The sequence below is a fragment of the Acholeplasma laidlawii genome (assembly GCF_015709225.1).
GTDB classification, from domain to species: Bacteria; Bacillota_I; Bacilli_A; order Acholeplasmatales; family Acholeplasmataceae; genus Acholeplasma; species Acholeplasma laidlawii_A.
Genome location: NZ_JADNRS010000024.1, coordinates 1 through 57,671 on the forward strand (window position 1 = coordinate 1; position 57,671 = coordinate 57,671).

Consider the following 57,671-nt stretch of genomic DNA (forward strand, 5'->3'; position numbering starts at 1 on the left):
CCATCTGCGACTTGGAATAATACTTCTTTTCCATCGACACCATCTGTTCCATTTGTTCCATTGGCTCCAGTGATCGTGGCGAGATCAATTAAATTATTCCATGTTAGGTCTCCGGCATATTGCCATTGGATAAACCCTTCACTCACTTGGAAGGTTACTTGTTTGCCGTTAATACCATCCACGCCATCTTGTCCAGCAGGTCCCACTAAACTTGTAAGCTCTACTAAATTTGTCCAGGATGAATCTCCAGTGTATTGCCATTGGATATAACCACCCGATACTTGGAATAAAACTTCTCGTCCCGGATTTCCTTGAGGACCTCTAACCGTCTCTAACCATTCTTCATACGTACCACTAAAACTACCCGATGTAGTCGATAATGTATAGAGTGTCATGAGTTGAGTCTTCAAAGAATCGTATTGTAAATTCAAGTTAATCGTAGTCGATTTCCCCTGATAGGTGATTGTTATTTGATGTTCTCCGACATTTGAAAGTAATGATAGATGCTCTTCCGTTAACATGGATTCTGTGATAGGTATAATTTGAAATTTTCCATCAGAAAAAGTAACTCTTATACTGATAGTTGATAAGTCAAAATCATCAACATTATAATTAGGTTTTAATGTTGAAATTTCAACTTGAATTGATTCGACAGTAACTTCTTCTGTAATGTTTTGACATGCTGCAAGGGTAAAAATTGAAAATAATAACAACAATAAAGCCCCTATTTTTCTAATATTTATATTCATAAACCCCTCCCGGATATACTTATATTAATTATATCACAGATAAACAGTTATTGAAGGGGCTTTCTTGTCTGAAAAATTAGGACTTGAATATACTTGTTAACTTTTGATTTCTTCCCCATTATTAAACTTAAACGTGGTACTTTTATCTTCTGACTTACTCAGATTTGCGACAAATGTTTTCATATTAAGCTCTTGTACCTTTTTATTGGTTCTAGTATCTATGAGTTCAGAATTTAGTCATCGATGAACTTGATTCAGAGATTTTAAGTACATTCATCTATAAAATGATATCAGTCAGTCCAAATGAGATCGTATACTGTATTGCTGGAACCAAGAATTATTCAGACAATGAGTTCAAAGAACGACGTTTTGAGTTCTTAAAAACTGAACCAATCATTGTGGAAACATATCACACACCTGACGGCTTAGCTAAGATGTTATATCGGGTTGTAGTGATATAATTTTTTACGAAATAGATGTTCTCACACTCAAGAAAATATATGCTTAAAGCATAGTTTGATGTTTCCACATTGATTTCGATATGTTTCCACATTGGGCAAAAAGTAAAAAAGAAGCATTTAACCCAGTTTTAAAGGGGTAAATGCTTCTTGTTCTATTGTATGAATGGCTTTGTTAAGCGGTTTTTAGAGAAAGCAATACGATGTTTTCAACGTGTGGTGTGTAACTAAACATATCAAATGGTAATATTTTAGTTAGATTATAAAAGTTTCTTAATTGCTTATAATCTCTTTCTTGAGTATCTGGATTGCATGATACATACACAATTTTTTTAGGTTTTAGTTTTAATACAGTTTGGATAAATTTAAGACTTGCACCATCTCTTGCTGGGTCCATAATTAATGTATCTACCTTGTCAGTAAAATTTTCTATGGTTTGCTCCACATCACCTAAAATAAATTCTGCGTTAGTAATTTGATTCAAACGCTTATTATCGATAGCATCTTTATGAGATGCTGGATTAATTTCTAATCCGTACACTTTTTTAGCGTACTTAGATGCTAGCAATGTGATTGTCCCAATTCCTGAATAAGCATCAATGACTATATCCGTTTTTTCAATATTCGCAAACTCAAATACTTTATCATATAAATTAAACATTTGCATCGGGTTAATTTGATAGAATGCATTTGCAGATATCTTAAAATTTATATCAGCGATACTATCGATGATAAAGCCCTTACCATACAAAATACGTTGTTCTTCTAGTAAAACAAACTTAGTATCTTTTTTATGAATATTTTGAATAATAGTTTTTACATTTGGGTGTAGTGCAATGAGCTCATTTACAATCTTTTTATGATTTGGAAAATTATTTAACTGGGTAGAAAAGATAACCATTAAATCACCCGTTTTAAATGATTTTCTAATCATAACATGCTTAATAATACCTTGTCTATAATTTTTAGCATAAGCTTTATGCTTATATTTAATTAATAACTTTTCAATGGTTTCAAACACTAAATCAATGTCTTTATCATGTAAAAAATGACCTAGTTTAGGTTTAATTTTTGTAGTGCCTTCAATAAATAAACCTAACCGTATTTGTTGGTTATTATTGACATTGACATTGGTTGCAGATAATACCGCTTTATGTCTATAACCTCTAGGTACTGGATTTGGTACTATTGGTAAAACCTCTTTATTAAAAAGAGACTTAATGTATTTTTCTTTTTGTTTTAATTGGTCTTTATAAGGCATTTGTTCAAAAGATGAAGTATCTAGTGTTTCAAATGCTATATCATCATTATAGTCTTTACTCATTTTATGTCCTTTTTCAATTCTTTAGTTAGCTTAATAAAGGCTATTTTATCATTGTCATATGTTAAGTATTGTAATACTTGTTCATAGTTGTACCAACCAGCATGTAAAACTTCAGAGACTTGTTGAGTAATCTTTTGGTTTAGTGCTTCACCTAAAAAATAATAAACATCTTTATAAATACCATTTGGCATCAAGTATGTAATAGTTTCCATTTTATTTGAAGCAACTTCGTAAAGAATACCAGTTTCTTCACTCACTTCTCTTATTGCTGTATCCATAATGGATTCATTTTTTTCTACATGACCTTTAGGAAATGAAAAATGATTTCCATTTTTATTTTGAATCATTAAAAATAGATATTGATCGTCTACTTTTGTATATACGACTGCACCTGCAGATACTTCTTTAACCATGATTTATCCTTTCATCTACATAAGTAGTAATCTTTAGTACTACTTTAGATGTAAAATGTTTTAATTCGATATTTTTAATACCTTGTTTCGTATGTAATGTAAGTAACTTTTGTTGTTCATCGTAACTATATTTTATGATATCAACAAAACGAGTACTATCCTTTTCAAATTGTAGAAATAGCATTTTAAGATAGCTTGTATCTTTATCCTTTAAACCAAATGAGATACTATCTTTGGTTAGAATCACATTATCTTTTCTAATAATTCTACTGCCTAAGCTAAATACTAAAATGATTAGTAAGATGAATATTGTTGTGATAGTGAGCAAAGGATCATTATCATACATGACACTTAATACTATACATACGATAGATAGTAAATTAAACGGTGTTAAAATACCTATAAATTTCCACAAACGCTTATTGGGCATGTAAATAATCATTTAAATACTTCCTTTATTAATCTATTACTATTATAAACGAAAAAGAGCCTTTTTGGCCCTTTAATAAGTTTATTTCGTTAACCATTTCTTTAAATCTTCTAAAATTTCTTGATTTATTTGGTGACCACCTTGATGTTTATTCACATAGACATTGGCATGTGCAGCTTTTAGTGCATCAACGAGCCTATCATTTTCCTTATTTTTAACATAAGGATCATTATCTGATGTTGCAATAAATATATCCACACCCGTTAAATCTTTAAAAGGTTTATTTGGTTGTAAAAAGACTGGGCTTAATAGTACAACTTTCTTTAAAATAGGTCCATATAGTTGAAGGAGAGATTCTAAAATATTTGCACCATTAGAAAATCCCAACCCAACCATTTGACTTTGATCAAGTCCATAGTTTGTTATGCTTAAACTGATAAACTCATTTAGATTCGTTGTCTCATCTTCTAAGTTTTTGATATCATAGTTACCTATACCATGCCTTTTAAAGAATCTGTTCATACCTTGTTCATTCACATTGCCTCTAGGTGATAATATATTAAAGGTAGGGTTTAAGTAATTTACTAGGGGCACCAAATCATTTTCATCACCACCCGTACCATGTAGTGCTAAAAATGTAGATTCGCTTTTCTTATTTAAAAAGATGTGTTTCATTTAATCAATTCCTCCATATCTATGGCATGATAGCCTAGTTTTTTTAAAGCTTGATGAAGTAACTCTTGTTCTTCTTTAGAAAGAATTGAAAACACTTGATTCATGACCTTATAGTGTTTAGGTAAGATCTCATCAGCATACTTTTTACCCTCTATGCTAAGTTCAACATAAAATGTTCGCTTATCATCGGGATCTTGAGTACGTGTAATATAACCCTTTTCTTCTAGTTTATCGAGTACATAAGTCATTGAAGAATTAGGTATTAAAACCATTTGACACATCGTATTTACAGAGACTTTACCCTTTTGATATAGCGCTTCTAATGCTGCAAATTCATTTACAGTTAAGTTATAGTTTTTAACATCTTTTTTTACAATTTGTTCAACCGACTGAACTGCTCTAAATAAAATGCGCATTGTCTTTAAATTATCCGTTTCTATCATGACCTTCTCCTATAAATATTCTTTATTAAATACTTTCGTACTGCGTACAGTATCAAAATGTTTAACAACACTTTCAACATATGATCTTTTATTAATAAATGCCGGTGGTAAAGCTAACTTTTCACCTAATATCTCATATGTTTCTTCGTGGTCGATGAAGCCTGGTTCATCCGTTGCTAGTTCAAATAAAATACCTGGATATAATCTTGTATATACAGATTCAAAGTAATAACGATCAACATAACCAGAGTGTGGTGCACCTAACTTTGTTAAATGATTTGCCCATGCATCAAGTGACTTTCTTGTATCTACTCTAAACGCTACGTGATGTACACCACCATAGCCTTGAGTACCTGGGGGTAAAAGTAGACTTTCTTCAACAATGACTGATGCACCATTTCCACCTTCACCCATTTCAAATAAGTGAAGCGACCCTTCAACTTTTACTTCTTTAATGTTAAATACGCCTTCCAATATGTTTTTCATAGACTCTAAGCGGTTTACCGTAAAATACACTGGTCCTAATCCATAAATACCAAATTCATTCGGTACTGGTCCTTTTAACCAAGGTGTACCAGGCTTAACACCTGGAATCCCTTCATCTGAAAATAGTGCATAAGGTTGTCCATCGAAGTCATTAAAGTAAATTGTTTTTCTTCCAAATACTATACGGATATCTGTATGTTTTACTTCATATTTATCAAATCGTTTGATCCAATAATTTAATGCTTCATCACTAGGTACTCTAAAGCCACTTCTTGATATTTCATTCACACCATGTCTCGCTTGAGGAATCCCCTTAAAATCAAAGAAAGTAATATCTGTACCAGGACTTCCTTTATCATCTGCAAAGAATAAGTGATAGGTGTTAATATCATCTTGATTCACAGTTTTCTTTACTAATCTTAAACCTAATACATTTGTGTAAAAATCATAAATTTTGGGAGCACTACTAGTAATTGCAGTAATATGGTGAATACCTAATAAATTTGTCATTGTACGTTACCTTTTTTCCTTTTGAGTTCTTGGAAGTTCCCATCTTCGTCTTCTATCTTAATGTTTTGTAGATTATTTTGAATTGCGCCTCGAATACTTTTTACATATCTATGTCTAAGCTCTTGTCGTTCTTCAATTTCTTTATCTGTTAAAGTTCTTACTTTAGCTTCTTTTGCATAATAGTTAATTTTATTTAATAAATCTTGATGTGCCTTCCAGCGTTCGTATTCATCCTTGTTTTGATAAGGATACTCATAAAGACTATCAATGTTTTTAACAAACAGTGGCATGAGTTTAGCTTCAACTTCATCCTTCAAGTGCATATAATGTGGTGGCATATAAAGATCTGGTGCTTCTTTATAATCGCTATCTGTTTCAAAACCTGGGGTTAATGTTGCTAGTTCAATAATCACACCACCTGGTTCTCTATAATATAGGGATTTAAAAAATTTCCTATCCTTGATGCCATTAATTGTAAATCCTTTAGCTTCTAATTTGGTTTTCCAAGTTTCAATTTCAGATGATTCGACACCAAAAGCAATATGGTGAACCGAACCAGCGCCCATACTTGAACGACCAGTTTTATGTTTATATACATCTACATATCTACCAAGTATGCGACCTGTATCTAGTCTGATGTAATCATTATCTTCTTTGACAACAGTTAATCCTAAATCATTTGTTAAATGTTCTACCGTGCCCTTATAATTTGACGAATATATAAGTGCCCCATAAAAACCTTTAATTGCTACATCTTTTGTAACACCATGAAACTCAAATAAGTTTTGATTACCTTCACTTGCTTCAATCAATTCACTTTTAATACCATGAGAATCAGTAAATCTTAGAAACTTATTTCCTAATCTTTCATGTGCTTCAAATGCTACGTTAAATTGAGTAAGTCTATTTTTCCAAAAATCTAATGAGCCTACAGGTACCATGTAACTTGTTACACCAACCTGCCCATCTCCGACCATACCTTCTTTATAATGATTCGGCCATGGGAAGAATGTGATTGCTGTACCTAAATCTGCATTGTGGTTTCCATAATATAGATGATACACATTGTGATCATCAAAGTTTAATGTTCTCTTAATTAATTTTAATCCTAATACACCTGCATAGAAATCAACATTTTCTTGTGCGTGCCATACGATTGTTGAAATATGATGTATTCCTTGTATTTTCATATATATTACCTCATTTCATGGTTACATTATATTTCGAATTCGAAATAATTTCCATCAATATGCTTTTTTAGGTAAATTGTGGTATAATATATAAGGATTTAACACAAATTCACGACTACACATCAGGAAAAAGATAACTATGTCAAAACTTATTACACTAGGTTCAAACTTAAATTTCTCTAGTATTTCTGCAACAAAGTTTATTAAAGCACTTAATTTAGATGTTGATGTAAGTTATGAACATAGCATTGATAGCGCCTTTAAAGCCCTTGAAGGTGCCGACTACTTAGTGTTACCTATAGAAAATGCAATCGATGGTTATATCCAAAGAACACTTGATCTAATCTATAAGTATGACTACTTCATTACACATGTCAATGAACTACCCGTAGACTTTAGTTTAGTTACAAATGAGGTGTCCTTAGATTTAGTTGATACCATCTATGTACAGTTTAAAGCAAAAAACCAATGTCTAAACTTTCTAGAATCCTTACCTAATGTAAAGTATATTATTACAGATTCTAATTCAGAGAGTTTAGATAAACTATTAAACCATGAATTAAACAGTGCAGCAATTATACCAAAACACTTAATTGATAGGCACTTCTTACTTACCATTCATAATATTCATGATGATGAGCTTAATCATACGAGATTTGCCTTTATTGAAAAACGAAAAATCATGCCTAAGCATAAAATAGAACTTAAGGCACTATTATCTATCCAACCTAAAATAGATAAGGTTGGATTACTCTACAACTTATTACAACATTTTAAAAACTTAAATATAAATTTGAGTTCAATTATTTCAAGACCAAAAACTGATAAAACGAGTCCCTATCATTTCTTTTTAGAAATTGATACACAACTTGATCAATTATCTGAGTTAACCACGAAACTAACATCCGATAATCAGTTAAATATTAAAATATTAGGAGTGTACTAAATGGAAATCAATCTTACAAGTTATATGACGGTTGAAACATATGAAAACCAAGAAATCAATGATGAGGTACTACGTTATCGTGTCTATATACCTAAAGTAAAACGTAGAAAATATAAAGTTTTCATTTACCTACACGGTAGCGGTGAAAGAGGAAATGATAATTTACTTCAAATTCAACACCACGCACAACTATTAAACTATATTATAGACCATCCAATATATGGTAAAGAAACGATCATTATTGCGCCTCAAGTACCTGAAGATCAGGCTTGGGTACCAGTTGATGATGTGAAACAAGGTACTTACGTCTATGATACAAACCCTGTATCTCCAGTTCAAGCATTATTTAATGACTTTTTAGATAAAGAATTAGAACGTCGTTATAAAGTTGATAGCCAGTATGTTTACATCTCTGGTATTTCTATGGGTGGGGCTGGGGCGATCGACTTCGTTACTAGATTCCCTGGTAAATTTGCTGCCTGTTTATCTATTTGTGGCACCATGGACTTATCTCAAGTAAAACGCTTAAAACGTACCCCATTATGGTTATTCCACTCCTCAGATGATCCTGTGGTTGATTATACACCATTTAAAACAGGTTACCAAGAACTTACCAATATTGGTGCAGATGTCATGTATACAGAGTTTAATGATACAGGACACGGTGTATGGAGAAAAGCTTATGAAGAACCTGGTCTAATTGACTGGATTTTCTCTAAAAAGAAAACAATGCCTAGATTTTAAACATAAAAGCCTTAAAGATTATACGACATGTAATCTTTAAGGCTTTTTTATTTAGTCTACATAAAGTCCCAAGGACTTATATCTTTTGTTTCATCTAAATCATCTGCTTCACTTAATTGATCAAATAAGTTAAATGACGCTTCATCATGTGTCAGTCTTTCTTTAAGCATTGTATGTCTTTTTTCAACCAGCTGATTTGATGCATATTGAAGTAATCTTAAATCTCCTAATATAAGAAGGTGTGATTTTGCACGTGTAATCGCTGTATATATGAGTTCTTTTTTCAACATATGTAAATAGCTTTTAATAATCGGTAAGAATACAACTTGATATTCTGAACCTTGTGACTTGTGAATTGATATGACATAAGCCAAATTTAAGGTATCTAGTTCATTTTGATCATAATTCACTAATAATCCATCAAAGTCTACTTGTAAAATCTTTTGATTTTTATCGTTTTTTAGTATCTTCTTAACTACACCAATGTCACCATTCATAATCTCTTTATCTTTATCATTTTGAAGTTGAATGACTTTATCACCTATATAGTAGGTCTTATCTCCAAACTTCATAAATGGTGGTTGATTATAGTTTGGGTTAAACTTAGCTTGTATTTCTAAGTTCATGGTATCAATACCTAAATCACCTTTATATTGAGGTATTAAAACTTGTATATCATTAATTAAATCATAGCCCTTTTTCATCGCGCCACCAATTTGATTAATGATAACTCTTTTAATGTCTTCTCCAGTGCCACTATAAAAGGTCACGTCATTATGGCTTATTAAATCTTCTTGACTTAAATTTTGATTGTTAATAGAGGATGCTAGTTTTACTATATGAGAATCTTTAGCTTGTCTATGTATCTCATTCAGCCTTATCACTGGTACAACATTAGAGCTAATTAAATCACCTAAAACATAACCTGGACCAACACTTGGTAGTTGATCTTCGTCACCTACAATAACCACTCTAGTACCATCTATAATACTATTTAATAGTCTTTTCATTAAGTAGATATCTATCATCGATGCTTCATCGATGATAATAAGATTTTGAACCAGTGGTTGAACTTTAGTGGACTTAAATGATTGATCAAAATCAAATCCTAAATGTGAGTGAATTGTGCGTGCAGGAAAATCAAGTAATTCTCTCATACGCTTAGATGCGCGTCCTGTTGGTGCCATGAGTGCAATTTCATTTGTTGCATCTTTTGATTTTAAGTTGATTTTAAAGTATTTAGCATATAACTCTAAGAATCCATCAATTAAGGTGGTTTTACCAGTACCTGGTCCACCAGTTATAACTGTTAGTGGGTTTTGCATAGCTGTAATAATGGCTTGTCTTTGTCTTTCTGTATAATCAATAGATTTTTGAATAGAAATTTGAGATAACATTAATTCTAATAGTTCAGTATCTACATGATCTAGTGGATATGTCTTTAATTCTTTAATACGTTTAGCAATATCAATTTCATCTTTATAGATTTGTTTTAAGAAATACTTATCATCTTCTAATACTAATTTATTTTCTTTAATGAGTTCATCAATCGCTGGTTTAAAATCAGCATCCACATCAATGACTCTAGATACTCTACTCATAAGTTCTTCTTCAAATAAGTATAGGTTACCCTCATTATTGGATGTTGTTATAAGTGCATATACTAAAGCAGCTTTTAAAGTTCTAATATCCGTTTTTAAAATACCGAATTTTTCTGCGATATCTCTAGATTTTATAAACCCAAATCCATCAATTTCATACATAAGTCTGTAAGGATCTTCTTCTAATTTTTCCAAGGTTTGACTACCATAATTGCTAAATAATTTAGCAGATATACGCGTAGTTAGACCTAAATCTAAAAGTTTAACAAAAATTCTCTGTTCAGATTGGTGACTAATTAATTCTTTTTTAAGCCTGTTTCTTTTAATTGGATTTAAGATTGGACTTAATACATTTTCATCAGTAATAATTTTATCTATGGCATCTGTACCTAATAGGCTGACTATCTTTTCAGCTGTAACCGGTCCAATGCCAGAAAAATTATCGCTAGATAAGTACCTTACTAAACCTGATTCTGAAGTGTTGTCTAGTCTTTCGTAACTTTTAACTGTGAGTTGACGCCCAAATTTTGGGTGTATAGTTTCTTCTCCAGTAAACTCGTATTCTAATTCTTCACTTAATAAAGGAAAATAACCAACAATAGAGATTAACTCTTTATCATTGGTTTCAAGTTTAGCAATTGTATAGCCATTAGATTCATTTTTAAATACATAGGATTTTATGAATCCTCTTACTTTAATTTCCATTAGCTATATAGTCTTTTTTCCCCTTCATTATACACCACTGAGATAAAGCCTGATCCAATACACACTTCATCTTGATAAATCGCACACACTTGACCTGGTGTTACTGCTCGTATTTTTTGAGGATAAAAAACTTTAAACGTTTCATCATCAATCCATTTAATTTCAACATCTTGGTCTTCTTGACGATATCTAAATTTCGCAGTAAATTTACCATCTCTTTTTGCACCACGCCACTTAACCTCAGTAATTAATGCTTCATCTGAATATAAATATGGGTGTTCAAAACCTGGTTCAACATACAGTGTGTTTGTACTTAAGTCTTTACCTACAACAAACCAAGCATCTGTTGTATCTGTTGTACCACCGATGCCTAAGCCTTTTCTTTGACCGATTGTATAGTTCATTAAACCAAAATGACGCTTAATAAACGTGCCATCTAAACGTCTCATATCGCCTTCTTTTGCAGGAAGGTAGTTTAATAAGAACTCATTAAAATGACGTTCCCCAATAAAACAAATCCCTGTGGAGTCTTTTTTATCAGCTGTTGCTAGATCATGCTCCCTAGCAATTCTTCTAACTTCACTCTTTGGTAAATTACCGATTGGGAATAAGACATTTCTTAATTGTTCTGTTTTAAGTTGACTTAAAAAGTATGTTTGATCTTTATTAGAGTCAACTGCTCTTATCAGTTTTGGTTCATCACCTGAGTGGTCAATTTGTGCATAGTGACCCATTGCAATATAGTCCGGTTTAAACTTTTCACTATAATCGATAAATGCTTTAAATTTAATTTCATTATTACATAATACGTCAGGATTTGGTGTTCTATTTTTTTCATATTCATCAATGAAATATGAAAAAACACGATCCCAGTATTCATGAATAAAATCTACTCTATGTAATTTAATACCTAATTTGTTTGCTACTTTTAATGCATCTTGGTAATCTTTTTCTTGCTCACATGTTTCATCATATAACGTTGGGTTGCCTCTAAAATCCATATTCGTTGCTGAATCCCAATTACGCATGAATACCGCTTCTACATTATAGCCTTGTTGTAACAATATCAAAGCGGCAACTGAAGAGTCAACTCCGCCTGATAGTCCAATTAATACTTTCTTTTTCAAAATAACACTACTTTCTATTTGTATCTGAAGGTAAGCGTAAATCACCTCTAGGTGATAAGCTTATCCTTAACACTTTTGGTCCCTCAGGCATCACTTGTCGTTTAAACTGTGACTGATAAAACCTGTTTAATAATCTTTTTGCATAAAGATTGGATGCCTCCACAGAAAGACCAAATGTGTGTCTAACTAGGAAAGATAATTTCTCTTCACTTGCACCATTTTCTAATAAATGATGCAGCATAAAATCATTAATTTCATATGTACCAATGACATCCTCAGTTTTTTGATTTTCCTTTAATTCTGGGCTGATTGGTCGATTTAAAATACTTTCTAATATATCTCTAATTTCTTGGTAGTCATGTTCACTGTGCATTTTAACAAGCGCTTGAACAAGTGTTTTAGGAACACCAGCATTGACGTTATACATACTCATATGATCACCATTAAAGGTCATCCAACCAAGTGCGATTTCGCTTAAGTCACCTGTACCTAAAACAAAACCTTGGTGCTTGTTTGCAAGATTCATTAATATGAGTGTACGGATTCTAGCTTGTGCATTTTCATAGGTAATATCTGTATTACCATCATGTTTTAAACTTTCCAGATGAAGTTTTACCTGATCTTCAATTGGAATTTCAAGCGCGGTAATACCTAGTTTTTCCATGAGTAATATGGCATCAGTCTTAGAACCTTTTGAGGTCACTTGACTAGGCATAGTTACACCGATGATATCTTTAACATCACCATTTAGTTTTTTTATTGTTTGATGAGCAACTAATAAGGCTAGTGTACTATCTAAGCCACCTGAGATACCGATAATAATCTTAGGATTTCCTAAATGTTTTACTTTTTGAACTAAACCTTGAACTTGTATTTGATTGGCGATCATTAAACTTTCTTTATCACCTACTTTAGGTAGGAATGGTGTTTTGTTCAATGGTCTTTCAAACATATAGTCATTTTCTGAAAAAAAATCTACATGCACTTTAGTTGTTGATTGTGTATATCCATTTTGTTCATCTTTAAAGGTAGAGTCAATTCTTCTTTGATAGCGAATAGCTTCTATGTCCATGTCTACTCTTAAAACTTCTTTAGGGTCTAATAAATTAGATTCTATGATTAAACTACCTAAACTAGCGGCAATCTTGTGTGGTGTAAATACCACATCCACTGTAGATTCTGAGGATGCAGAGGCAGTGTATAAATAACCACTTAATTGTCTTCTTGAAGCATCTAATACTGTGTGTTTTCTAATAGACTGTTTACCCATGGTTTCAGGTGATGCAGATAAGTTTAAAATCAGATGTGCACCACTTAGACTTAAATGATTTCCTGGTGTCTCAATCGCCCACATATCTTGGCATATTTCAACACCAAATCCAATATCAAGCAAATCATCTCTAAAGACCATATCGCCAAATGGGACAGTTTGTCCAAGTACTTCTACCGTATCAAGTTCATAATTAAACCCTGATTGGAACCAGCGTTTTTCATTAAACTCTTTTGAATTTGGTAGGTGATACTTAGGTATAACACCAAGTATCTTCTTATTTTGAATAACTACTGCGACATTAAACAGTGCATCCACCACTTTTAAAGGCATACCTAATATGTACACACCTTTATATGTTGTTTCATTCATAATTTTACGCAATGCTTCATTTGTTTTGTTTATGTAGTCTATTTGAAAAAATAAATCTCCTGATGTGTAACCAGTTAATGATAATTCAGGAAATAAAACTAACCCAGAGGATTCATGATTAAGTATATTTAAAATAGGTTCTACATTGAGTAATGGGTTACCTAATTTGATTTCTGGACTTGCAAGTGCAACTTTTAATATACCATGTTGTGTCATACTTTCACCTCTTCATAGAGTTTATTTTCTAAAATATATGTTTTTACATTTGATTTTAATTTGTCTAAATTTTGATTTAGGTTTTGTCTAATTTCAGAGCTACTTATATCACTTTGAAACATCATCTTTTTATACTTTAATCCAAGTTTACTAATTAAATTATCGTCAAAAGAATAGTTATTTCTAGTTATTAATATAAATTTATAGTTTTGAATCAAGCGTTTATAGTCTTTCCATTGATCTAATGTCTTTATATGGTCGGCACCTACTACAAAATATAAATCATCATATTGTTTATTAAGTTCATTCAAGGTATGATAAGAACCTAAAAATTCTTTAGTGTCTTCTAGCCTACTGATTTCGACATAATCTAGATTTTGGGTCATAAGTTCAAGCATCTTGAAACGATGTTCAAAGTCTATTAGATCTGTCTTCCAACTAAAATAATTGCCTGTTGGGACAATTAAAATTTTTCTAGGTTTGAATTCTTCATATAATTTATGTATAATTGCTTCATGAGCAATGGTTGGTGGGTTAAAGCTTCCCCCATAGACAAGTACCATATATAAATCCTTTCGTTTCTACTATGTATTATAACATCAACAGCACTATCTAGAGTGCTATTTGGTTATGGATTTAGTTTTTTGTTCACATAATGTGTGATTATTTATATAAATAATGGTATAATTTTTATAATTAAGAAAGATGGTTCACAATGGCGGATAATAACAAAAAAGTAGATCACGATTTTCAATTACTTAAAAACGTAAAAAAGGTAAAATTAGCTAAAGATTATAATTTCTTTAATCATAATCCTTTTTTTAAGTTTTTATCGTTTTTTACCGTATTCTTGATTAAAATACTTGTCTTTTATGTGTTTGGAGTTATTTTTAGAGGTCTTAGAATTAAGGGTAAAAAGAACTTAAAATATCTTAAAAAGGAAAGATTCATTCTCGTATCAAATCATGTACATGTACTTGATGCCATATGGATTGGTTCATTAATATTTCCTAGAAAGATTTATGTAACGATGCTTCAATCTAATTTAGGACTTCCTTTTGTAGGTAAAATATTACGTGTTGCAGGTGGTATTCCAATACCTGAAACTAAGGAACTTATGGTACACTTCTTAGATGAATTAAAAACTGAACTGTCTAAAAAAACACCAGTACTTGTTATGCCAGAGGCTTCTATTAAGCCATATCATGTGGGTATTAGAAAATTCTTAAGTGGTGCATTTAGATTTGCAGCAGATGCTGATGCAAAAATATTACCTTTTGTTTATGTCTATAAAAATCCTAATTTTATTCAAAGACTTTATATGAAAAAGCCTAGAATCCATCTACATATATTAGAACCTATTGAAGTTATTCATGGTGAAACCAAACAACAAACACTTACACTGACAAAAAATAAAGTCCATCAGATTATGAGTGATTACTTTAACAAGCATTCAGATTTAAAGGAGGAAAACTATAATGAAACCGCAGAAATTGATTGAATCCAATAAACGTTTTACGAAGGCTAGAAGAGCTTTACTTGAAGTCTTAAAAGATCGTCACTTAACATTTAAAGAAATTTATGAAGAATTATCAAAAAAAGGATACACCAACATTTCAACACTTTACAACAACTTACAGTTTTTCTTAGATAATAACTTAATTATCGAAATCAACTTAGATGGTGTGAAGTACTATGACCTAGGTCTTGACAATCCATTCCATGATCATGACTCACATTTACATATGGTCATTAAAGATGAAGATCATTATAATCCTACGATTAAAGAAATTGATTACCCAGAAATCTATGATGCAATTAAATCTCACCCAGTATTTAAACACTATGATATTGAATACATTCGAATCTTAGTTTCTGCAAGTCCATCTAAGCATAAACATAAATAAAACCTCGATTTTTCGAGGTTTTTATTTAGCTTTGCTTTTCAGCAATTCTTAATTTAGCAGATCGACTTCTAGAATTATGTTCTAGTTCTATTTCTGAAGGTAGTATTGGCTTTCTTGTAATAGTTTTTAGTGGTGGTTTTGGGAATGTTCTAATATCTATGTTTTTAGGATAGTCCATTTGACTGTGAGTTTTATAAAATGATTTTACCATTTTATCTTCCAGTGATTGGAAGGTAATGATAGATAATCTTCCACCAATATTAAGCAGTTCTAAAGCACTTTTCAAGGCTTTTTCAAGCACTTCTAACTCCTTATTAACTTCGATTCTTAAAGCTTGGAAAACACGCTTTGCAGAGTGTCCTTTCATACCTTTATTAGCAATATCTGTTATCTCAACCAACTCTAAAGTTGTGTTCAGGGGTCTTCTATCTATAATCATACCTGCAATTTTCCAGGCATTTTCTTCATCACCATACGCTCTAAAGATATCTGCTAGTTTTTGTCTTTCATAAGTGTTTACGATTTCTTTGGCGGTAAGGGTTGCATCCTTATTCATACGCATGTCTAGATCATAATCTTTTAGGTATGAAAACCCTCTAGTTTCATCATCAATTTGAAATGATGATAAGCCAAGATCAAAAATGATACCATCTACTTGATGTACGCCCAGTTCATTTAACTTTTCTTTTATAAAAGAAAAATTAGATTGAATAAGTGTTTTATTGTTAAAGTCTTTTAATCTTTCGGTTGCTTTACCAATTGCATATGTATCTTGATCAAAAGCATATAAGTGCCCTTTATCAAGTTTTTTTAATATCTCTAGGGAGTGTCCACCACCGCCTAAAGTAGCATCTACATAAATGCCATTTGGTTTGATGTTTAGACCTTCTATAGATTCATTTAATAATACACTGATATGTTTCATATAACTTACCTCATCTTGTATATATTATATCAAAGAAAAAAGCACTTCTCGTGCTTTTTCTTAATAAAGGTTAATCTTCTTTCTTAACTTTTTTAGCTAATACTAATTGACCTTTATAATAGCCACTGTTTGGAGTGACTCTGTGTGGTAAGGTAAATTCTCCTGTTTGTGGATCAACTACGATTGTTGGAGTCTTTAACTTATAGTGTGAACGACGACGGCGTTTTCTTCCTTTACTTTGTCTTCTAAATGGAACTGCCATGTGTATTCACCTCCTAATCTTTATATTTTTCTTTTAAACTATTAAAAGCCGGGTGGGTTTTCTTGGGTTCTTCAAAGTCACTAGGGTTTGCAGATTCATGATACACATTTGGTTCTTTGTGTAAAAGTATTTCTGCAAAGATGACTTCATCCAAGTCTATGATGTCTATTGGTACATAATCATAGATTTCCAAATCATTTGAAAAGAGTATTTCTGTATCAAATGATAGAGGGTATGTTACAGGTTTTAGTGTGTATGTACATTTTTGTACCACTTCAAGTGTAACGGTTAAATTAAATGTAACTTCATCATACTTACGATAAATTGTGCCTTTTACGTTTACATTATTTAATGAAATGATATCAGTTGCATCATCGATAAGATAATTTAAGTCAAATAGACTATCAATTAAGGTTTTAGATTCAAGTAGTTTAGTTTCTATTTTCATACATATCACCTCAACCTGGTTAATTATATTAAATAACCCTTCATAAGTCAATTAGTTTTAGCCATTTTATCATAAAAATAGTAATTATGTTATAACCAATTGACCTATGAACTCTAATTTAGTTATTTGTCTCTATAAAAGCATTATCAAAGAGTGATAAGATATCTTCATTTCTAGCGTTTAAAATGATTTTATCTACTTCGATACTCATTAATATTTCTTTAATGGATGCATAACTCCAAACTTGATTTAAAAATGGTTTTTCAAGGGATTTTAAGTCTTCTTTTACTTCAAAGAAATCTCCTATGATATCTACGTTTTGAATTATACCTGATTTGATATTAAAACGCATATCGATATGTCCCCAATCAAAGCGTTTAGATATCTTTTGAGTATACTCTGGTTGAGAACGATATAACCACTCCGGACTTGAATAAAACTCTGCATCTTTTTTGAGTTGCTCAATTTCTTCTTGATTAATTTCATAGACGGTAGTTGTCAATTCCTTTTCAAGATAATCAACTAATTCATCATGAGCCATACCATTTAAATAAGGTTTTAGATTGTTTACACGACTTCTTACGCTTGCAATACCTTTAGAAATAAGTTTCTCATCTGGCGGATTTAGTGAACGTACCATCGTTTCAATATCTAAATCATACATCATAGTTCCATGCATTAACATACCATATTTGTTTTGTAAGAATGCATTACCTGATACCTTCTTACCATCTAATAAGATATCATTTCTACCACTAAACTCTAGGTTAACCCCTAGTTTTTTAAATGCATCTGTGATTTTTACTAAGTAATTTTTAAACGAGAAATTTTGTCCTCTTCTTTTAGTGATGATTGTAAACATGGTGTTATTTTCATCTGCATATACAGAACCACCACCCGTTGGTCTTCTAAAGAATTTCACATTATGTTCTTTGACATATGGAATATTAATCTCATTTTCAATGACTTGGTTTTTACCTGAAACAATGCCTTTTATTCTCCAGGTGAAGAAATAGGTTTCATCGTCTTTAAGTAAATGTTCTAATACATATTTTTCTAATGCAAAATAAAAGTACGGTTCTAAATTACCTTCATTATGGTGTTTTATAAGTATCATTTTACCACTTCCTTCCTTTATCCATTATAAAACAAAAAGAGGAAAAATCCTCTTAATTTGTAAAGAATGATTTGAATTTATCCCAACCAGATTTCTTTCTTGGGGAATCCAGTTTACTTAACTGTTCAAATAATTTCTTTTCCTCACTAGATAAGTTTTTAGGTGTCTCAATATTAACGATCACGTGTTGATCACCTGTCTTACCAGTTCTTGGATCTTTTGTGCCCTTATTTTTTAGTTTAAGTTCAGTACCAGATTGAATACCTGCAGGTATGGTTAATTCTACTTCACCATAAATTGTCGGTATATCAATTTTATCTCCAAGTGCAGCTTGTGTAAATGTAATTGGTACATCTAAAATGATATCTGAACCACGTCGTTTAAATACTTTATGTGGTTTTACTCTAAATGTAATATATAGGTCACCTGATTCAGCACCTTTTCTACCACCATTACCATAACTTGGTACACGTAATGTCATTTCATTATCCACGCCAGCAGGCACTTTTACATCCACTGTTTTTTTAGTCTTAACACGTCCAGCACCGGAACAAACATGACATTTGTTATCAATTGTTTGACCTTCACCTTGACATTGTGGACATACTTGTTGACTTCTCATCGTTCCAAACATGGTGCGTTGGTCTACGTTAATAAATCCTTGGCCATGACACTTGCTACATGTATGAACATCTTTTGAACTTTCTGCACCAGAGCCATGACAGTGACCACAATCTTGAGTGATATCCACAGAAACATTTTTAGTTGTACCTAAAACAGCTTCCATAAAATCGATTGTCATACGCATATTTAAATCTTCACCGACATTCGATGTTTGACGTGTTCTACGTGTTTGTCCACCACCAAAGAATTGGCTAATAATGTCATCAAAGCCACCAAATCCACCAAATCCACCACCAGCACCACCAAATGGATCTTGTCCGGTACCAGCATGGCCAAATCTATCATATTGCGCCTTTTTATTTGAATCATTTAATACATCATAGGCTTCTTGAACTTCTTTAAATTTTGCCTCAGCATCTTTTTCTTTTGATACGTCAGGGTGATATTTTTTAGCTAAACTTCTGTAAGCTTTTTTAATTTCGTCTTGAGATGCACTTTTTGATATACCTAGCACATCATAATAATCTCTTTTTGCCATAATTATCGCTTCCTTATGTTAGTCAAATAGGAAAGTGTTTATACTTTCCTATTTGTCATAGTTTTTATTGTTTTTCAGTAAATTCAGCTTCTACAGCATCATCTTTATTATCATCTGCATCAGTTGCTCCATTTGCATCTGATTCATTTGATTTGTTAGCTTTTTCGTATGCTTTCATTGCAATAGATTGGCTAGCCTTAGCAAGTGCTTCATTTTTAGCTTTAATAGCTTCTACGTCATCACCTTTTAATGCTTCTTCTAAGTCTTTAATTGCGCTTTCTACGGTTTCTTTTTCTTCATCTGTAACTTCAGCACCTAAATCTTCGATTGCTTTTCTAGATTGGAAAATCATACTGTCAGCTTCGTTTTTAGCATCTGCAGATTCTTTACGTTTGTTATCTGCTTCTGCATTTTCTTCAGCTTGTTTGATCATTGCATCAATTTCTTCTTTAGATAATCCACCGTTACCAGAGATGGTAATCTTTTGTTCTTTATTTGTACCTAAGTCTTTCGCCTTAACAGAAACAATACCGTTTGCGTCAATGTCAAATGTCACTTCAATTTGTGGTACACCACGTCTTGCTGGTGGAATATCTGTTAATTGGAAGCGTCCAAGTGTTTTATTGTCAGCTGCCATTGGTCTTTCACCTTGTAATACGTGAATGTCTACTGCTGGTTGGTTATCTGCTGCAGTTGAGAATACTTGTGATTTAGATGTAGGAATTGTTGTATTTCTTTCGATTAATTTTGTAGCGACACCACCAAGTGTTTCGATACCTAATGATAATGGTGTAACGTCAAGTAATAATACGTCTTTAACATCCCCAGCTAAAACAGCACCTTGGATTGCAGCACCCATTGCTACAACTTCATCAGGGTTAACTGATCTATTAGGTTCTCTACCAAATTCTTTTGTTACAAGTTCTTGAACAGCTGGAATTCTTGTTGAACCACCAACTAATAAGATTTGATTAATATCAGAATTTGTTAATTTAGCATCTGATAAAGCACGTCTAACAGATACCATTGTACGGTCTACTAAATCTTTTGTTAACTCATTAAATTTAGCACGAGTTAAGTTATATTCAAAGTGTAATGGACCTGCTGCTCCCATTGTAATAAATGGTAGAGAAATAGAACTTGTCGTTACACCTGATAATTCTTTTTTAGCCTTTTCAGCTGCGTCGCGTAGACGTTGTAAAGCCATTTTATCTTTTAGTAAATCAATACCGTGTTCTTTTTTAAATTCAGCTGCTAAGAATTCATAAACTTTGTGGTCAAAGTCATCCCCACCAAGTTTATTATCACCTGATGTAGCAACAACTTCAAATGTGCCGTCAGCTAAGTGTAATATAGATACGTCAAATGTACCACCACCTAAGTCAAATACTAAGATAGTTTGTTCTTTGTCTGTTTTATCAATACCATAAGCTAGTGCTGATGCTGTCGGTTCGTTAATAATACGTCTAACATTTAATCCTGCGATTGTACCAGCGTCTTTTGTAGCTTGACGTTGAGCATCATTAAAATATGCAGGTACAGTAATAACTGCTTCAGTAACAGTTGCACCAAGGTAATCTTCTGCAGTTTTCTTTAAGTTTTGTAAGATATAAGCAGAAATTTGTTGCGGTGTAAATTCTTTACCAGCTGCTTTTACTTTATAGTTCATATCACCCATGTGACGTTTGATACTATAAATTGTATCTGGGTTTGTAATAAGTTGGCGCTTTGCAACTTCACCCACTAATATTTCGTCACCTTTAAAAGCAACGATACTTGGTGTTGTACGTCCACCTTCAGCATTTGGGATAACTTTTGATTCGTTACCTTCCATCACTGATACAACTGAGTTTGTAGTTCCTAAGTCAATTCCTATAATTTTATTTGTCTTCGCCATTGTCTTCACTCCATTCATTTATTTTTACCATGGCTGGTCTTAATATTCTATCTTTAAATAAATATCCATTTTGTAATACTTCTAATACTGTTCCATTTGGTTTGTCTTTATTGCTTTCTTTTTCTATTGCATGATGCACTTTTGCATCAAAGAATTCACCTAAAGCTTTAATTTCAACAACGCCTTCATTTTCAAGTACTGATTTAAATTGATCTCTAATCATTTTAAATCCTATTAAGAAATTATTTAATAACTCATTATCTGAAGGGAAATCTACGATTTTAGAAAATTGTTCATAAGGTACTAATAATTCTGTAGCAAAATTGCTTGCCGCATACTTACGATCTAATACCTTTTCTGCTTGAATACGTTTTTTAAAGTTTTCAGTTTCCGCTAAGGTTCTTAAGTATTTATCATTTAGTTCTTTTACTTCAGCCTCTAAGGATTCAATTCTTTGTTGTTGTTTTGTTTTCTTTTCTTTCTTTGATTCCTTTGAATCTACATCTACATGTTCCGTCTCATCAACGATAACTGTATCTTTTTCTTTATCTGCCATCTTCTACGTCTCCTTATTATTGTCTTTATATAGTTTTGCTAGATTTGCTGCTATGTACTCTAACAAGGGGATTACCTTTTGATAAGACATTCTTGAAGGTCCTACAAGTGCAATCGTTCCTTTTTGTTCTGAATCTATTTGATAAGGTATAGAAATGATTGTCATTTGATTCAGTGGTTTGATTTCCATATCCGATCCAAATCTTACTGAAATACCTTCATCAGTTCCAATCAACTTCACAATTTCACGGCGATCCATCATATCTATAAAACGTTTCATGTGAGAAACATCATTAAATTCTGGTTGTTCAAAAGCATTCGTCATACCACTTAGATAGAATGAATCTGATGCGAATTTAGAAAATGCTTCGATAAATGAATCAATAATTTGACTTTGATAGCTCATAAATTGATTCAGTTCAGAAATCGCATATTCTTCTTTGAGTACTTTAAGTGCATCTTCTAGTGTTCTATTTTTAAGTAAGTCATCAAGCGTATGTATAACTTCCTTAATATCATCCATTCTCATATCATCTGATATATGAATTTGTTGGTGTTGTACATGACCTGTATCGGTTACAATAAGCATGACTGCATCTTTTAAACCAAGTGGTACCATTTCAATACGCTTAATATGGGATTGTAAGATATCTGGTCCTACCGCAACAGCTGTATAGTTAGTAAGATCAGTAAGTATTTTTAAAGCTTCTTTAATCGTGTGTTCACGACCAAGTGCTTTTTTGCTAAAGACTTCATCAATTAAAGGAAATACTTCCGTTACATCATTATCTCTAGTCACTAAATGTTCAATATAGTAACGATAACCACGTTCAGAAGGTACTCTACCAGATGAAGTATGCATCTTTTCAAGGAAACCTAATTCTTCTAAAACTGCCATATCATATCTTAATGTAGCTGATGAGTAATTTAAGTAAGGAAGCGCCATTAAGGCTTTAGATCCTACTGGTTCACCCTTTTCAGAATACATATCAATGATTGCTTTTAAGATGAGTTTTTGTCTTGACGATATCATGCTTACCACCCTTTTAGCACTCACATTATCATAGTGCCAACATCATTGTATAATAAAAAAATAGCACTGTCAAGATTTATGTGCTAATTTTACATTTTTTACTATTTTTACATTTTTAGCATTATTTGTATGTATATACATAATTAATACCTTTATGATATAATCTTATTCGAGGTAAATGAATATGCAAATTTTATGGATTATAATAGCTATAATATCTTCTTACTTAATTGGTGCAATCCCGTTTGGATATATTATACCTAAGTTATTTAAAGGCATCGACATTAGGGAACATGGAAGTAAAAACGTAGGATCCACAAACGTATTACGTGTGTTGGGCGCTAAGTATGGCATACCTACATTTTTATTAGATTGTTTCAAAGGGGCACTACCAATCATTATCATTAGATATATGTTAGGTATGTCAGAATTATTCTTGATTTCAGATACTTACGATATCTCTATTGTATTTGGAGCAGCCGCTGCAATCGGACACATTAAATCCATTTACATCGGATTTAAAGGTGGTAAAGCTGTAGCAACTGGCGTAGGTGCTGTCATCGCAATTAACCCAATTATTGGGTTAAGCGGTATTGGACTATTCTTTATAGTCGCATTTTCAACAAAATATGTTTCAATTGGTTCAGTTGTTGCATCATTTTCTGTAGCAGTGATGATGTGGATTGGAGTTCTAATTAAAGAAATATGGATTCCAGTACCAAATCTAACGATATCTTATGAATCACAAATCATTAATTTAGTAGCAATATCACTTATCGTACTTCTTATTATCTATATGCATAAGAAAAACTTTATTAGATTAATGAATGGTACAGAAAATAAAATCGGTCAAAAAAAGAAGTAAAACATCAATAAGTAATGCACCTTTAAGAGTTCCTAGTATGGAACTCTTTTTTTATAGTAAATTTCTTAATGTTATTTTATTGATAATAGTGTATGTCATACAGTGTAATTAAAAATGAAGGGAGCATACTATGGAAAACATTACAAATAATTTAATTATGGAATTAAAACGAGGTACCCAAATTATATTTGTTTTAAACTCATTAAAAGAAAGTCAGTATGGATATTCTTTACTTGCGCAATTAGAAACTCAAAATGTATCTATTGAAGCTGGAACACTTTATCCCTTGCTCCGTAGATTAGAGGAACAAGGCTTACTTGATTCCACTTGGGATACAACCGAATCTAGACCAAGAAAGTACTATAAGATCAATCAAACGGGTATTAAAGTGTTAGAAAGCTTAAAAGAAGCTTGGTTACAAATTGAAAAACAAATGAGTAGTTTATTTAAGGAGGATAAATAGATGGATAAAATGATTGAAAAATATATATATTCTGTCACACGCCGTTGTCCAGAAGCAAAACGTGATGATATAAAAAAAGAACTTGAGGCTAACATTATGGATATGCTGCAAAGTTACCCAAATTATACTAATGACGATATTGAAGAGGTACTACATAAGATAGGTCATCCAATGGATGTTGCATATCAATATCATTCAAGTGCTAATTATGTTGTTGACCCTAGATTTTATGAGGATTATAAACTGAGTTTAAAACTAGCACTTATATTTTCTACTATACTTGCAGTTATCACTGCAATTATAGCTTCTTTAACAGAACTGGATGTAAATCAACCTGGGGCGATTGTTGGCATGTTAATAGGGCATATTACTGGTAATGTATTATCTTTTGGATTTAGTGTCTTTTCTATCATCACCATAGCTTTTTGGTCCTATAAAATACCAAGTATTAAGGAAAAGATAGATAAAAGATTAAATGACTGGAAGGTTAAAGACTTAGCTGATGTACCTAGATTTGAACCAGATGATCAATTAAAATCCAGGGTAAAGATTTTAATCGAATTGATATTTGTTACAATATTTTTAATCACCTTTGGTACTTTATTTATTGTATATTATGAGACCATCTTTGTTTTACATATTAACGGTGAAACTTCTCAATTCTTTAATAGTGATTTTAAAGGCATAATGACCTTCTTCATTATATCCTCTACTATCCTTACAATACTTTCTTATCTATATAGATTTTATGAAGGTAAAGAATCCTTTTACACCTTATTATTTAGTACAATCTCAGAGTTTTATGGTTCCTTATTCTTAGTTGCTATATTACTTCTACCAAATCTCATACTTCCTCAAAATTTTGTGATGTTTGCAAACTACTTTGAAACAAGTCTACATACTATTACAAACATCGCCAATATCATTTTGTTCGTTATCATTAGCATCATCTTACTAACAAGTTTTATCTCATACTTTAGACGTTGGATTAAATACTTTAAAACACGCAATGTAAAACGATAATTTACCATAAAAGACATATATAAAATGTCTTTTTTGTTTATGATTTTTATCTGTTTACCACTTATGCTATAATGACATTTGCGAGTGTGAAGATATATGAAAAAGTTTATGTTGTTCTATCTAATTATATATTTTGTACAAGGTATTGTAACCAACCTACACCACCCACTAATGCCTTACTATGTCAAAGATATAGAGGTACCGAACTTTATGTTTGGTTTTTTCTTTTCATTTATGAATTTAGGGATGATGTTTGGTGGACCATTCTGGGGTAATTTAGCAGATCATAATAAGAAAAAGATAAGTTTGATAGTCGGTATTCTTATCTACGGTGTGATGCAAATCTTATTTGGCTTAGGTCATGTATTTGATATGTGGACCTTAAGTGCATTTAGATTGATTAGTGGGTTTGGTATGGCTGCAGCATTAACCATTCTAACAGGAGAAATGATTATTACCTCAGATAAAGATAAACGCGCTAAAAACATTGCTTTTGGTGCTGCTGCAGTTGGTCTAGGTGGTGCAATTGGTCAATTTCTAGGTGGATTTATTCATACAAACTCCTTCTTTATAAAGGTATTAAGAACAGACATATTCTTCAATGCCTTTCTCTTACAAGGTATTAGTGTAGGATTCTTTGCATTATTAATTGCTATATGGTTTAAACCTAGAAAGACAGTTGTTGATCCAAATAAAAAGCGCGTTCAGTTTTGGGAAGGATTTAAGGAAGTTCGACATATCAAGCCTGAACTCTTATATTTCTTGATTGCTCTAACACTTATAACGATTGCTTCTACTAATGTAGAAAAATACTTAGATGTTTATTTTAATGATTTAGGCTTCCTAGCCAACGAACTTGGTAATTTCAAAATGATAGTAGGTGTAGTTTCCTTATTATCAGGCATCATTTTAGTACCGCTATTTATGAGGATAAAACATAGATTAAAACTAATTAGTGTATTTCAAATCATAAGTGCAGTTCTTATCTTTACAGTATTTAGATCAAGTAGTAGTACATTCCTTATACTTTTATATACAATGTACATGGCTTATATAGCAATCAAGGCTAGCTTTACACCACTAGAACAAGACCACATCTCTAAATTTTCAGGTAATCATAATGTTGCTACCACATTAGGTATTAGACAATCATTTTACTCAATCGGCACCATCATTGGACCAATCTTCGGTGCGTTCTTGTATGATTACAGTCCCAGGTTACTATTTGATACATCCGTAGTATTCTTCCTCATTTCTTTAGTACTTATTTTCATAAGTAATCATTATAGAAAAAGAGATTTTATACAAAATACAGTAAACTCAAATATATAAAAGGTTCCGCATAACTTGCGGAACCTTTTTCATGAACAGTGTAATTAAATTTGATTATTAAGCCAAGAAACTATTTCATCTACCACTTTTTCTGTGACTGTATCATAATTTAAATTATGATACCCACCTTCAATGATAACTAACTTTTTATCATTATACTTAATACTTTCAAAGAAGTGTTTTGACATCTGCGAACTTACTAATTTATCTTCTGAACCGTGTAAGATCAGGACTGGCTTTTTGTAATCAAGAATACATTTTTCGATATGCTTAGTACCTACTTTAAGTATTTGTATAATTAATCTAAAAGTAAAATGTTTTAAAGCATAAGGATCAACATTATCAGATGGAGGAAAATGAGATAATCTTGTATCTGCAAAGTTTGTCTTTAATTTGTATGATCCAAATAAGAAACTAGGAAGTAAACTCTTAAGATCTAATCTTTGTGCACTTGTTGGACTAGACATAATAATAGTTCCATCAAAGTTATCATAAAGTGTTGCATATACTTTTGTGATAATGCCTCCCATGGAGTGTCCTAATAAGAATATAGGTCCATCATATACTTTTTTAGTTTGTTCTACGAGTTCATATAAATCGGAAGTAAATTGGTAGATACTTTTAATATCACCTCTTTTACCTTGAGATTTGCCATGACCTCTAACATCATATAAAACTACAGAAAAACCAGCCTCATTGAGTAATTCTGCCATTTTTCTGTAGTATATAGAGTGTAAGGCAATGCCATGTGTAATAATGACAGTCCCTTTCGAATTATTAACATTATGATTTTCTGAATAGATTAATACTTGGTTAATTAACATATAGATCACCTTATTTAAAGTATGGAATAATTTCTTTTTTCATATACCCAATAAAGTGCAAACTACCAGTTATAAAAATAACGTCATTTTCTTTTTTGTTTTTAATTAAATTATTTAAAGCTGTTTTAGGATTCAATTCAAAGTTAAAGGGAAGAAAATCTAGGTTTTTATAACGAGCATCCGGAAAAGCAGTCAAAGTGATGGATGATGCATATTTTTTGAGTTCATTTAGCATCACTTCAGGCTCTTTATCAGATAGTGCACTGAATAGTACATGTATATTATACACTTTAAAAATAGATTTAAGTGAAAATATGACTTCTTTCATTGCATGAATATTATGCGCACCATCTAAAATCACTCCAGGTAACACTGTTTCTAAGCGACCCGGGTGTTCAGTTTTACTTAAACCTTCATTAATTATTTGATCAGGTATATTTGGAAATGAATATTTGATAACTTCTATAACTAGCGCTGCATTCGTATTTTGGAAATCACCTAACAGCGACAGTTCGTAGACTTGATGATTGTACTCTATTTTGTGGGGAAGCTCAGATATAGTGCTTACATCACGTTTTTCAATAATTTTAAGTGTTGCATTCACTTTAGAAACATAATCTTTTACTAAATCATGTAATCTACTGTCAATGCTCGTAATCAAGTGACCCTTTTCTTTTAAAATTCCAAGTTTATTTAAAGCAATGGATTCTAATGTATTGCCTAATTGGCGCATATGATCCATACCAACATTGGTAATGACCGAAACATCATAATTTAAAATATTGGTTGCATCTAAGAGTCCACCAATACCAACTTCCATAACGATGACATCTACTTTGTTATCTACAAAGTAAATGAGTGACATCAGTGTCATAAGTTCAAAAAATGACAGTGTTAAACCACTATGCTCAAAATAGGTTTTGTTTAGATCAAAAACTTTATTAATCGAATCTAACAAGTCACTATCTGATATATCTTTGCCATTGAGTTTAATACGTTCATTAAAGCGTATCAAATAAGGAGATATAAATGTACCAACACGCATACCAGATTCAACAAGTACTTGAGTAGTCATCATACATACTGACCCCTTACCATTTGTACCAGTTATATGAATCTTTTTCATATGGCTTAAATCGAGTTGAAGGAAGCTTAAGGCATCCTTCATATGATCTAGGCTTGTTTTAGGTCTAAACTTTATTTGTGTTTCTATCCAATTTACTGCTTCATCAAGTTGATTAAACATATTTCTTTAGCATTTCAACGACATCATCGTATTGCTTCTTGTAGTCGTCATACTTTCTTTGTTCAATGTCAATTTTAGTTTGTGGTGCTTTTGAGGTAAAGTTTACGTTAGAAAGTAATCCCTTAGATCTTTCAAGTTCTTTCTCTAAAGTATCTTTTTGTTTTAATAGTGATGCTTTTTCTTGTTCTAAATCAATCATATCAGATTTTTCAATATAGATATTGATATGTGTACCAGCAATGAAAATCATGTCGCTCGAATCTACATTGATTTCATAAGCTATTGCTTTTGTATTTAAGAATTTAGTTAAGTAATTTTCATATAATTTAACTTCATTTATCATATCCACAGATTTGATCTCTAGTGTAACATCAATCGGTTTTGATGGTGCAACTTGATATTCATTTCTAAGATTTCTTACCTTTACAATCACGTCTTGAATCTCTTTAACTAAATCAATTTGGTTAAATTCATAGTTTACAACCGGCCACTTAGCAATCATTACAGAGCTTTCACCAAAAATATCCATGTATAACTTATCTGTAACAAATGGTAAGAATGGGTGTAATAATTTTAAAATATCTTTAAGTACATAAATTAGTACTGCTTGAGTATTTTGTTCTAGTTTTGGATCTTGTAGTGATACTTTAGAAATTTCTAAATACCAATTTGCGAATTCTTCCCAAATAAAGTTTGTAAGTACTTTGGAAGCTTCATTAAATTCAAAGCGTTCATAATATTTATCAGCTTCAGTAATCGTTTCACTTAGTCTTGTAAGAATCCATTTATCAAATAAATTTAATTTATTTTCATCGATCACTAAAGATTTATCTTTAATATTTAATGATACGAATCTAGTAATGTTCCATAATTTATTAATGAAGTTCCAACTTGACTCAATTTTTGTAATATCATATCTTGTATCTTGTCCTGGCGCAGCATTAGATACAATGAAAAATCTAAGTGCATCCACACCATACTTATCAATTACATCCATTGGATCCACACCATTATTTAATGATTTAGACATTTTTCTACCTTGCTCATCTCTGATGAGTCCATGTAGTAATACAGTCTTAAATGGGTCTTTTTTAGTAAATTCAAGACCTTGGAACATCATTCTGGCAACCCAAAAGAAAATAATATCATAACCTGTCACTAAAACATCAGTTGGGTAATATCTTTTAAAGTTTGGGTCCTCTTCATTTGGCCAACCAAGTGTTGAAAATGGCCATAATGCACTTGAAAACCAAGTATCAAGTACGTCTTCATCCTGTATCCAATCAGCACCCGGTGATTCTACTTGAACTTTAACTTCATCCCCCTTAAACCATGCAGGTATTCTATGTCCCCACCACAATTGACGAGATATTGTCCAGTCTTGAATATTGTTTAACCAGTTTTCGAATGTATTTTTAAAACGTTCAGGTACAAAGTTTACTTGATTCATTTTTAAAGTCTGTTCCGTTAAACCTTTCATATCTACAAACCATTGTAGAGATAATCTTGGTTCAACCATAACACCTGTGCGCTCTGAGTAACCCACTTGGTGAGTATAGGGTTCCACTTTAGGACATAGGTTTAGTGCTTGTAAATCTTTAACAACGTTTTTACGGCACTCAAATCTATCTTGACCTACATATTTTAGTGCAAGTTCACTCATAGTACCATCTTCATTCATACATAGAGGCATTTCTAGGTTATGTCTTTTAGCAACTTCATAGTCATTTGGGTCGTGTGCTGGAGTAACCTTAACAACACCTGTACCAAATGCTTTGTCTACATAATCATCTGCAATAACCGGAATTTTAGTATTTGTTCCCGGAATATATACAAGTTCACCAATATATTTTTTGTAACGTTCATCATCAGGATGAACCATTAATGCTTGGTCAGCAAACATCGTTTCAGGACGTGTAGTTGCAATCGTTAAACCACCATCCATATGTACAAATGGGTAAGTGAAGTGATATAAGTTTCCTTGTGTTTCTTCATACTCAACTTCAATATTAGATAAAGCAGTTTTAGCTTGGCAATCCCAGTTAATAATTCTATAACCACGATAGATCCAGCCCTTATTATATAAAGTGATAAACACCTTGTTAACGGCCTCATTTAATTTTTCATCTAGTGTAAATCTTTCCTTGGTGTAATCTAAAGATAACCCAAGAGCTTTCCACTGAGTTCTAATATGAAGAGAATATTCTTCTTTCCACTCCCAAGCTTTTTCAAGATATTTTTCTCTACCAAGATCATATCTGGAAATACCTTGACTCTTTAATCTATCATCAATGCGTGCTTGAGTTGCAATACCTGCATGGTCCATACCAGGTAAGTATAATGCATCAAAGCCTTGCATACGTTTACGTCTAATAATAATGTCTTGAATTGCTGTATCCCAAGCGTGTCCCAAATGAAGTTTTCCAGTGACATTTGGTGGTGGAATTACTACTGTAAATGGCGTTTTATTTAAATCTTTACCAGATTCGAAAAAACCTTCTTTTAACCAAAAGTCATATCTTCCTTCTTCAACTGATTTAAAATCATATTTCGTTTGTAGTTCTATTTTCATGTTCGAAAAACTCCTTTTTTGAAATTTCGTAGTATAAAACATAGTTAATATTAGGATTTTCTATATATCGCTTATGTTTTTTGTATACAAATTTAAATCCAGATTTTAATATAACTTTCTTACTTGCTATATTAAAATCAGCGTGTGCTACCTTTAAATAATCAAACTTTAATTCTCTAAAGACATAATTCATAACCACCGAAACAGCCTCTGTAACAATACCTTGATTCCAATAGGTATCATCTAATACAAATCCAATTTCAGCTCCTTTACCAAAAAATCGATCATTTGATAGATTATTTAAGCTAACCGTACCGATCATGAGATCATCTTCTCGTAGTGTAATCGCCCAAAGATTAGCTTCTTTGATGTGTAAATTTAGTATAGAACGTGTCTCATCAAGATTTCTATGTGGAAACCATCCTGCATTCGGTCCAATACTATCTTTAGAAGCAAAGTAAAAAAATGAGACTAAATCCTTTTCATCAGGACTTCTTAAAACAACTCTTTTTCCTTCAAGTATTGGCAGCATATAGCCTCCTAAATAAAAATCCCTAGACTGATAAACAGTCTAAGGACGAAAAATCGCGGTACCACCTTAGTTCACAAAATAAATTGTGCACCTTCATTAAACTTTTATAACGTAAAGTTAATCCGAATTAAGCTACTAAATTTATTTCACCTAATCCGCTCAGTGATGACTTTCATTTATGGGTTATAAGAGTTTCACCTATTCTCTTAATCTCTTTTATGACTTTTTTATAAATTACTCTTTCACTTCATAGCGTTTCTAATATTATATACTAATTAATTTTGATATGCAATTGTAAATCTAGAATTTATATATTTTGGATGTTCACATTCTAATACAATCGCGTGTGCTAAATCTCTTACAGATATTCTAGAACGTTCTAAGCTATCATAGATTAGATGATCTTTACCATAAACATATTGTTTAGTTAAGGGACCATCAAAGACTTCAGCTGCAGGAGACACGAAGGTAACCTTTAAAGATGTATCACCCTTATAAGTTTCATATACCTTATCTGTACCTTCTAATGCTTTAATCCATGGTTTTGGAAAAACTAAACTGTCTTTGACTAACTCACCATCATATTGGATTAAAGTGGTTGCACCAATTACAGATATCACATGTTTATTTAACTTTTTAGCCATGTTAAATATTACTTTATAACCGTCTAAAAAGCGTTCTGCTTGAGCTACATGATAATATCCTGGATTATACGCTGATACTATCACATCACAATCTTTGACTGCTGCTTCAAAATCAGCTTCATCAAAAATTGTTAACTTTCTAAGTGTAAGATTATTTTGAGCAGGAATACTATTTCTTCTAAAAATACCTACAACTTCATGACCTTTACTTAGTGCTTCATTTACTATACTTTCCCCGATAAACCCTGATGCACCAATAACTGCTATCTTCATATGTTTACCTACCTTTTTATATACAATATACCAATTGTTCCTTCGCCACAGTGACTGGAAATCACACAGCCAGCATGTCCTTCTAAAATATGTTTCACTTTAACTTCTTTTTCTAATCTATTTTTAATATATTCAAATGAATCTGGAGCTAATGAGTGTGTGATGAATACATAGTTATCATCAATTTCTCCATTTAAGTTCACAAGATCATCAATCATCACATCAAGTGCTTTTGACATCTTACCAACTGATTTTTTATAGACATCCAATTTACCATCATTAACTTGAATGATTGGTTTAATACGCAATACTGAACCAACAAATGCACTTAAACCACTTGCACGTCCACCTTTATGAAGATAGTCTAATGTCTTAATTGCAAATTGACTACTTACCTTAGGTACTAATTTTAATATTTCTTCATTGATTTCTTCAGCACTTAACCCTTGATCTTTTAAGTCGGATGCTTTTAGGACTAGTAACCCAATGCCACTAGATAGGTTTGCTGAATCAATGACGTAAACATCTTTTGTCTCTAGTAAATCAACAGCTAGTAAAGCTGATTTATAGGTTGCTGATATCTTAGAACCAATCGAGATATGAACAATCTTATAACCCTCATCTAAATATTTTTTGAAAAATATTTCAAAGTCTCCGGGACTTGCCGCTTGTGTCTTAGGTAAAAAACCATAAGCTTCAACTTTTTTATAGAGTTCAAGGGTTGTAATATCTATACTATCTTTATAGGATTCATCATTAAAACGTACATATAATGGCACCATTTTAATGTTTCTAGTTTCTAGTATTTCTGGACTTAAGTCCGCAGTTGAATCTGTAGTAATTAAGACTTTATTCATTACCAAACTCCTCATTAATTAATTTATCAATTCCAAACTTTGTTTCACTTGATGTGAAGTATATTTTTTGTCCTTCAAAAAACTTAGTTCTAATGACTTTTTCTTGTTTAAGTCGATGTGATGATTTGACCTTATCATACTTTGTTGTAACGATAATAATGTCTACATCAAACGCCTGTAATTCAATATACATATCTAAATCATCTTGAGTTGGTCCGATATTAAAGTCCACCAATAAAATAATCTTTTTTAGGTGTCCATTTAACTGAATATATTCATTAATCATTCTCATAAAAGATGAAGTTTGAGTTTTTGAACGTTTCGCATAGCCGTAACCAGGTGCATCTACTAAATACAAACTTTGATTCAGTAAATACAAATTTAACGTAATAGTTTTACCAGGTGTTTGAGACACTCTTGCTAAACTTTTACGATTTGTGATGGCATTTATTAAAGAAGATTTGCCCACATTTGATCGACCAAGTATTAAAAAATGGTCAAAATCATCTTTAGGCAAGTCCGTAATCGAAACGGCCGATGTAATAAATTCTGCTTGTTTAATCATAATTTTACCTCTTATCTTATTGTATCATAAATTTAGAATCATTGAATGTCATATTTAGTTAAATCCCATAAAATAAGAGTGTTATGACATTCATAACACTCTCATGTATAGTGATTGTTTAATATTATCTAATCAATGCTTGCGCAAATACATCAGATACATTTTCAACAGGAATAATTGTTAATTTATCTCTAACTTCCTTTGGAATATCATCGACATCTTTAACATTTTGTTTTGGAATTAAAATTGTAGTTAAACCACTTCTTAAAGCAGCAATTGCCTTTTCTTTTAGTCCACCAATTGGTAATACGTAACCGCGTAATGTAATTTCACCGGTCATACCAAGGTCTTTTCTAACATAGAGTTTACTTGCAGCTGACATAATCGCAGTTGCCATCGTAATACCTGCTGAAGGACCATCTTTAGGGATAGCACCTTCTGGTACGTGGACGTGGAAGTCGTTGTTTTCAAATATGGTTGGATCTAAATTAAATTCTAGTGCATGCGATTTTACATATGAAAGTGCTGTAATTGCTGATTCTTTCATGACATCACCTAGTTTACCTGTTAATACAAGTTGTCCCTTACCTTTATAGTAAGTAACTTCAACCGGAAGCGTGTCTCCACCAAATGCAGTGTATGCCAGACCAGTAACAACACCAATTTGTTGTTTTTCATCTACTAAATTATGTACGAACTTAGGTTTTCCAATATATGATTCCACATTATTTAAAGTGATATTAATTTTAGCTGCTTTTTTCATGAGAATTTCTTTAATAGCTTTACGTACTAAAGAACCAATATAACGGTTTAATTCACGAACACCAGCTTCTCTTGTGTAATGTCTTACAATAAAGTAAAGTGTTTCTTCATCAATTGTAAATTTATCACTATCTAAGCCATGTGCTGATAATTGTTTGTTAACTAAGTGTTTTTGAGCAATTTGAATTTTTTCATACTCAGTATAGCTGGATAGTTCTACAATTTCCATACGGTCTCTTAAAGGTGCAGGCACATTTTCAAGATAGTTTGCTGTTGTAATGAATAATACTTGAGATAAGTCATAATTTTCTTCTAAGTAGTGATCACTAAATTTAGCATTTTGTTCTGGGTCTAAAACTTCAAGCATTGCAGATGCAGGGTCCCCTCTATAATCGGATGCCATTTTATCAATTTCATCTAATAAGAAGACAGGATTTACTGTACCAGCATCCTTCATACCCTTAAGGATACGACCAGGCATAGCGCCGACATAAGTTCTTCTATGACCACGGATTTCTGATTCATCTTTAACACCACCAAGTGATTGCTTAACAAACTTACGACCCAATGCCTCTGCAATAGATGTTGCAAGTGATGTTTTACCAACCCCTGGAGGACCTGCTAAACATAAAATAGTCTGTGGATTTCTACCAGTCATCATTTTAACTGCTAAATATTCAATAATACGTTCTTTAACATTTTCTAGTCCATAATGATTCTTATCTAAGTTATCTTGAACCTTTTGTAAATCATTTAAATCTGTTGATGATTCATTCCAAGGTAATGCAACTAGAAAATCTAGATAAGTCTTAATGATTTGAGATTCAGCCATTGCTGAAGGTGTTGATTGATAACGAGATAACTCTTGTAGCGCTTTTTCTTCAATATGAATCGGCATTTTAGCCTTCTTAATATCTTCTCTTAATTTATCAATTTCATCTTCTTTTTTAGCCTTATCACCCAATTCATTTTGAATTGCGCGCATTTTTTCTCTTAGATAATATTCTTTTTGATTTTCATCAATTGCCTTTTTAACATCTTCATTAATACGTTGTTCTAAATCAGCAATCATTTTTAGGCGGTTAATATCTTCTAAAATTAATTTCAGTCTTGAGTTTACATTTAATTCAGCTAGATACTTATATTTTTCAGTGTCTTGAGTTCTTAAATTATATGCTAAAATGTCCGCCATTTTATCTGATGATAGACCAGATTGAATTTGTGATGTAACCACTTGAGCATTATTAAATAACTGATTTGCATTTACAACAGCTTCATCAGTAATTAATTTAAGTAATGTAGTTTCTTCTTCTATTTCCCCTACTTTTGATTCTAATTCTTCATAGTCTGCTACAAAGTAAGGATCTGTTAAGAAATACTCATTGACTTTAATTCTAGACATTAAATTAAACTTAATTTTATAGTTGTTATTAGGTAATTTAATCTTCATAGCAATCTTAGCTAAGACACCATGAGTTTCAATATCTGCAACTGTTGGGTTTTCTATTAATGGATTTTTTTGAACTAATATAAGTACGTAAGATGAAAAACTCTTTTCAGACTCTTCAATCGCTTTAAGGGATACTTTACGGCCAACTTCAATTCTAAAATCATTATTAGGAATCGGTACGATACCACGTACAACAATCGCGGGTAAACTTGTCTGTAATTCCATATCTTTGATCCCCTTTCTGGGTTATATTCTTATTATATATTATATTATAAAATTGTCAATTAGCAATCATATTGCATGAGTGCCAATAGTTATCCCATCTTTTATCATAATTATAGTTATAAGAAAGCCTCTGAAGCTTCAGAGGCCACTTTAAAATTTATTTTTGTACTGCGTTTTCTACTAAGAATGTTACTGCTTTTTCAAATGCGATATCATTCATTACTAATTCATCTGAGATATACTTTTTAATTTCATTAACTTCCATTTTGTAATGGTTCGCTAATTCTTCATAACGTAAGTTTAATTCTTCAGGTGTAGCAGTGAAGTTTTCTTTCTTAGCAATCGCTTCGATTACTAAGGATTGAAGTACACGTTTTTCAGCTTGTTCTTTAGCTTGTTGTTCGAATAATTCTTTAGTTAATCCTGACAATTGGATGAATGTATCCATATCTAATTGATATTGTTTAGCTTGAGCTTCAACATTTTTCTTGAAATTTTCAATTTCTGAATCAAACATAGATTGTGGTACTTCAACTTTAGCTAATTTAACTACTTCAGTAATTACTGCATCAGTTAATTCTCTTTTAGATTGTTCTTGTTTAGATGCTTCTAAATCTGCTTTGATTGATGCTTTTAATTGATCAACAGTTGAGATACCTTCACGGTTAAGTGATACAACCCATTCATCATTTAATTCAGCTAATTTTTTAGATTTAATTTCGTGTAATACAACTTTAAATACTGCTGGTTTACCTGCTAGGTTTTCAGCTTGGTATTGTTCTGGGAAAGTAACATTTACATCACGAGACTCACCAGCTTTTAAGCCTAACATACCTTCTTCAAAACCAGGAATGAATTGACCACTACCGATTTCTAAACTGAAGTTTTCAGCTTTTCCACCTTCAAATGCAACACCATCTTGGAATCCTTCGAAATCAAAGATTGCTGTATCGCCATTTTCTAGTGCACCATCTTTAGGTTCTAAAATAGCATTTTGAGCTAATAGGCTGTTGATGTTTTCATCAACTTCTTTTTCTGTTACTTCTGTATCTACTTTAGCAACTTCAACACCTTTGTAGTTTTCAATTTCAACTTCAGGTTTGATTGCAACTTCAAAACTCACTTCAAATTCTTCAGTTCTTGAGATTTTATCGAAATCTAGATCAATGTTCATTGGATCAGAAACAATTGTAAAGTCTTTAACTAGTGTTGCATCATTATATTTATGACCAATTGCATGGTTTAATGCTTCTGCATATAATGCTGTTTCACCAAATTTTTGTTCGTAAACTTTTTGAGTTACTTTACCTTTTCTAAATCCTTTAATTTCTACATCATCTTTAATGTGTGCAAAAGCATGTTCTAATGCATGTTCAAATTCTGCAGGTGTTACTGTAAAAGTAAATTTTACATGATTCTTTTTTATATGTTCAAATTTCATAGTTTCCTCCTAAATTATATCAACTTTAATATTATAACATTATAAATCTTTTTTTCATGAAAATACATAAGGAATGATAATTATTCTTCTATTTTACGTATATCTTCTAAAGATAATGTGAAATCAAAGATATTTATATTTTCAAATTGTCTTAATTTATTGTGACTCTTTGGTATGACAATGACACCTTTTTGTACTTGGTATCTAAGTAGAACTTGTGCCCAAGTCTTACCATATTGGTTACCAATTGTTGTTAATATATCCTTATTTGGCACAGGATCTAGTGGACCCCAGGCTACTGGAACAATCTCATGTGCCTTACAATATGAAACCAGTTCATGTTGCCAGTTTGCAGGATTAGATTCTATTTGATTCATCATAGGTTTAACGTTTGCATGTTTCATGATGTAATCGAGTTGTTCCTTACTAAAATTGGACACACCAATTGCTTTAAAGTGTCCTTTTAAGTAATGACTTTCAAGTGCTTTCCAAACCCTTAAATTTATTTCATGAGTGGATGGATGATGAATTAAATAGATATCTACATAACCTCCAAATATATCAATGGAAGATTGTATCATTTTTTCGATTTTTGCATCATCTTCAAGTGTTAACTCTTTAGTAGGTATTTTAGATGTGACTATGACATCAGTTCTATTTAAATGAGCATCTTTAATCGATTTGGCAATCACTGTTTCATTTCTATAAACAATTGCTGTATCTATGAGGCTGTAGCCATTTTCATATGCCCAAATTAGTTCTTTAGTGTCATAATCAAGTACACCATAAAAATCATGATTGACTTTACCAAACGTGTTTGCACCCATACCTATAACTGGTACTTTAAATCCGTTGTTAAGTGTTAAATATTGCATAGGTTACCTCTTGATTTTAATAACTTCTTGATAAGCTTGTTTCAAGCCTTCACCAATTTTATCAATAGATCTATCTTGAACAATTTTATAACCTTTTTCAATCATTTCTGATTGATCTTCATGTAAAACTTTTTCAATCAATTTACTAAATTCAAAGTTATTATGTCCTTTTAGTACATGCTCTTTATGGAATAACCAGTCATAATAGACAGGAATATCACGTAAAACAACTGGTGTTTTACTTGCTAAACCTTCTAAGACAACAATTCCTTCTGTTTCTTCATAACTTGGGAAGAATACACAATCTGCACCACTAAATGCACCCTTAATGACTGCACCATCAACATAGCCCGGCATAATCATATTTTTAGGTTTATTTTTTATGCGTTTTCTAATAAAGTGAGTGGTTGCAAGTTTAGATAAATTACCAAACCAAATGAAAGTAACATTTGGCATAGTACGAGCAACTTCTATAAAATCGTGTATACCCTTTCTTTCAAATAATAGACCAACACCTATCACTACTTTTGAGTTAGGCTTTAGATTAAAGTGTTTTCTAAATGCATCTACATTTTCTTGTTTATACTTATAAGCTTCTAAATCAATGCCGTTTGATAATGCAACAACAGGAGATTTAACTACATGCATCGATTCAATTAAAAACTTAGAATATCTCGTTGGTGTAATAATCAAATCTGCAATACCATAAATGTTTTGTAGATGTTTATAGAAAAATGGTGCCATGATACGCCAAAATGCAAAACTTCTTCTAAAGTCTTGCACTGTTGAGTGTCCATGAACAATTACTGGGTATTTTTTTCTGAATTTTTTAATCTTATTGGAGTGTGCAATATTCACATGCACCAAGTCGTAAGTGTCTTTAGGGTCTGTAGTATATTCAATACCTGCAGCTTCTAGTGCACGCTTTTGATGATAAAATGCTCTACCAATGCCAGATTTTTTTAACATACTTTGTTTTTGTGAGTACAATAGTACTTTCATAATAAAAATACCTCTTTTCTATTTCTAATTGTCTAAGTTTTGTTTTGCAAAGATAACTGCTCCGTATATACCTGAGTTGACATGACTATCTGCATAATATACTTTGAAGTTTTCTTTTGTTTTATCTGCAAATAAGTTTTTTAATATGAGAGATTCTAAATAAGCTTTTGGAAATTGTTCACTCATTATCACGCCACCACCTAAAATAATGGTGGATATATCTAATATCGTCATTTGGGTTGTAATATAAAATGCCAATAAATGAAGATAGTCTTGAATGACTTGATGATTAAATTGATCTATGAACATGGTTTCAAATGGTGAATCCTTAAAATGCTTATCATGGATTGCTTTTAAATTAAACCCTGAAACTTCAGATTCTAAATCACTTTGTTTTTGGTTATACATGATACCTCTTAAATACATTGGTACGTGCCCGATTTCACCAGCTGCACCAAAATCTCCTTGATACATCATATTTTTAATACGAATTGCACTACCAAAACCAGTTCCTAAATAAAAGCCCATCACTGATTTATTAGGTTCAATATTAAAATGTTTTGCATCATATAGCATTAATATATTGACATCATTACCAATAAATATTGGGATATTTAATTCTTTTTCTAAACTTAATAAATAGTCACCTTCAAAAGCTCTTAAGTTAGGTATATTTAAAACTTGTCTTGTATGAAGGTCAACGATACCAGGAAATCCAATACCAATTGCTTCAATGCTATAGCTGTCTTTGTATTTTAAAACATATGAGCGAATAAGTCCACCTAAATCTTTTCCAACTTTAGTAGATTGGTGCTTTTCTTCATGGTGAATAACAAAATCATCATCGACTAAACCGATTCTAATATTTGTACCGCCACAGTCAATTCCGATAAAATAATTTTTCATATTATTTACTTCCTTTTGATAATATAAACACCTGGTTTGTTAATTAAAATCTCATTATCTAGTGTTTTTACATTCTTAGATCCAAATATTAGTTTACCATTTAATGGTATTTTTATTTCATCAAAATCATTTTTAATGTAGTGATCTAGTGTATACGTATTAGATTTTAATGAATAAAGTACATAATCACTATGAATTTTGGCATGAACATCTTTATTATAATCTGAATGACGATATACTTTGTATGATTTTCTTATCTTTAAGATTTGTCTTAATTTCTTAATGCTTGAAAAATCTTCCCATTTCACCATATTAATACTATCTGGTGATTTATAAGAGTTTTCAACACCATCCTTAGAGCGATACATTTCTTGACCAGCATGGTAGAAAGGTATACCTTGTGAGATTGCGATGATATGATTTGCTAGATCTTGATATATATGTTTAATTTTCTTATCTTTATAGTTAAAGTGCAAAGTATCGAAAAGTGTCATATTATCATGACATTCAACATAGTTTACTGATTTATTAGGCGTATTAAATATATGAGGTGAACCCTTTAATGCTTTTACTACATCTTCTAATTTTTCTTTAGACCCAGTTGCATAACCAAGTTCTTTTGTGTGTAGCGCACCCTTAAATAGATTTCTATAAAAATCATTAAAGTGTCCAATAGCAGGCATTAATGCTTGGTTGTTCATGTTACTACGTTTTGACTTAGGTAGTGCATTGTCCATATTCCAACCTTCACCATAAAGCATGATGTTTGGATTTAACTTTCTAAGCTCTACATCTATTTGATTCATAGTATCTACATCCATTAAGCCCATTAAATCAAATCTAAATCCATCTACTTTATAGTTTTTAACAAAATGAACAAGTGAATCAATTATTAAACGTCTAACCATGTAATTGGTTGTTTCAACGTCATTTTCTAAAAATGCAGAGTGTGTTTGTTTAAAGTGTTTATCGTGTCTATAAAAATAACCTGGAACAAAATAATCATAAGGGAATAATGCACGTTCATAAACGTGATTATAAACAACGTCCATATTCACACCTAAGCCAATTTCATGGGCTTTATCAACTATTTTTCTAAATTCGTTGATTCTACTATATGGATCACTTGGATTTTTAGATAACCACCCTTCTAATGCAAAATATTGCATTGGGTTATATCCCCAGTTATAAAGTGCATCTTTATTCACATCATCTACGCCATAAAAATCATAAACTGGTAATACTTGAAAATGTGTAACACCTAAGTTTTTTATGTATTCTAGAACGGATGATTTTAATGTTTCACTATATTCTGTCACACCTAAGAAAGTACCTTTATTTGGTACATCAAGATCAATGGTTAAATCTCTTATCATACCTTCATAAATGACTGCATCTGTATATTTTTTTAAGGTAACGTGATCATGAACTTGTGGTTCTAATTTATCAACATCAATAATAACAGAGGCATCTAGATTGCTTGCTATAGTGTATGGATCATTTGCTAATTGGAATGTATCCACTAGTCTTACATTATAAGCGTAGGTTTTTCCTTCAAGATCACCTTGAACTCGAACATGGTATGCACCACCTTCTAAGTATGTCATTTCATACGTAGCACCATCTACCATACAATACATTTCTTTAGCAACTGGACTATAAACATAAAAGTCAGTGTGTGTCCTGGTATAAACTGCGCCAAGCGGACCATCATATCTATATTTTTTATCAAACGATTTATGTAGTGTCACTAATCCAATGTGTAATGGATATCTATGATGATTGATATAAACATGGTCAACTTCATGTAATTTCAAATCGATATTCGATTTAAAATATTGATTTTCACCTTCATTTTTATACCAAGTGATTTCATAACCCTGGATATGAATGTCATAAATATAGTCAGTAGATTCTAATCTAATTAATTGTAAATCATCAATAAAAGCTTTAATCATTATAATATTTCCTACACTTTCATGTTTTTTAGTTTATTATGATAAAATAAGTATAATATATACGAGGTGAACTATGAAACCAACCATTAAAGATGTAGCTAAGAAATCGAATGTCAGTATCTCCACAGTATCACGTGTTATCAATAAGCGTGGTTACGTACATGAAGATACACGTTTGCTTATTGAACAGTCTATTAAAGACTTAGGTTTTGTGCCTAACCAACTAGCTAGAAGTTTAACCAATCGTTCTTCTAAAATCATTGCGGTCATTGTACCGCATATCGGGCCATACTTTTATGGTGAATTATTAGAATCGATTGAGAGTCAAGCTCAGGCAAATGGTTATAAAATTATGTTCTTCAACGTTCAAGACGACCCTGAACGTGAATTAGAATATATTAGATTCTTTGAACAATATAATATTGAAGGTATTATTGTAGCATCTAATTTCCAAAACATGTCTAAACTAGATGAAATCAAGGTACCGATTATTACAATTGATCACATTTTAGATGAAAACATCCCTTCTATTACTGCAGACTCTGTGACTGCAGGTGAGTTAGCTGCTAAGAAACTTATTAAAGGCGGTTCTAAGCATTTAGCTGTCTTTAGAGGTCCAAGTTTTTTAATGACAACGATTGAGCGAACATTAGGTTTTAATAAGATTTTAAAAGAACATAATTTACACGCTGATGTCTTCGACTTTGACCTAGTTAATCCGGATGCTAAACTTATCGAACAAGTTTTAAGTGCTAATCCTCATATTGATGGTATCTTTGCATACTCAGATACAATGGCACTTGTCATATCTTCTATTTTACAACGGTTAGGTCGCAAAGTGCCTGAAGATGTCCAAATTATTGGTTATGATAATACACCTTTTGTAGAGTGGATTCATCCACCCCTAACAACCATTTCTCAACCAATCAATTTATTAGGTAAACAAGCGTTTATCAATCTAACAAGGTTAATTCGTGGTGATGAGTTATCCACACTTCATGAAGTCATGAATGTTGAATTAGTAGAACGTAAATCAACAAGATGAGAATCCTAAAATAGGATTCTCATTTTTTATATTTAAAGATAATACTCGTTAACCCTGAAAGTTGTACCTTGATATGATATGGTTGACCATTTCTTGGTTCTTTATAGGTCTTTAGTGGTAAGCCGTTATATAAGTTTGTACCATTATAAATATCTTTGTCGGAATTTAATATTTCCTCATAAGTTCCTTCATAAGGTACACCAACTTCATAGCTTTGATAATAGTTTGGAGTCAGGTTATGAACCATAACAAGCACTTCGTTATCCGAGTATCTTGCGTAAGCGAAGACAGATGTGTCTTTATGATCCACAATTAACCATTTAAATCCTGATGGGTCATGATCTTTTTTATAAAGTGCATCGTGGTGTCTATAAACATGTGCTAAATCTCTAAAATACCTATTAAAAGCGTCATGTATAGGAAACTTTAACAATTCCCAGTCAAGTTCCTTTTTAAAATCCCATTCTGCAATTTGAGCAAATTCTTGTCCCATAAATAGTAATTTTTTACCAGGATGCGTCATATAGAATGTAATCAGATTTCTATAATGAGCAAACTTTTGTTCGTAACTTCCCGGCATTTTACTGACTAAGGAACCTTTTAGGTGTACGACTTCATCATGGCTAAAAGGTAAAATAAATTGTTCGTTAAATGCATATACTAAGCCAAAAGTTAATTTATCATGGTGATGTTTTCGGTAAATTGGATCAAGTTTAAAATAAGATAAGACATCATTCATAAAGCCCATATTCCATTTATAATTGAAACCAATACCTCCAGCAAAGGTTGGTTTGGTAACTAGTGGAAAGGCTGTTGAGTCTTCTGCAGATAGAATAAAGGTTTCATCCTTACTAAATATGTGTGCTGATATTTCTTTTAAAAATGAAATAGCTTCTTCATTTATACCATTTGACTGATCACCTAGATAATAAAACAAGTGAGATACTGCATCAATTCTAAATCCGTCAACATGGAAATAATCCATCCAAAAAGTTAAGGCAGACATCATAAAACTTCTAGTAATACCTTTGTTGAAGTCTAGATTTGCTGTACCCCAAGTAATATTTTCCCTTTTAAAGGCATCCTCATATTCATAAAGGTAAGTCCCATCAAATTTAAATAAACCAAAGTCATCTTTATTAATATGACCTAGAACCCAGTCCATGATTACACCAATGCCATGTTGATGACATTGATCTATTAAGTACATTAAATCTTTTGGTGACCCAAATCTAGAGGTTGCTGCAAAAAAACCTGTACCTTGATAACCCCATGAGTCATCCAGTGGATGCTCATAGACTGGCATGAGTTCAATATGCGTAAAACCATTGTATTTTACATGCTCAATTAACTCTTTGACGACTTCATTATATGGTCTAAATTGACCGTTATTTCTTTGCCATGAACCCAGATGGACTTCATAGATAAGTATTGGTTGATCATAGACCTTTTTCTTATTTTTAAACCAATCATGATCTTTCCAATAATATGCTTCTATATCGTAAACTTTAGATGCATTTGATGGTCTTACTTCAGAAAAGTATCCAAATGGGTCTGACTTATGTACAACCTTGCCATCTTTCTGATGGACCTCATATTTGTAGGTTGCCCATTCAAGATCTTTTGATATCGTAATGGACCAAAATCCTTGCGGATGAATTTTAGTTAGAACATGTTTCCAGCCTTCAAAATTATTAAAATCAGCAATAAGTCTAACTTCTTTTGCGTTGGGTGCATAAACAGTAAATGTGGTAGATATGATGTTTCCATCATCATCCTTATTCAGGTGTGCGCCTAAAAACTGATGTGCTAAATAGTTCTTGCCCAATAAATATAAATTTGCATGAGATTCTGTAAATGCCAATTTTATGTACCTCCCCAATGATTATCCTTTAATACTATTTTACACTAAATATGCTACAAAAATGGCCTTATCATTAAAATAAGGCTCATTTTCTTTATAAATTTATTATTTTTTTATTTCTTCTAGCTGCCAAATGTCTTGATTGTATTGTGCTATTGTACGATCAGAAGTAAAGAAGCCAGCATTTGCAATATTCATGATAACCATGTGCCACCATTGTTTTTGATCTTTATATAATTGATTTGCTCTTTCTTGTGCTTTTACATAACTATCAAAATCTTTTAATACCAAGAAGTAGTCAGATGTTAATAAATTTTGCATTATAAAGTCAAAGTGGGTTGGATTAATTGTTAATGCTCTTATAAAATCAAATATAGATTGTAATCTTGGATCTTCATCATAAATTTGTCTAGGTTTGTATCCATTATTTTTATAGATGCTATTTACTTCATCAGAAGATAAACCAAAGATGATGTTATTTTCCATACCAGCTTCTTTAACGATTTCTACGTTAGCACCGTCCATAGTACCTATTGTTACAGCACCATTTAACATGAACTTCATATTACCTGTTCCACTTGCTTCTTTAGATGCAGTAGAAATTTGCTCAGATAAATCTGCAGCCGGGAATAAGTATTCAGCATAGGTTACATTGTAGTTTTCTACGAAGACAACTTTAAGTAATTTGTTTGTATCTGTATCATTATTTATGACATGGCTTGTTTTGTTGATCAATTCAATAATACCTTTAGCCATCACATATGAAGGTGCTGCTTTAGCACCAAAGATAAAGTTTTGAGGATGGAAGTTCTTTTTGAATTCCATATCTGTTTTTAATCTTTGATATGTGTAAATGATATTTAAGATATTTAGTAATTGACGTTTGTATTCGTGAAGACGTTTAATTTGAATGTCAAAAATAGCATTTTCATCAAGAAGGATACCTGTATCTTTTTTAATCTTCTGAACGAGTGCACGCTTCTTAGATAATTTCATGTCTTTAATCATTTTTTGGACTTTTAGATCATCTTTATATTTTTCTAATCCCTTGATTAAACTTAAGTCTTTATGCCATGCATTGCTGCCTAATAAATTATCAAGTATGTCAGTCAATTCATGGTTAATATGTAATAACCATCTACGGTGGGTAATACCGTTAGTTTTATTGTTAAATTTGGATGGATATAATTTGTAGAAGTCATTGAGTTCAATGTTCTTTAAGATATCAGTATGTAATGCAGCAACACCGTTCACTGAAAACGATCCATAGATACAAATATTAGCCATGCGTACGTTGTTAGCACCAATTAGTTGCATCTGATATACTTTTTCTTGTGGTACTTTAGCTTCTTCTAAAACAATCTTGAATCTACGATTCATTTCTTGAACAATTTCAAATGTTCTAGGTAATAAGTTTCTAAAGATCTTAATATTCCATTTTTCTAAAGCTTCAGATAAAATCGTATGGTTTGTATATGCTACTGATTGCGTAACAATATCCCATGACTCATCATAACCTAAGTTTTCTTCATCCATCAAGATGCGCATTAATTCAGGAATAATTAATGTTGGGTGGGTGTCATTTACTTGGAATACATAATATTTATGTAAGTCTCTAATATCACGACCTAAGCGTTTATGTTCTAAAATAACTGATTTAATACCTGCCGCAGAGAATAGGTATTGTTGTTGTAATCTTAATGTTTTACCCGCTTCAGTAGAGTCATCTGGGTATAATGATTCTGTGATTGTAGAAACCATTTTTAGATATTTTTCATCATGATATGGATGCAATTCACTCTTTTCAGCTGACCATAATCTAAGGTGTGTAATCACACCATTTCCAGCACCTACAACCTTAACATCATAAGGTACAGCTTTAATCCATACAGGATCAATTAATTTTGTATCTTTAACATAACCAAAATATGGAATATGGATAGCTTCTTCGTCTTTTCTTTCTTCCCAATAAAAAGGTTTATCTAACCATGGGTCCGGATATTCTCTTTGTTTGTCGTTTTCAAATCTTTGAACGAAAAATCCTTTTTTGTATCTTAATGAGTTACCATAAAAAGGTAGTGATAATGATGCTGCTGAATCAAGGAAACAAGCCGCTAAACGACCTAATCCTCCATTACCAAGTCCTGCATCAGTTTCTGCAAGTTCTATTTCATTTAAATCATATCCAAAATCATCAAATGCCGCTTTTACAACATCCGCATAACCTGAATTCATCAGGTTAGATGTGATTAAACGACCCATTAAGAACTCCATTGAAAAATAAATAGTTTTCTTTAAGTTGTTTTTCTCTACATATTCAGTAGTTGCTTCGTAATCAGTCTCTAGTTGTTTATCAAGTAATGAAGCTAATGCTGCATACTTTTCATATAATGTTGCTGTTTCTATTCTTTTATTGAATAGATTCTTTAGCGTGAGTATATATGCGCCCTTAAAAATCTCTTTGTTAATAAATACGTTGTCCATTTTAAGTTCCTTTCTGATAAGTAATTATACATGCATATTTTATCACACAAATATGATAAAAAAGATGTGCAACCGTTTACATTATAATATCTGCAACCAGTTTCACATCATCTTTCATGATTAAGCTTTATTTAATTTTTTCTTAATATTTGGTATGATTCTATTTCCATAGAGTTCAATTGTTTTTAATACATCTTCATGAGGCATTAATGAACCTGGTGTTTGCAGTAAAAATCTATTGACACCCAAACCTTCAAAGACTTCTAAAATACGTTTTTCAATATCATCTACATGACCTACAAAAAGTGGTCCCTCTAATACTTTACTCAAGTATTCTTTTTTATGACCTACACTCCAACCACGCTCTTCACCCAATTTAGTGAAGGTTGCATGGTGCGGTAAGAAATAACGTTCAACAAGATCATTTGGATCTTTATCTGTGATAAGACCATGAATTGCAATGCCAATTTCCATGTCATCAGGATTATGCCCTGCCTCATGATAAAAATGTTTGTAGAGATCCACTAATGGTTTAAATCTAAGTGGAGAACCACCTAGAACAGCAATAATCATTGGTAACCCCAATTTAGCAGCACGTACAATACTTGATTGTGTACCACCTACAGCAATACTTACCTTTAACTTTTCTTGGATACTTCTAGGATATATACCAACATTATCTAGTTTTGGGGTGTGTTTTCCACCCTTCCAAGTAAGACGTTCACTTTTTCTAATTTCAAGTAACATGTCCAGTTTTTCTGTAAATAGTGTTTGATAGTCATCTAGATCATAACCAAATAGTGGGAAGGATTCAATAAATGAACCTCTACCAGCCATAATTTCAGCTCGCCCATTACTTAATACGTCAAGCGTTGCAAAATCCTCATAAATTCGAACTGGGTCTGAACTTGATAAAACAGTCACAGCACTACCCAAATGAATGCGGTTTGTAAGTTTTGCTGCTGCAGCCAATATGATTTGGGGACTTGATGCAGCATAGTCTGATCTATGATGCTCACCAATACCATAATAATCAAGACCTACCTTATCAGCTAAAACAATTTCTTCAATTGCACGGTCTAAGCGTTCTTTGTGAGATACTTTCCCACTTTTTTCATCGATGCCACTTTCTAAAAAAGTGATCATACCTAATGTATATGGTTTCATTTTATTGCCTCATTAATTTAACTTTCGGATGATTATCTAGTTTTGATGCCATTGTTGGAGGTAAAATCATAGGTATGTCTAATACACCCTGATTTACTTTATCTAAAAATAAAAGATCGCTTTCGTTAAAGTTAAGTAACGTTTTTAATTTAAGCGGCATTAAATCCAAATTAATTTGTTGCTTCATATCACTGATTGCTATGTAAAAAAGCACCATTTTTTTGATAAAAGGGTATTGTTGAGGCATAATTTTGTTGGATGCAATTACATGATCAAGTACACTGATAAATGGTTTCCCTTCAAGTATTTCAACAAAAAACTTAGCATAGTTTTCAAGTGTTGATAGCGCATATATATGTAAATCCTCAAATTGATTATCTTTTCTTGCAAAGTACTCAGTGTTTAATACGTGTACACGGTTTAAATAATTAAAGTTTAATTTATATTCTTGCTTCGTTGTATTATCAATGATCGCATAACTGTCAATCCTGCCTGTTAATTGTGTGTGCTTAACATCTAAACTAAAGTTTTTTTGTTGTAATATTTTTGGTAGTTCGCGGTTTACTATATTTCTTAATTCATTTACTTTTTTAATATCTAAATTTGTATCTAAATCAAAATTGAGTTCATTTGTTACAAACCCTAAATCAATTATTAAAAACTGTAGTGCAGAAGCACCATTTAATTTATAATACTCAAAAACATCATAAGCATCAAATGCTTGTAAGATGTCACCTAATCTTTTTAATCTATCCATTTCATATCTTCCTCGTCTATATTTTTGCAATTACTGCGATATCATCATTTTTAGGGTTATTTACTAAGGTTGAAACTCTTTCATAATACATATGTTCAGCATCAAAAGGCTTAATTAATTTTTCTAGTGTCTTTATATCTTTAATTTGATTATTTAGCCAAATTTGTTCTTCTTCTTTAGTTAAGATAACTGGCATCCTATCATGGATAGCATGCATGAGATCATTACTTTCAGTTGTAATAATCGCAACAGTATGTATCTTTTCACTCGTTTTAGTTTCTACCGTTTGCCAGATTGCTGCCATAGCAAACAGTCCATTATCGGTCATAAATCTATACGGGTTTTTATCTTTTTTATCTCTATTCCATTCAAAAAAACTATCTGCTAAAATGGTGCAGCGTCTTTTTAGAACACTTTCTTTAAAGATTGGTTTTTCAAATACTGTTTCACCCTTGATATTAATAATTTCTAAAGGTTTATCTGTTGATGAAAACTTCGGTCTAAAGCCCCATTTTAACTGACCAACTCGATGTCTTTTACCATCATGTAAAATACTAATCACTTCATTAGATGGACTAATATTATATCTTGGTAGCTTGAAGTTAGGACTATCTAAAATATCATATCTACTCTTTAGTAAGGCTTCTAGTTGATCTTTTGACACAGTTAGTGTAAAACGTCCACACATGAGTATCACCCTCTTTACATCTATTGTAACATAGCAAATAAAAAATCCTCTAGTTAGAGGATTTCTTCTTTGTATAATCTTGTTTTCTAATGGATCCATCGCGTTTATGGATGACAATGGATGTGTCATTATTCTCAGCTAAAGTCTCTGCATATGCAATAGCCTCTGCTTGAGTCTTAAAGTACTTAATTGTTTTTTGTGAACCTTGTTTTCTAACACGCCACTGATTTTTAAACTCAGATTTTTCATCTTTATTTTGTGATACATGATATTTTACAACTTTATCCGTGTCCGTTGCAGATTTTTCTTCTTTTTTAGCAGGTGCTTCTTTAGGAGCAGATGCCTTTTTAGGTGCAGCTTTATCGTGAGTTTTAACAACCGGTTTTTCTTCAACTAGAGGTTTTTCATCTTCTTTTGGTGTTTCCTCTACTTTGATTGCTGGCTTATCAGGTTCTACTTTAAGTCCACTTTTAGAGACAGCTTTGACCTCAGTATAAGGTGGTGTCTTTTTCTTCTTTGGTTTGAGTAGTAAAAACAGTATTAAAATAACAACTAATGCACCTAGTCCAATGATTAGCCACTCTTCTAGTGCCCAAAGGCTATCTTTAAATAAATCAGTAAAATACATATTGAAATTCCCCCTACATATTATTATAATTCTACTTTCATTTTACTACGAAACATCAATAAATTGAAATGATACGTTAAAAAAACAGTTAATTTACCTATTTTATGATAACTAATTCAATATTTTAGTCATTTAAACCTAATTTGTTACAACCACTTGACTATAAATAAAGTAAATAAGATAAAGGTGTAAGAAAAATGATAGCCAATTAATCACTATAAAATACCAATGTTTTGTTTTATGTCTTACAACATATAATCCCATGAGTCCACCAATTGAACCCATAAATACAGATAGTAATAACAGGTGTTTTTCCTTGATACGCCACTGACCTTTTTTTGCACGTTCTTTATCTATCAAATAGGCTATATAGGTTATGAGTGAAATAAATATCCACACTACAATATACACATATATAAATACAGGGTTCATATGTCAACTACTCTTTTCTATTTTTATTAAATCTTTAATTTGCTTTAGTTCTTTATTTGGATCTGTATACCAATTAGATTCCAACAATCTATATACGGTCCATCCTCTAGACTCTAGATATTTTTCTTGATGTAATAAATCACGTCTTGCATTTAAGTCACTTAGACCTACATCAGTTAAGATACCTAATATATAGGCTTTTTGTTTGTCATCTTTAATCGCTAGATTAATTTTATATTTACCAATTCCTACATTTAAATCTACTTCATAACCTAATCTTTCTAATCGTTTCTTAACATCTTCTGCCATATGTGCTATTAACACATTCCTGGTTTCAATCTCTGTACTATGTAAATGATTTAATACCTCTTTAGCAAGATTTTCATTCTCATTTGAAACATAGTAACAGTATCTCATAAAATCTTTTAAGAGTTTAGGACCAGTTGAACTTAAATCTTCTACTTTAAATTCTTCAGGATACAAACTAGATATGAAGTAAATCTTTTGTTTAGCACGTGTAATTGCCACATTAAGCCTGTTTTGTCCGCCATCATGATTAAGCCACCCAAACCGTCTCATAACTTGTCCTTGGCTGTTTTTAGCATATCCCATAGAAAATATTATGATATCTCTTTCATCACCTTGAACGTTTTCAATATTTTTAACAAATAACGATTTATCTTCACCATCATCTTTTCTAAAGAGTTCTCGTTCAAACGCTTTTTGATAAGTTCCTTTTTTAAAGAGCTCTTGATCAATTGCATTTTCAATAGCATCTCTTTGAGTACTATTAAATGTAATAACGCCTATAGATTCATTATGTTGTCTTGTTCTTAGAATCTTTTTAATCACTTCAACAACTTTAGTTGCTTCCTTTTTATTTCTTCTATTTTCAAACATACCATCCTTGACATATACATATTCAATTGGTGGTTCAACCGCCTTTTTTTGATTTGGTGAAATCATTAACTTAGCATCATAAAAAGCGTGGTTAGAAAACGCGATTAACTCTTCATAAGTCGACCGGTAATGATAATTAAGAATCGCTTCTTTAAAGCGGTATCTTGCAAGGTCTAATAAACTTTTAGCATCTAGGGAAACTTCTTTAAAGACATCATCTTCATAAAATTCATCAAGTTCATCAGTTCTACCTGTTCCTAAACTACTTGGTCTAAGTTGTTTAGGGTCTCCTGCAATAACAACTTTTTTAGCTCTATAAATTGAAGGTATACCTTTTTCTACATACATTTGACTTGCCTCATCGAAGATAACTAAATCAAACATACCGTGTTCTAAAGGTAAAATAGCTGATACCACTTCTGGTGTCATCATCCATAATCTGATGTGACTCTTCATTTCTAGTTGGAAGTTTTCAATAAAAGACTTAATACTCGGTTTATTAGATAAATCAAACACTCTTTTAATATCCATAATACGCTTTGTATTATTTAAGTTAAGTGCATGTTTATAAAGTTCCATCTCAAACGATTCATTGGTAACCAACATTTTTTGATGCATGATTTCTTTAATCTTATCAACCTTCTCTTGATAATTATCAAAGATATATAAATGTTTTTGGTGCTCAGACTTAAAGACTTCAATAAATCCTGAATAATACGCTTCAAAGATATAAGTTCTTAATTTATAATTATCATCTATACCTCTCACTTTTGGATGTGAATGCATCATCTTTAAGAATGTTTTTTCAAACGGTTTTAGCGTTTGATAGATTGTCATTAATTTATTTAAGCGGTTCATATTTTCAAAGATATAACTATGTAATCTATCATCAATAAATAATTGATTTAGATATTTCTTCCTGATACTTTTCTTTACACTTAAATAAGTGATTTCATCCAGGTAAGTTTTTATAAATGTTTTCTTATGTTTTCTCTTTTTAAAGATACCTGATCTTTGATATGTTGTTTTTAACTGAAGATACTTTTCATGCATTTGATCAAACATCAATTTTTGACTTCTCGGTATTTTAGTTTCTAATTTTTCTAGTATTGGATACTTTTCTAAGTACCAATCTAAATCCATCATCCGCTTAAGGTGTGCATCACTATCGAAAGTTTTTTCTAGTGTCTCAATCATTTGGAAACTAGGTTTTTTAAAGACTTCATGAAATATTTTATGTACATCATAAGGGGTTAAATGTAGTTTAATATCTTTATCCTTAATGTATCTAGAAAAAAGTTCAAATACAGGTTTAATTTCAAATGTGTGCCCGTAGAGTAATTGAAGTGATTTTTCCATATCATTCAATTGTCTTTTAATTTCTGATTCTAACGCATAGATATCATTATTTAGTGTACGAACTGGTGGTTCCGGTTCTAAGAAATGATTTAATTTATAATAAAAATCTTGTTTGTTTTCTGCATCATCGATAAACATTGCGTATTTCGATGCCTTTTTTAGTCTTGAATAAATTACATCTAAGGCAACCTTTTTTTCAGAGACTACTAATACATTTTCACCCTTTAAAATACTGGATGCGATTAATGAAGTAATGGTTTGACTTTTCCCTGTACCTGGTGGACCCCATATGACTATTTTCTTTTCACTGTTTAATAAATCAATGACGCGTTCTTGACTGAAGTTTAAATCGTTTATATAACTGATATTATCCTCATTGATGGGTTCCCCTGATATTTCCATTGGTTTAGCTACTTCTTGCTTAAAAAGGTTCGTTTCATCAATTAAACCTTCAAGTAAGTCATTGTATTGTTTCGTAGCTAATATACGTTCCATGTCTTTTTGAATACTAGATGAGTAGAGTTCAAATCGTGATAAGGTTGCATAAGGTTGTAGTTTAAACTTTGGACGGTTAACCTTTATAAAGTCTTCTTTTAATTTATTTTTAAAAGGGATGAACTCTATGTGTTTTGCATCTATTTCAATGGATATACCATGTTTTTCATAAAAAGGGATAACAACCTCATGAAGTACTTTTTCATTAAAATCTGTGACTTCAGGGGTAATAAAATCCATTGATGATTTCTCCATTTTAGATGTAATAAGTAATAAGTCTCTATTAAAAATGACATCTCTTTCACTATCTTTTTTTAGAGTAAAGGTGCGGAGGGTGCGCTCAATTTTTACAGGAAAATATAGTAGTGGTGCTTTAATAGGAAACTTATCCTTACTAAAGATACCTTCCACATAAGGGTAAGCAATATAAAGGTTATAACTACCTGTTTCTATTTGGGTCTTATTCACTTCTCTATAGAGTTTTGTTATATGTCTTTCATCGGCATCACTCTTGTAGTTAAGTTTTAAGTTTTTAATACGATTATTGGTTAAATAATCTTTTAGTTCTAAGTTGTTTTCTATTAAAGTTAGATCGAAGCTATGATTTTGATAGATTTGTCCCATATAAAGATTTGAATTTGTTTTAGACATGTTTGTGAGTCTATCTTTATAGTGATGTAGTACTTTACTTGCTTGTTTAGATACTTTAACTGATTTAAGATTTGATTGATTAAATGATTTAATAATACTTAAAAATTTCTGAGCATATTTCTTATTAAAATCTTCATCAAGACCAGAAATTGCATTAAATTCATTTTGTTTTAGAGGTCTTTTTTGAGCTACTTCAAAAAGAGCAGCATCACTTAATATGATGATTTGCTCTCCGGTTTTATTAAAATGTGTAAGTCTAAGTTCAGTTCTCAAATCAATTAGTTGTTCTAATAGTTTATTTTTATGCATCATGATTCCCACCTACCTATTGCCATTTTAACATGATATAACCAAGATTAAAAACAAATACTTTTGAATAAATACATTTTTATATTATAATAATAAAAAAGGAGGTCAATTCTATGACAAAAAAATTACAAAATTTTCTCCCAGTTGTTATACTATTTTTAGCACTACTCATCTTTGGTAGTATATTTTTAAACGTACTTCAAAACAATAATGACGAAGCCATCTTAACCGGTGTTACAGCAACATTTGGCGGTGAAACTTTCCAAATCGGTGGATTTTTAGATCACAAGGTGAATTTTAGTTTTTTAAATTTATTAGCCTTTAGTTTACCTGCACTTGTGAGTATCATCTTCGTTATAACCACAATTAATGATAAAAAGACATCCATGTCTAAGCTAATTTTCGGTTTACTCTTAACATTATCATTTGCTTTATCTGTCGTATTATTCTTTCAACTTCCAGAAAATACAACACACGTAACTACATTTTTAGGTATTGAAGGTACTGCTAATTATGGCTATCTAGACTTAGCTATTGGTGCCATATTAGGTTATATATTAGCTATCTTAGGAAGTATTACTTCTTTAATTTATTCTTTATTACAATTCGAAAAATAGTTTTACACAAAATTTAATAGAAAAGCTGGTCCTACTATCAAAGTAAGACCAGCTTTTTTATGTTTTAGTTATTTACGGTAATCTGCTTTTGCCCAAGCCTGAGTTGGTTTAAAGAATCCGTAGTTTTGATCCCATGTATGTATACCTGGAATCACTGATGTAAGTATAATAGATTTAGATACACCACCAATTTCAACTGTAATTGTATATTGTACTTCAGTTGTAACTTGTGGCATCGCAATCACACGACCTGTATCAGATAGTAATTCTGAGTCAGAATGGAATGTGATTGTTGCATCTGCAAATTGTGATAACACTAATCTTTCGATTGCAACGTGTTCCATAAATCTATCAAAATACCAAGTACCATTATAAACCGTATTATTTAGTGTATATGGATCACCTTTACCATCTGTTGTATTGTGCATAATTACACGGTTATTACTTAGGTTGTTTTCCTCTAGTAAGTTCGCTACTAGTTTTGCAGTTCTCTGAACTGTATCAATGATATCTGCATTTGTATTAATGTTCATTTCAATTCCAATAGAGTTCAGGTTACCACCGCGTGATGCAATCACACCACGAGCTTGTTGTGTCTTAGCAAACCAGTGTGTACCAATTACATATTTACCACCTACGACATCCCAAGTTGGACCTTGGTATGTAAAGTATGAATTATCTAAGATAGCATTATTATCACCACGAGGCGCTTGGACAGTGGATTTTTGACCATTAAATGTCCAGAAACCATCTGTAGAAATATCAATTATTGGTTTTTCATTATCTGTTACAACAATACCAGTATCATGCCATTGGAAACTAGATGCAGTACCATCACCAGCATGCCATCCCACATATTCATCAGGTAAGCTTGCTACGATACCATAATCACCAGTGGTGTAATGAATACCAATACTATTTGCTGGATTTGCAAAGAATGCACCATGGCTTGCTAGACCACCGTTTAGATTTGCTGTGTCATGAATTAAGACAAATTCTACTGAGTCCATTAAACGGTTAGAGAATTTTGTGGGATCCGCAGGATATGTTGTTCTGTCTACTACATAGTCATCAAATAAGTATAAGTTGACACTTTCATATCTTGGGTCAGACCATTCTTGTCCTGATGTGTAATATGTAATAACGTTTAATCCATTAACCACTGCATTATTTGCGTTACCTAATAAATCAAGTAATTGATCCACTCTATCTTCAGCATCAAGTGCACGTTGAACTACTACTGTATAAGTGTAGATGAGTTCTGCACCATCAAAGATGTCAATTAAAGTTGTTCCTGGTAATAAAGCTTTAAATGTGTTTGTACCTATAAGTTCAACGATACCGTCTTCTTCTGGTACATAGGTGAATGTTTTACCAGCATTATCTTTACCAACACCAACTGCAGTCATTGTGAATTCTTCACCCACATTGATAAATCCATTAAATCCTGAACTAAATTCTAGAGTTACATCATCCATAGGGTGTACAGTAACTT

At 31.7% G+C, this 57,671-nt stretch carries 53 protein-coding genes and 1 other annotated feature (1 of these 54 running past the window's edge); of the genes, 11 read left to right on the forward strand and 42 right to left on the reverse strand.

Going from position 1 to position 57,671, the window contains the following annotated elements; genetic code table 11:
• On the reverse strand, positions 1-749 hold a 749-nt coding region (locus IY230_RS01830; protein ID WP_196369639.1), incomplete at its 3' end, for a bacterial Ig-like domain-containing protein.
• Between the two features lie 284 nt (positions 750-1,033).
• Between IY230_RS01830 and IY230_RS01835 the strand changes: the two genes are divergently transcribed.
• Positions 1,034-1,210, forward strand: coding sequence for a hypothetical protein (locus tag IY230_RS01835; RefSeq protein WP_196369640.1), 177 nt, complete (start codon positions 1,034-1,036; stop codon positions 1,208-1,210).
• Between the two features lie 172 nt (positions 1,211-1,382).
• Here the strand turns inward: IY230_RS01835 and rlmD are convergent, their stop codons facing one another.
• From rlmD to IY230_RS01870, 7 genes are all read right to left on the reverse strand, one after another.
• On the reverse strand, positions 1,383-2,531 hold the full coding sequence (gene rlmD, locus IY230_RS01840; protein WP_196369641.1) for a 23S rRNA (uracil(1939)-C(5))-methyltransferase RlmD: 1,149 nt from the start codon (positions 2,529-2,531) through the stop codon (positions 1,383-1,385).
• The gene (locus IY230_RS01845; protein ID WP_196369642.1) at positions 2,528-2,944 is read right to left on the reverse strand and encodes a bis(5'-nucleosyl)-tetraphosphatase; all 417 of its coding nucleotides are present in this window, start codon (positions 2,942-2,944) and stop codon (positions 2,528-2,530) included. The genes rlmD and IY230_RS01845 overlap by 4 nt, the downstream gene beginning before the upstream one ends.
• Entirely contained in the window at positions 2,937-3,386 is a 450-nt protein-coding gene (locus IY230_RS01850; protein ID WP_196369643.1) for a hypothetical protein, read from the reverse strand. Before IY230_RS01850 ends, IY230_RS01845 begins: the two co-directional genes overlap by 8 nt.
• Positions 3,387-3,455: 69 nt before the next feature.
• Complete coding sequence (locus IY230_RS01855; protein WP_196369644.1) at positions 3,456-4,049, reverse strand: alpha/beta hydrolase; 594 nt, start codon at positions 4,047-4,049, stop codon at positions 3,456-3,458.
• Positions 4,046-4,492, reverse strand: a complete 447-nt coding sequence (locus tag IY230_RS01860) for a MarR family winged helix-turn-helix transcriptional regulator (protein WP_196369645.1) — start codon at positions 4,490-4,492, stop codon at positions 4,046-4,048. The genes IY230_RS01855 and IY230_RS01860 overlap by 4 nt, the downstream gene beginning before the upstream one ends.
• A gap of 9 nt (positions 4,493-4,501) precedes the next feature.
• A complete protein-coding gene (locus IY230_RS01865; RefSeq protein WP_196369646.1) occupies positions 4,502-5,488 on the reverse strand; it encodes a ring-cleaving dioxygenase in 987 nt (328 codons plus the stop codon).
• Positions 5,485-6,678 (reverse strand): DUF896 domain-containing protein, encoded by a 1,194-nt coding sequence (locus tag IY230_RS01870; RefSeq protein WP_196369647.1) that lies wholly within the window; start codon positions 6,676-6,678, stop codon positions 5,485-5,487. The genes IY230_RS01865 and IY230_RS01870 overlap by 4 nt, the downstream gene beginning before the upstream one ends.
• Before the next feature lie 139 nt (positions 6,679-6,817).
• On the opposite strand from IY230_RS01870, the gene IY230_RS01875 reads away from it, so the two are divergent.
• The gene (locus IY230_RS01875) at positions 6,818-7,624 is read left to right on the forward strand and encodes a prephenate dehydratase (protein WP_196369648.1); all 807 of its coding nucleotides are present in this window, start codon (positions 6,818-6,820) and stop codon (positions 7,622-7,624) included.
• Positions 7,625-8,368 (forward strand): carboxylesterase family protein, encoded by a 744-nt coding sequence (locus IY230_RS01880; RefSeq protein ID WP_196369649.1) that lies wholly within the window; start codon positions 7,625-7,627, stop codon positions 8,366-8,368.
• 56 nt (positions 8,369-8,424) lie between these two features.
• Here IY230_RS01880 and recD2 read toward each other — a convergent pair whose 3' ends face one another.
• Genes recD2 through nadD form a run of 4 tightly spaced genes read right to left on the reverse strand, consistent with a single transcriptional unit; the run spans position 8,425 to position 14,222 of the window.
• Positions 8,425-10,674 (reverse strand): SF1B family DNA helicase RecD2, encoded by a 2,250-nt coding sequence (gene recD2, locus IY230_RS01885; RefSeq protein ID WP_196369650.1) that lies wholly within the window; start codon positions 10,672-10,674, stop codon positions 8,425-8,427.
• Positions 10,674-11,801, reverse strand: coding sequence for a tRNA 2-thiouridine(34) synthase MnmA (gene mnmA / locus IY230_RS01890; RefSeq protein ID WP_230852573.1), 1,128 nt, complete (start codon positions 11,799-11,801; stop codon positions 10,674-10,676). Before mnmA ends, recD2 begins: the two co-directional genes overlap by 1 nt.
• A 7-nt stretch (positions 11,802-11,808) precedes the next feature.
• Positions 11,809-13,659 (reverse strand): NAD(+) synthase, encoded by a 1,851-nt coding sequence (locus IY230_RS01895; protein ID WP_196369651.1) that lies wholly within the window; start codon positions 13,657-13,659, stop codon positions 11,809-11,811.
• Positions 13,656-14,222, reverse strand: coding sequence for a nicotinate (nicotinamide) nucleotide adenylyltransferase (gene nadD, locus IY230_RS01900; protein WP_196369652.1), 567 nt, complete (start codon positions 14,220-14,222; stop codon positions 13,656-13,658). Before nadD ends, IY230_RS01895 begins: the two co-directional genes overlap by 4 nt.
• 152 nt (positions 14,223-14,374) lie before the next feature.
• On the opposite strand from nadD, the gene IY230_RS01905 reads away from it, so the two are divergent.
• Together IY230_RS01905 and IY230_RS01910 are read left to right on the forward strand one after the other, a co-directional pair.
• Positions 14,375-15,160, forward strand: a complete 786-nt coding sequence (locus IY230_RS01905) for a lysophospholipid acyltransferase family protein (RefSeq protein WP_196369653.1) — start codon at positions 14,375-14,377, stop codon at positions 15,158-15,160.
• Complete coding sequence (locus IY230_RS01910) at positions 15,138-15,566, forward strand: Fur family transcriptional regulator (protein WP_196369654.1); 429 nt, start codon at positions 15,138-15,140, stop codon at positions 15,564-15,566. The genes IY230_RS01905 and IY230_RS01910 overlap by 23 nt, the downstream gene beginning before the upstream one ends.
• Before the next feature lie 25 nt (positions 15,567-15,591).
• Here the strand turns inward: IY230_RS01910 and rsmH are convergent, their stop codons facing one another.
• The 8 genes from rsmH to hrcA all read right to left on the reverse strand — a co-directional run bounded on the left by rsmH (position 15,592) and on the right by hrcA (position 22,965).
• Positions 15,592-16,491, reverse strand: a complete 900-nt coding sequence (rsmH, locus tag IY230_RS01915; RefSeq protein ID WP_196369655.1) for a 16S rRNA (cytosine(1402)-N(4))-methyltransferase RsmH — start codon at positions 16,489-16,491, stop codon at positions 15,592-15,594.
• Positions 16,492-16,561: 70 nt separating this feature from the next.
• Positions 16,562-16,753, reverse strand: a complete 192-nt coding sequence (gene rpmF / locus IY230_RS01920; RefSeq protein WP_012242503.1) for a 50S ribosomal protein L32 — start codon at positions 16,751-16,753, stop codon at positions 16,562-16,564.
• 13 nt (positions 16,754-16,766) lie between these two features.
• Positions 16,767-17,201 carry a YceD family protein gene (locus IY230_RS01925; RefSeq protein ID WP_196369656.1) on the reverse strand — a complete coding sequence of 145 codons (435 nt, stop codon included), beginning with the start codon at positions 17,199-17,201 and terminating at the stop codon, positions 16,767-16,769.
• A gap of 118 nt (positions 17,202-17,319) precedes the next feature.
• Positions 17,320-18,318, reverse strand: coding sequence for a lipoate--protein ligase (locus tag IY230_RS01930; protein WP_196369657.1), 999 nt, complete (start codon positions 18,316-18,318; stop codon positions 17,320-17,322).
• Positions 18,319-18,370: 52 nt separating this feature from the next.
• A complete protein-coding gene (dnaJ, locus tag IY230_RS01935) occupies positions 18,371-19,480 on the reverse strand; it encodes a molecular chaperone DnaJ (RefSeq protein WP_196369658.1) in 1,110 nt (369 codons plus the stop codon).
• Between the two features lie 64 nt (positions 19,481-19,544).
• Positions 19,545-21,377 carry a molecular chaperone DnaK gene (gene dnaK, locus IY230_RS01940; protein ID WP_196369659.1) on the reverse strand — a complete coding sequence of 611 codons (1,833 nt, stop codon included), beginning with the start codon at positions 21,375-21,377 and terminating at the stop codon, positions 19,545-19,547.
• Complete coding sequence (grpE, locus tag IY230_RS01945; protein ID WP_196369660.1) at positions 21,361-21,933, reverse strand: nucleotide exchange factor GrpE; 573 nt, start codon at positions 21,931-21,933, stop codon at positions 21,361-21,363. The genes dnaK and grpE overlap by 17 nt, the downstream gene beginning before the upstream one ends.
• A 3-nt stretch (positions 21,934-21,936) precedes the next feature.
• Entirely contained in the window at positions 21,937-22,965 is a 1,029-nt protein-coding gene (gene hrcA / locus IY230_RS01950; RefSeq protein ID WP_196369661.1) for a heat-inducible transcriptional repressor HrcA, read from the reverse strand.
• Between the two features lie 184 nt (positions 22,966-23,149).
• On the opposite strand from hrcA, the gene plsY reads away from it, so the two are divergent.
• The 4 genes from plsY to IY230_RS01970 all read left to right on the forward strand — a co-directional run bounded on the left by plsY (position 23,150) and on the right by IY230_RS01970 (position 26,648).
• Positions 23,150-23,830, forward strand: coding sequence for a glycerol-3-phosphate 1-O-acyltransferase PlsY (gene plsY / locus IY230_RS01955; RefSeq protein WP_196369662.1), 681 nt, complete (start codon positions 23,150-23,152; stop codon positions 23,828-23,830).
• Positions 23,831-23,960: 130 nt separating this feature from the next.
• Positions 23,961-24,293 carry a PadR family transcriptional regulator gene (locus tag IY230_RS01960; RefSeq protein WP_196369663.1) on the forward strand — a complete coding sequence of 111 codons (333 nt, stop codon included), beginning with the start codon at positions 23,961-23,963 and terminating at the stop codon, positions 24,291-24,293.
• Positions 24,294-25,316 carry a hypothetical protein gene (locus IY230_RS01965; RefSeq protein ID WP_196369664.1) on the forward strand — a complete coding sequence of 341 codons (1,023 nt, stop codon included), beginning with the start codon at positions 24,294-24,296 and terminating at the stop codon, positions 25,314-25,316. It abuts the gene before it with no gap.
• Between the two features lie 96 nt (positions 25,317-25,412).
• The gene (locus tag IY230_RS01970) at positions 25,413-26,648 is read left to right on the forward strand and encodes an MFS transporter (RefSeq protein WP_196369665.1); all 1,236 of its coding nucleotides are present in this window, start codon (positions 25,413-25,415) and stop codon (positions 26,646-26,648) included.
• 44 nt (positions 26,649-26,692) lie between these two features.
• Here IY230_RS01970 and IY230_RS01975 read toward each other — a convergent pair whose 3' ends face one another.
• The 13 genes from IY230_RS01975 to IY230_RS02035 all read right to left on the reverse strand — a co-directional run bounded on the left by IY230_RS01975 (position 26,693) and on the right by IY230_RS02035 (position 42,780).
• On the reverse strand, positions 26,693-27,472 hold the full coding sequence (locus tag IY230_RS01975; RefSeq protein ID WP_196369666.1) for an alpha/beta fold hydrolase: 780 nt from the start codon (positions 27,470-27,472) through the stop codon (positions 26,693-26,695).
• A 10-nt stretch (positions 27,473-27,482) separates the two neighbouring features.
• Positions 27,483-28,718 carry a bifunctional folylpolyglutamate synthase/dihydrofolate synthase gene (locus IY230_RS01980; protein ID WP_196369667.1) on the reverse strand — a complete coding sequence of 412 codons (1,236 nt, stop codon included), beginning with the start codon at positions 28,716-28,718 and terminating at the stop codon, positions 27,483-27,485.
• Positions 28,711-31,290 carry a valine--tRNA ligase gene (locus tag IY230_RS01985; protein WP_230852574.1) on the reverse strand — a complete coding sequence of 860 codons (2,580 nt, stop codon included), beginning with the start codon at positions 31,288-31,290 and terminating at the stop codon, positions 28,711-28,713. The genes IY230_RS01980 and IY230_RS01985 overlap by 8 nt, the downstream gene beginning before the upstream one ends.
• Complete coding sequence (locus tag IY230_RS01990) at positions 31,262-31,822, reverse strand: GNAT family N-acetyltransferase (RefSeq protein ID WP_196369669.1); 561 nt, start codon at positions 31,820-31,822, stop codon at positions 31,262-31,264. The genes IY230_RS01985 and IY230_RS01990 overlap by 29 nt, the downstream gene beginning before the upstream one ends.
• A 38-nt stretch (positions 31,823-31,860) precedes the next feature.
• Positions 31,861-32,082: a binding site (T-box leader), on the reverse strand.
• A gap of 15 nt (positions 32,083-32,097) precedes the next feature.
• Entirely contained in the window at positions 32,098-32,739 is a 642-nt protein-coding gene (locus IY230_RS01995; RefSeq protein ID WP_196369670.1) for an NAD(P)-dependent oxidoreductase, read from the reverse strand.
• A gap of 8 nt (positions 32,740-32,747) precedes the next feature.
• Positions 32,748-33,596, reverse strand: a complete 849-nt coding sequence (locus IY230_RS02000; RefSeq protein ID WP_196369671.1) for a DegV family protein — start codon at positions 33,594-33,596, stop codon at positions 32,748-32,750.
• Complete coding sequence (yihA, locus tag IY230_RS02005) at positions 33,589-34,161, reverse strand: ribosome biogenesis GTP-binding protein YihA/YsxC (RefSeq protein WP_230852575.1); 573 nt, start codon at positions 34,159-34,161, stop codon at positions 33,589-33,591. Before yihA ends, IY230_RS02000 begins: the two co-directional genes overlap by 8 nt.
• 124 nt (positions 34,162-34,285) lie before the next feature.
• Complete coding sequence (lon, locus tag IY230_RS02010; RefSeq protein ID WP_196369672.1) at positions 34,286-36,598, reverse strand: endopeptidase La; 2,313 nt, start codon at positions 36,596-36,598, stop codon at positions 34,286-34,288.
• A gap of 157 nt (positions 36,599-36,755) precedes the next feature.
• Positions 36,756-38,039: a trigger factor gene (tig, locus tag IY230_RS02015; protein ID WP_196369673.1), complete on the reverse strand. Its 1,284-nt coding sequence runs from the start codon at positions 38,037-38,039 to the stop codon at positions 36,756-36,758.
• An 80-nt stretch (positions 38,040-38,119) separates the two neighbouring features.
• Complete coding sequence (locus tag IY230_RS02020; protein ID WP_196369674.1) at positions 38,120-38,914, reverse strand: aldo/keto reductase family protein; 795 nt, start codon at positions 38,912-38,914, stop codon at positions 38,120-38,122.
• 3 nt (positions 38,915-38,917) lie between these two features.
• Positions 38,918-39,916, reverse strand: coding sequence for a processive diacylglycerol alpha-glucosyltransferase (gene dgs / locus IY230_RS02025; RefSeq protein ID WP_196369675.1), 999 nt, complete (start codon positions 39,914-39,916; stop codon positions 38,918-38,920).
• Between the two features lie 24 nt (positions 39,917-39,940).
• Positions 39,941-40,822 (reverse strand): allose kinase, encoded by an 882-nt coding sequence (alsK, locus tag IY230_RS02030; RefSeq protein WP_196369676.1) that lies wholly within the window; start codon positions 40,820-40,822, stop codon positions 39,941-39,943.
• A gap of 5 nt (positions 40,823-40,827) precedes the next feature.
• Positions 40,828-42,780: an alpha-amylase family glycosyl hydrolase gene (locus tag IY230_RS02035; protein ID WP_196369677.1), complete on the reverse strand. Its 1,953-nt coding sequence runs from the start codon at positions 42,778-42,780 to the stop codon at positions 40,828-40,830.
• 73 nt (positions 42,781-42,853) lie between these two features.
• Between IY230_RS02035 and IY230_RS02040 the strand changes: the two genes are divergently transcribed.
• Positions 42,854-43,825, forward strand: coding sequence for a LacI family DNA-binding transcriptional regulator (locus IY230_RS02040; protein ID WP_196369678.1), 972 nt, complete (start codon positions 42,854-42,856; stop codon positions 43,823-43,825).
• Between the two features lie 19 nt (positions 43,826-43,844).
• Here the strand turns inward: IY230_RS02040 and glgB are convergent, their stop codons facing one another.
• The 8 genes from glgB to IY230_RS02080 all read right to left on the reverse strand — a co-directional run bounded on the left by glgB (position 43,845) and on the right by IY230_RS02080 (position 55,562).
• Complete coding sequence (glgB, locus tag IY230_RS02045) at positions 43,845-45,689, reverse strand: 1,4-alpha-glucan branching protein GlgB (protein WP_230852576.1); 1,845 nt, start codon at positions 45,687-45,689, stop codon at positions 43,845-43,847.
• 105 nt (positions 45,690-45,794) lie between these two features.
• Entirely contained in the window at positions 45,795-48,173 is a 2,379-nt protein-coding gene (locus tag IY230_RS02050; protein ID WP_196369680.1) for a glycogen/starch/alpha-glucan phosphorylase, read from the reverse strand.
• A gap of 120 nt (positions 48,174-48,293) precedes the next feature.
• The gene (locus tag IY230_RS02055; protein ID WP_196369681.1) at positions 48,294-49,340 is read right to left on the reverse strand and encodes an LLM class flavin-dependent oxidoreductase; all 1,047 of its coding nucleotides are present in this window, start codon (positions 49,338-49,340) and stop codon (positions 48,294-48,296) included.
• Position 49,341: 1 nt separating this feature from the next.
• Positions 49,342-50,097, reverse strand: coding sequence for a hypothetical protein (locus IY230_RS02060; RefSeq protein ID WP_196369682.1), 756 nt, complete (start codon positions 50,095-50,097; stop codon positions 49,342-49,344).
• Between the two features lie 16 nt (positions 50,098-50,113).
• A complete protein-coding gene (locus tag IY230_RS02065; protein WP_196369683.1) occupies positions 50,114-50,785 on the reverse strand; it encodes an SOS response-associated peptidase in 672 nt (223 codons plus the stop codon).
• 49 nt (positions 50,786-50,834) lie between these two features.
• Complete coding sequence (locus tag IY230_RS02070) at positions 50,835-51,413, reverse strand: DUF2188 domain-containing protein (RefSeq protein WP_196369684.1); 579 nt, start codon at positions 51,411-51,413, stop codon at positions 50,835-50,837.
• Positions 51,414-51,551: 138 nt separating this feature from the next.
• Entirely contained in the window at positions 51,552-51,845 is a 294-nt protein-coding gene (locus IY230_RS02075) for a DUF1294 domain-containing protein (protein WP_230852577.1), read from the reverse strand.
• A 3-nt stretch (positions 51,846-51,848) separates the two neighbouring features.
• A complete protein-coding gene (locus tag IY230_RS02080) occupies positions 51,849-55,562 on the reverse strand; it encodes an AAA domain-containing protein (protein WP_196369685.1) in 3,714 nt (1,237 codons plus the stop codon).
• Positions 55,563-55,672: 110 nt separating this feature from the next.
• Between IY230_RS02080 and IY230_RS02085 the strand changes: the two genes are divergently transcribed.
• Positions 55,673-56,176, forward strand: a complete 504-nt coding sequence (locus tag IY230_RS02085) for a hypothetical protein (protein WP_196369686.1) — start codon at positions 55,673-55,675, stop codon at positions 56,174-56,176.
• A gap of 68 nt (positions 56,177-56,244) precedes the next feature.
• Here the strand turns inward: IY230_RS02085 and IY230_RS02090 are convergent, their stop codons facing one another.
• Positions 56,245-57,671 carry the final stretch of an Ig-like domain-containing protein gene (locus IY230_RS02090; protein WP_196369687.1) on the reverse strand. It continues 2,899 nt past the right edge of the window, so 1,427 of the gene's 4,326 nt are visible here — the last part of the coding sequence; its start codon lies off the right edge, out of view; the stop codon is at positions 56,245-56,247.

Coding starts and splice junctions, on each gene's coding strand:
- IY230_RS02050 (WP_196369680.1), bottom strand. CDS start 48,173: ATGGACAACGTATTTATTAACAAAGAGATTTTTAAGGGCGCATATATA.
- IY230_RS01880 (WP_196369649.1), top strand. CDS start 7,625: ATGGAAATCAATCTTACAAGTTATATGACGGTTGAAACATATGAAAAC.
- IY230_RS01875 (WP_196369648.1), top strand. CDS start 6,818: ATGTCAAAACTTATTACACTAGGTTCAAACTTAAATTTCTCTAGTATT.
- IY230_RS02020 (WP_196369674.1), bottom strand. CDS start 38,914: ATGCAATATTTAACACTTAACAACGGATTTAAAGTACCAGTTATAGGT.
- IY230_RS02035 (WP_196369677.1), bottom strand. CDS start 42,780: ATGATTAAAGCTTTTATTGATGATTTACAATTAATTAGATTAGAATCT.
- IY230_RS01960 (WP_196369663.1), top strand. CDS start 23,961: ATGGAAAACATTACAAATAATTTAATTATGGAATTAAAACGAGGTACC.
- IY230_RS01930 (WP_196369657.1), bottom strand. CDS start 18,318: ATGATACTTATAAAACACCATAATGAAGGTAATTTAGAACCGTACTTT.
- rsmH (WP_196369655.1), bottom strand. CDS start 16,491: ATGAAACATATCAGTGTATTATTAAATGAATCTATAGAAGGTCTAAAC.
- rpmF (WP_012242503.1), bottom strand. CDS start 16,753: ATGGCAGTTCCATTTAGAAGACAAAGTAAAGGAAGAAAACGCCGTCGT.
- IY230_RS01980 (WP_196369667.1), bottom strand. CDS start 28,718: ATGTTTAATCAACTTGATGAAGCAGTAAATTGGATAGAAACACAAATA.
- IY230_RS01965 (WP_196369664.1), top strand. CDS start 24,294: ATGGATAAAATGATTGAAAAATATATATATTCTGTCACACGCCGTTGT.
- nadD (WP_196369652.1), bottom strand. CDS start 14,222: ATGGTACTTGTCTATGGGGGAAGCTTTAACCCACCAACCATTGCTCAT.
- IY230_RS01985 (WP_230852574.1), bottom strand. CDS start 31,290: ATGAAAATAGAACTACAAACGAAATATGATTTTAAATCAGTTGAAGAA.
- grpE (WP_196369660.1), bottom strand. CDS start 21,933: ATGGCAGATAAAGAAAAAGATACAGTTATCGTTGATGAGACGGAACAT.
- plsY (WP_196369662.1), top strand. CDS start 23,150: ATGCAAATTTTATGGATTATAATAGCTATAATATCTTCTTACTTAATT.
- IY230_RS01865 (WP_196369646.1), bottom strand. CDS start 5,488: ATGACAAATTTATTAGGTATTCACCATATTACTGCAATTACTAGTAGT.
- IY230_RS01870 (WP_196369647.1), bottom strand. CDS start 6,678: ATGAAAATACAAGGAATACATCATATTTCAACAATCGTATGGCACGCA.
- alsK (WP_196369676.1), bottom strand. CDS start 40,822: ATGAAAAATTATTTTATCGGAATTGACTGTGGCGGTACAAATATTAGA.
- lon (WP_196369672.1), bottom strand. CDS start 36,598: ATGGAATTACAGACAAGTTTACCCGCGATTGTTGTACGTGGTATCGTA.
- dgs (WP_196369675.1), bottom strand. CDS start 39,916: ATGAAAGTACTATTGTACTCACAAAAACAAAGTATGTTAAAAAAATCT.
- IY230_RS01835 (WP_196369640.1), top strand. CDS start 1,034: ATGATATCAGTCAGTCCAAATGAGATCGTATACTGTATTGCTGGAACC.
- IY230_RS01850 (WP_196369643.1), bottom strand. CDS start 3,386: ATGATTATTTACATGCCCAATAAGCGTTTGTGGAAATTTATAGGTATT.
- rlmD (WP_196369641.1), bottom strand. CDS start 2,531: ATGAGTAAAGACTATAATGATGATATAGCATTTGAAACACTAGATACT.
- IY230_RS01970 (WP_196369665.1), top strand. CDS start 25,413: ATGAAAAAGTTTATGTTGTTCTATCTAATTATATATTTTGTACAAGGT.
- IY230_RS02070 (WP_196369684.1), bottom strand. CDS start 51,413: ATGTATTTTACTGATTTATTTAAAGATAGCCTTTGGGCACTAGAAGAG.
- IY230_RS01910 (WP_196369654.1), top strand. CDS start 15,138: ATGAAACCGCAGAAATTGATTGAATCCAATAAACGTTTTACGAAGGCT.
- IY230_RS01925 (WP_196369656.1), bottom strand. CDS start 17,201: ATGAAAATAGAAACTAAACTACTTGAATCTAAAACCTTAATTGATAGT.
- IY230_RS01860 (WP_196369645.1), bottom strand. CDS start 4,492: ATGATAGAAACGGATAATTTAAAGACAATGCGCATTTTATTTAGAGCA.
- IY230_RS02075 (WP_230852577.1), bottom strand. CDS start 51,845: ATGAACCCTGTATTTATATATGTGTATATTGTAGTGTGGATATTTATT.
- IY230_RS02055 (WP_196369681.1), bottom strand. CDS start 49,340: ATGAAACCATATACATTAGGTATGATCACTTTTTTAGAAAGTGGCATC.
- IY230_RS01990 (WP_196369669.1), bottom strand. CDS start 31,822: ATGCTGCCAATACTTGAAGGAAAAAGAGTTGTTTTAAGAAGTCCTGAT.
- IY230_RS02000 (WP_196369671.1), bottom strand. CDS start 33,596: ATGAATAAAGTCTTAATTACTACAGATTCAACTGCGGACTTAAGTCCA.
- IY230_RS01995 (WP_196369670.1), bottom strand. CDS start 32,739: ATGAAGATAGCAGTTATTGGTGCATCAGGGTTTATCGGGGAAAGTATA.
- tig (WP_196369673.1), bottom strand. CDS start 38,039: ATGAAATTTGAACATATAAAAAAGAATCATGTAAAATTTACTTTTACA.
- IY230_RS01845 (WP_196369642.1), bottom strand. CDS start 2,944: ATGGTTAAAGAAGTATCTGCAGGTGCAGTCGTATATACAAAAGTAGAC.
- IY230_RS02060 (WP_196369682.1), bottom strand. CDS start 50,097: ATGGATAGATTAAAAAGATTAGGTGACATCTTACAAGCATTTGATGCT.
- IY230_RS02040 (WP_196369678.1), top strand. CDS start 42,854: ATGAAACCAACCATTAAAGATGTAGCTAAGAAATCGAATGTCAGTATC.
- dnaJ (WP_196369658.1), bottom strand. CDS start 19,480: ATGGCAAAAAGAGATTATTATGATGTGCTAGGTATATCAAAAAGTGCA.
- IY230_RS02080 (WP_196369685.1), bottom strand. CDS start 55,562: ATGATGCATAAAAATAAACTATTAGAACAACTAATTGATTTGAGAACT.
- IY230_RS01975 (WP_196369666.1), bottom strand. CDS start 27,472: ATGTTAATTAACCAAGTATTAATCTATTCAGAAAATCATAATGTTAAT.
- dnaK (WP_196369659.1), bottom strand. CDS start 21,377: ATGGCGAAGACAAATAAAATTATAGGAATTGACTTAGGAACTACAAAC.
- IY230_RS01905 (WP_196369653.1), top strand. CDS start 14,375: ATGGCGGATAATAACAAAAAAGTAGATCACGATTTTCAATTACTTAAA.
- IY230_RS02065 (WP_196369683.1), bottom strand. CDS start 50,785: ATGTGTGGACGTTTTACACTAACTGTGTCAAAAGATCAACTAGAAGCC.
- IY230_RS01855 (WP_196369644.1), bottom strand. CDS start 4,049: ATGAAACACATCTTTTTAAATAAGAAAAGCGAATCTACATTTTTAGCA.
- yihA (WP_230852575.1), bottom strand. CDS start 34,161: ATGATTAAACAAGCAGAATTTATTACATCGGCCGTTTCGATTACGGAC.
- IY230_RS02085 (WP_196369686.1), top strand. CDS start 55,673: ATGACAAAAAAATTACAAAATTTTCTCCCAGTTGTTATACTATTTTTA.
- IY230_RS01895 (WP_196369651.1), bottom strand. CDS start 13,659: ATGACACAACATGGTATATTAAAAGTTGCACTTGCAAGTCCAGAAATC.
- hrcA (WP_196369661.1), bottom strand. CDS start 22,965: ATGATATCGTCAAGACAAAAACTCATCTTAAAAGCAATCATTGATATG.
- recD2 (WP_196369650.1), bottom strand. CDS start 10,674: ATGGAAATTAAAGTAAGAGGATTCATAAAATCCTATGTATTTAAAAAT.